Source organism: Amycolatopsis sp. NPDC088138, from assembly GCF_044741685.1.
GTDB lineage: Bacteria > Actinomycetota > Actinomycetes > Mycobacteriales > Pseudonocardiaceae > Amycolatopsis.
In genome coordinates, this window is record NZ_JBIUTB010000001.1 from 1429058 (window position 1) to 1485539 (window position 56482).

At 71.8% G+C, this 56482-nt stretch carries 51 protein-coding genes and 1 riboswitch (1 of these 52 only partly in view); of the genes, 21 read left to right on the forward strand and 30 right to left on the reverse strand.

Annotated features, from left to right (window positions below):
* Window positions 1–156 precede the first annotated feature (156 nt).
* Window positions 157–1056, reverse strand: coding sequence for a LysR family transcriptional regulator (locus tag ACIOD2_RS06445; protein ID WP_400535029.1), 900 nt, complete (start codon window positions 1054–1056; stop codon window positions 157–159).
* Between the two features lie 81 nt (window positions 1057–1137).
* Between ACIOD2_RS06445 and ACIOD2_RS06450 the strand changes: the two genes are divergently transcribed.
* From ACIOD2_RS06450 to ACIOD2_RS06460, 3 genes are read left to right on the forward strand one after another with little or no spacing between them, the layout of a single operon-like run.
* Window positions 1138–2466 (forward strand): diaminopimelate decarboxylase, encoded by a 1329-nt coding sequence (locus ACIOD2_RS06450; protein WP_400535031.1) that lies wholly within the window; start codon window positions 1138–1140, stop codon window positions 2464–2466.
* Between the two features lie 40 nt (window positions 2467–2506).
* Window positions 2507–4003 (forward strand): glycosyltransferase family 39 protein, encoded by a 1497-nt coding sequence (locus ACIOD2_RS06455; protein WP_400535033.1) that lies wholly within the window; start codon window positions 2507–2509, stop codon window positions 4001–4003.
* A gap of 27 nt (window positions 4004–4030) precedes the next feature.
* On the forward strand, window positions 4031–5215 hold the full coding sequence (locus tag ACIOD2_RS06460) for a 4-hydroxybenzoate 3-monooxygenase (RefSeq protein ID WP_400535035.1): 1185 nt from the start codon (window positions 4031–4033) through the stop codon (window positions 5213–5215).
* Here ACIOD2_RS06460 and ACIOD2_RS06465 read toward each other — a convergent pair.
* Window positions 5212–7563, reverse strand: a complete 2352-nt coding sequence (locus tag ACIOD2_RS06465) for an alpha-L-fucosidase (RefSeq protein WP_400535037.1) — start codon at window positions 7561–7563, stop codon at window positions 5212–5214. The two genes, ACIOD2_RS06460 and ACIOD2_RS06465, sit on opposite strands and share 4 nt — an antisense overlap.
* Before the next feature lie 217 nt (window positions 7564–7780).
* Here ACIOD2_RS06465 and ACIOD2_RS06470 point away from each other — a divergent pair, with 217 nt between their 5' ends.
* A complete protein-coding gene (locus ACIOD2_RS06470; RefSeq protein ID WP_400535039.1) occupies window positions 7781–8044 on the forward strand; it encodes a hypothetical protein in 264 nt (87 codons plus the stop codon).
* 385 nt (window positions 8045–8429) lie between these two features.
* On the forward strand, window positions 8430–9650 hold the full coding sequence (locus tag ACIOD2_RS06475; RefSeq protein ID WP_400535041.1) for an SGNH/GDSL hydrolase family protein: 1221 nt from the start codon (window positions 8430–8432) through the stop codon (window positions 9648–9650).
* A 469-nt stretch (window positions 9651–10119) separates the two neighbouring features.
* Here ACIOD2_RS06475 and ACIOD2_RS06480 read toward each other — a convergent pair whose 3' ends face one another.
* The 8 genes from ACIOD2_RS06480 to ACIOD2_RS06515 all read right to left on the reverse strand — a co-directional run bounded on the left by ACIOD2_RS06480 (window position 10120) and on the right by ACIOD2_RS06515 (window position 17478).
* The gene (locus tag ACIOD2_RS06480) at window positions 10120–11394 is read right to left on the reverse strand and encodes an MFS transporter (protein WP_400535043.1); all 1275 of its coding nucleotides are present in this window, start codon (window positions 11392–11394) and stop codon (window positions 10120–10122) included.
* On the reverse strand, window positions 11391–11960 hold the full coding sequence (locus tag ACIOD2_RS06485; RefSeq protein WP_400535045.1) for a GNAT family N-acetyltransferase: 570 nt from the start codon (window positions 11958–11960) through the stop codon (window positions 11391–11393). Before ACIOD2_RS06485 ends, ACIOD2_RS06480 begins: the two co-directional genes overlap by 4 nt.
* A gap of 111 nt (window positions 11961–12071) precedes the next feature.
* The gene (locus ACIOD2_RS06490; protein WP_400535047.1) at window positions 12072–12650 is read right to left on the reverse strand and encodes a YbaB/EbfC family nucleoid-associated protein; all 579 of its coding nucleotides are present in this window, start codon (window positions 12648–12650) and stop codon (window positions 12072–12074) included.
* A complete protein-coding gene (locus ACIOD2_RS06495; protein ID WP_400535049.1) occupies window positions 12647–12991 on the reverse strand; it encodes a type VII secretion target in 345 nt (114 codons plus the stop codon). The genes ACIOD2_RS06490 and ACIOD2_RS06495 overlap by 4 nt, the downstream gene beginning before the upstream one ends.
* 4 nt (window positions 12992–12995) lie before the next feature.
* The gene (locus ACIOD2_RS06500) at window positions 12996–15032 is read right to left on the reverse strand and encodes a hypothetical protein (protein WP_400535051.1); all 2037 of its coding nucleotides are present in this window, start codon (window positions 15030–15032) and stop codon (window positions 12996–12998) included.
* Window positions 15033–15040: 8 nt separating this feature from the next.
* A complete protein-coding gene (locus ACIOD2_RS06505) occupies window positions 15041–15511 on the reverse strand; it encodes a hypothetical protein (RefSeq protein ID WP_400535053.1) in 471 nt (156 codons plus the stop codon).
* 19 nt (window positions 15512–15530) lie between these two features.
* Window positions 15531–16373 carry an ESX secretion-associated protein EspG gene (locus tag ACIOD2_RS06510; RefSeq protein ID WP_400535054.1) on the reverse strand — a complete coding sequence of 281 codons (843 nt, stop codon included), beginning with the start codon at window positions 16371–16373 and terminating at the stop codon, window positions 15531–15533.
* Between the two features lie 181 nt (window positions 16374–16554).
* The gene (locus ACIOD2_RS06515; RefSeq protein WP_400535056.1) at window positions 16555–17478 is read right to left on the reverse strand and encodes a ketopantoate reductase family protein; all 924 of its coding nucleotides are present in this window, start codon (window positions 17476–17478) and stop codon (window positions 16555–16557) included.
* A 142-nt stretch (window positions 17479–17620) separates the two neighbouring features.
* Here ACIOD2_RS06515 and ACIOD2_RS06520 point away from each other — a divergent pair, with 142 nt between their 5' ends.
* A complete protein-coding gene (locus ACIOD2_RS06520) occupies window positions 17621–18532 on the forward strand; it encodes a hypothetical protein (protein WP_400535058.1) in 912 nt (303 codons plus the stop codon).
* On the opposite strand, the gene ACIOD2_RS06525 is transcribed toward ACIOD2_RS06520, so the two are convergent.
* The 5 genes from ACIOD2_RS06525 to ACIOD2_RS06545 form a co-directional block, all read right to left on the reverse strand.
* Window positions 18489–19211, reverse strand: coding sequence for a flavin reductase family protein (locus ACIOD2_RS06525; protein WP_400535060.1), 723 nt, complete (start codon window positions 19209–19211; stop codon window positions 18489–18491). The two genes, ACIOD2_RS06520 and ACIOD2_RS06525, sit on opposite strands and share 44 nt — an antisense overlap.
* Window positions 19212–19328: 117 nt before the next feature.
* Complete coding sequence (locus tag ACIOD2_RS06530) at window positions 19329–20144, reverse strand: FAD binding domain-containing protein (RefSeq protein ID WP_400535062.1); 816 nt, start codon at window positions 20142–20144, stop codon at window positions 19329–19331.
* Window positions 20141–20611 carry a (2Fe-2S)-binding protein gene (locus tag ACIOD2_RS06535; RefSeq protein WP_400535064.1) on the reverse strand — a complete coding sequence of 157 codons (471 nt, stop codon included), beginning with the start codon at window positions 20609–20611 and terminating at the stop codon, window positions 20141–20143. The genes ACIOD2_RS06530 and ACIOD2_RS06535 overlap by 4 nt, the downstream gene beginning before the upstream one ends.
* Window positions 20608–22872, reverse strand: coding sequence for a xanthine dehydrogenase family protein molybdopterin-binding subunit (locus ACIOD2_RS06540; protein ID WP_400535066.1), 2265 nt, complete (start codon window positions 22870–22872; stop codon window positions 20608–20610). The genes ACIOD2_RS06535 and ACIOD2_RS06540 overlap by 4 nt, the downstream gene beginning before the upstream one ends.
* A gap of 55 nt (window positions 22873–22927) precedes the next feature.
* The gene (locus ACIOD2_RS06545; protein WP_400535068.1) at window positions 22928–23692 is read right to left on the reverse strand and encodes a sulfite exporter TauE/SafE family protein; all 765 of its coding nucleotides are present in this window, start codon (window positions 23690–23692) and stop codon (window positions 22928–22930) included.
* A gap of 277 nt (window positions 23693–23969) precedes the next feature.
* Between ACIOD2_RS06545 and ACIOD2_RS06550 the strand changes: the two genes are divergently transcribed.
* Both ACIOD2_RS06550 and ACIOD2_RS06555 read left to right on the forward strand, forming a co-directional pair.
* Window positions 23970–27083 (forward strand): discoidin domain-containing protein, encoded by a 3114-nt coding sequence (locus ACIOD2_RS06550; protein ID WP_400535070.1) that lies wholly within the window; start codon window positions 23970–23972, stop codon window positions 27081–27083.
* Window positions 27084–27157: 74 nt separating this feature from the next.
* Window positions 27158–28156, forward strand: coding sequence for a LacI family DNA-binding transcriptional regulator (locus ACIOD2_RS06555; RefSeq protein ID WP_400535072.1), 999 nt, complete (start codon window positions 27158–27160; stop codon window positions 28154–28156).
* A 3-nt stretch (window positions 28157–28159) separates the two neighbouring features.
* Here the strand turns inward: ACIOD2_RS06555 and ACIOD2_RS06560 are convergent, their stop codons facing one another.
* Complete coding sequence (locus ACIOD2_RS06560) at window positions 28160–31090, reverse strand: glycoside hydrolase family 3 C-terminal domain-containing protein (protein WP_400535074.1); 2931 nt, start codon at window positions 31088–31090, stop codon at window positions 28160–28162.
* On the reverse strand, window positions 31087–32796 hold the full coding sequence (locus ACIOD2_RS06565) for a discoidin domain-containing protein (protein WP_400535076.1): 1710 nt from the start codon (window positions 32794–32796) through the stop codon (window positions 31087–31089). Before ACIOD2_RS06565 ends, ACIOD2_RS06560 begins: the two co-directional genes overlap by 4 nt.
* 495 nt (window positions 32797–33291) lie before the next feature.
* Here ACIOD2_RS06565 and ACIOD2_RS06570 point away from each other — a divergent pair, with 495 nt between their 5' ends.
* Complete coding sequence (locus tag ACIOD2_RS06570; RefSeq protein WP_400535078.1) at window positions 33292–35505, forward strand: discoidin domain-containing protein; 2214 nt, start codon at window positions 33292–33294, stop codon at window positions 35503–35505.
* Window positions 35506–35553: 48 nt separating this feature from the next.
* On the opposite strand, the gene ACIOD2_RS06575 is transcribed toward ACIOD2_RS06570, so the two are convergent.
* Both ACIOD2_RS06575 and ACIOD2_RS06580 read right to left on the reverse strand, forming a co-directional pair.
* Complete coding sequence (locus ACIOD2_RS06575) at window positions 35554–37047, reverse strand: FAD-dependent monooxygenase (protein ID WP_400535080.1); 1494 nt, start codon at window positions 37045–37047, stop codon at window positions 35554–35556.
* A gap of 2 nt (window positions 37048–37049) precedes the next feature.
* Complete coding sequence (locus tag ACIOD2_RS06580) at window positions 37050–38012, reverse strand: MBL fold metallo-hydrolase (RefSeq protein ID WP_400535082.1); 963 nt, start codon at window positions 38010–38012, stop codon at window positions 37050–37052.
* 97 nt (window positions 38013–38109) lie between these two features.
* Here ACIOD2_RS06580 and ACIOD2_RS06585 point away from each other — a divergent pair, with 97 nt between their 5' ends.
* Window positions 38110–38640 (forward strand): MarR family winged helix-turn-helix transcriptional regulator, encoded by a 531-nt coding sequence (locus ACIOD2_RS06585; protein WP_400535084.1) that lies wholly within the window; start codon window positions 38110–38112, stop codon window positions 38638–38640.
* Window positions 38641–38949: 309 nt separating this feature from the next.
* On the opposite strand, the gene ribA is transcribed toward ACIOD2_RS06585, so the two are convergent.
* Window positions 38950–39561: a GTP cyclohydrolase II gene (gene ribA / locus ACIOD2_RS06590; RefSeq protein ID WP_400535086.1), complete on the reverse strand. Its 612-nt coding sequence runs from the start codon at window positions 39559–39561 to the stop codon at window positions 38950–38952.
* 74 nt (window positions 39562–39635) lie between these two features.
* Here ribA and ACIOD2_RS06595 point away from each other — a divergent pair, with 74 nt between their 5' ends.
* From ACIOD2_RS06595 to ACIOD2_RS06605, 3 genes are all read left to right on the forward strand, one after another.
* Window positions 39636–40112, forward strand: coding sequence for a MarR family winged helix-turn-helix transcriptional regulator (locus tag ACIOD2_RS06595; RefSeq protein ID WP_400535088.1), 477 nt, complete (start codon window positions 39636–39638; stop codon window positions 40110–40112).
* Window positions 40113–40248: 136 nt separating this feature from the next.
* The gene (locus tag ACIOD2_RS06600; RefSeq protein ID WP_400535090.1) at window positions 40249–41010 is read left to right on the forward strand and encodes a DUF732 domain-containing protein; all 762 of its coding nucleotides are present in this window, start codon (window positions 40249–40251) and stop codon (window positions 41008–41010) included.
* 48 nt (window positions 41011–41058) lie between these two features.
* Entirely contained in the window at window positions 41059–41691 is a 633-nt protein-coding gene (locus ACIOD2_RS06605; protein WP_400535092.1) for a LysE family translocator, read from the forward strand.
* Between the two features lie 39 nt (window positions 41692–41730).
* Here the strand turns inward: ACIOD2_RS06605 and ACIOD2_RS06610 are convergent, their stop codons facing one another.
* Window positions 41731–42792 carry a cobalamin-independent methionine synthase II family protein gene (locus ACIOD2_RS06610; RefSeq protein ID WP_400535094.1) on the reverse strand — a complete coding sequence of 354 codons (1062 nt, stop codon included), beginning with the start codon at window positions 42790–42792 and terminating at the stop codon, window positions 41731–41733.
* 288 nt (window positions 42793–43080) lie between these two features.
* Between ACIOD2_RS06610 and ACIOD2_RS06615 the strand changes: the two genes are divergently transcribed.
* Both ACIOD2_RS06615 and ACIOD2_RS06620 read left to right on the forward strand, forming a co-directional pair.
* Window positions 43081–43344: a DUF3040 domain-containing protein gene (locus ACIOD2_RS06615; RefSeq protein WP_392777291.1), complete on the forward strand. Its 264-nt coding sequence runs from the start codon at window positions 43081–43083 to the stop codon at window positions 43342–43344.
* Between the two features lie 14 nt (window positions 43345–43358).
* Window positions 43359–44384: a DNA polymerase IV gene (locus ACIOD2_RS06620; RefSeq protein WP_400535096.1), complete on the forward strand. Its 1026-nt coding sequence runs from the start codon at window positions 43359–43361 to the stop codon at window positions 44382–44384.
* On the opposite strand, the gene ACIOD2_RS06625 is transcribed toward ACIOD2_RS06620, so the two are convergent.
* Window positions 44381–45043 (reverse strand): TetR/AcrR family transcriptional regulator, encoded by a 663-nt coding sequence (locus ACIOD2_RS06625; RefSeq protein WP_400535098.1) that lies wholly within the window; start codon window positions 45041–45043, stop codon window positions 44381–44383. The two genes, ACIOD2_RS06620 and ACIOD2_RS06625, sit on opposite strands and share 4 nt — an antisense overlap.
* A gap of 87 nt (window positions 45044–45130) precedes the next feature.
* Between ACIOD2_RS06625 and ACIOD2_RS06630 the strand changes: the two genes are divergently transcribed.
* From ACIOD2_RS06630 to ACIOD2_RS06650, 5 genes are all read left to right on the forward strand, one after another.
* Window positions 45131–46021: a diiron oxygenase gene (locus tag ACIOD2_RS06630; protein ID WP_400535100.1), complete on the forward strand. Its 891-nt coding sequence runs from the start codon at window positions 45131–45133 to the stop codon at window positions 46019–46021.
* A 58-nt stretch (window positions 46022–46079) separates the two neighbouring features.
* A complete protein-coding gene (locus ACIOD2_RS06635) occupies window positions 46080–47150 on the forward strand; it encodes a hypothetical protein (RefSeq protein ID WP_400535102.1) in 1071 nt (356 codons plus the stop codon).
* Window positions 47147–47629 (forward strand): GNAT family N-acetyltransferase, encoded by a 483-nt coding sequence (locus ACIOD2_RS06640; protein WP_400535104.1) that lies wholly within the window; start codon window positions 47147–47149, stop codon window positions 47627–47629. Before ACIOD2_RS06635 ends, ACIOD2_RS06640 begins: the two co-directional genes overlap by 4 nt.
* A gap of 66 nt (window positions 47630–47695) precedes the next feature.
* Window positions 47696–47774, forward strand: a riboswitch (S-adenosyl-L-homocysteine riboswitch).
* Window positions 47775–47927: 153 nt separating this feature from the next.
* Window positions 47928–49388 carry an adenosylhomocysteinase gene (gene ahcY, locus ACIOD2_RS06645; protein WP_400535106.1) on the forward strand — a complete coding sequence of 487 codons (1461 nt, stop codon included), beginning with the start codon at window positions 47928–47930 and terminating at the stop codon, window positions 49386–49388.
* A 126-nt stretch (window positions 49389–49514) separates the two neighbouring features.
* Window positions 49515–49670: a hypothetical protein gene (locus ACIOD2_RS06650; protein ID WP_247052228.1), complete on the forward strand. Its 156-nt coding sequence runs from the start codon at window positions 49515–49517 to the stop codon at window positions 49668–49670.
* Between the two features lie 32 nt (window positions 49671–49702).
* Here the strand turns inward: ACIOD2_RS06650 and ACIOD2_RS06655 are convergent, their stop codons facing one another.
* From ACIOD2_RS06655 to ACIOD2_RS06690, 8 genes are all read right to left on the reverse strand, one after another.
* Window positions 49703–50347, reverse strand: a complete 645-nt coding sequence (locus ACIOD2_RS06655) for a cation transporter (protein ID WP_400535421.1) — start codon at window positions 50345–50347, stop codon at window positions 49703–49705.
* A gap of 20 nt (window positions 50348–50367) precedes the next feature.
* Window positions 50368–50721, reverse strand: coding sequence for an ArsR/SmtB family transcription factor (locus ACIOD2_RS06660; protein WP_400535108.1), 354 nt, complete (start codon window positions 50719–50721; stop codon window positions 50368–50370).
* Between the two features lie 197 nt (window positions 50722–50918).
* Window positions 50919–51827, reverse strand: a complete 909-nt coding sequence (locus ACIOD2_RS06665) for a Ku protein (protein ID WP_400535110.1) — start codon at window positions 51825–51827, stop codon at window positions 50919–50921.
* 83 nt (window positions 51828–51910) lie between these two features.
* Window positions 51911–53137, reverse strand: a complete 1227-nt coding sequence (locus ACIOD2_RS06670) for a styrene monooxygenase/indole monooxygenase family protein (protein WP_400535112.1) — start codon at window positions 53135–53137, stop codon at window positions 51911–51913.
* Between the two features lie 28 nt (window positions 53138–53165).
* Window positions 53166–53792 carry a GTP-binding protein gene (locus tag ACIOD2_RS06675; RefSeq protein WP_400535113.1) on the reverse strand — a complete coding sequence of 209 codons (627 nt, stop codon included), beginning with the start codon at window positions 53790–53792 and terminating at the stop codon, window positions 53166–53168.
* Window positions 53767–54153, reverse strand: a complete 387-nt coding sequence (locus ACIOD2_RS06680) for a DUF742 domain-containing protein (protein ID WP_400535114.1) — start codon at window positions 54151–54153, stop codon at window positions 53767–53769. Before ACIOD2_RS06680 ends, ACIOD2_RS06675 begins: the two co-directional genes overlap by 26 nt.
* 23 nt (window positions 54154–54176) lie before the next feature.
* Complete coding sequence (locus ACIOD2_RS06685) at window positions 54177–54614, reverse strand: roadblock/LC7 domain-containing protein (RefSeq protein ID WP_400535116.1); 438 nt, start codon at window positions 54612–54614, stop codon at window positions 54177–54179.
* Complete coding sequence (locus ACIOD2_RS06690) at window positions 54611–55897, reverse strand: sensor histidine kinase (RefSeq protein WP_400535118.1); 1287 nt, start codon at window positions 55895–55897, stop codon at window positions 54611–54613. Before ACIOD2_RS06690 ends, ACIOD2_RS06685 begins: the two co-directional genes overlap by 4 nt.
* A 317-nt stretch (window positions 55898–56214) precedes the next feature.
* Between ACIOD2_RS06690 and ACIOD2_RS06695 the strand changes: the two genes are divergently transcribed.
* On the forward strand, window positions 56215–56482 hold the start of the coding sequence (locus tag ACIOD2_RS06695) for a TetR/AcrR family transcriptional regulator (RefSeq protein WP_400535120.1). It continues 395 nt past the right edge of the window; 268 of the gene's 663 nt are visible here — the first part of the coding sequence; the start codon lies at window positions 56215–56217; its stop codon lies beyond the right edge, outside the window.

Consider the following 56482-nt stretch of genomic DNA (forward strand, 5'->3'; position numbering starts at 1 on the left):
CGTCCGTCCGGGTACGCGAGTCCGCGGGATGCCAGCACCATTGCACGCACCACCGAGGGCAACGCGCCCGCCCGCCACGCCAGGCCGAAGCGCCCCAGCGGCCCCCTCGTCCGCGTCGAACACTCCGCCCGGTAAGAGTGATCACTCTGATCGGGCTTAGCCGACCACCGCCGCCTGCGCGCCGGCTGCCGCAAGGTCCACAAAGGCCCGTACCACCGACGACACCGCACCCGCCCGCCAAGCCAGACCCAAGTCGATGCGCGGCACCGGTTCCTCCAGCCGCCGCAGCACCACACCACGGCGTCGCAGCGCCCGCGCCCGGTGTTCCGGGACCGCCGCGATGCCCGCGCCTTCCGCCACCGCGCGCATCAGCTGCTCGTCCTCCGGCTCCTCGCGCACGATCGGCGGGACGCCGGCCGGCCAGACCTGGGCGCTTATCGCGTCGTACTGACCCGGGCCGTTCTCGCGTGGCCAGAACACCACCGGCTCACCCGCGATCCAGGCGCGCCGCAGGCGGCCACGGCGGCGGGCCAGGTCGTGGGCGGACGGCAGGACGATCAGGACCTCCTCAGACCCGACCGCGACCACTTCGACACCCGGGTGGGTGACCGGCGGGCGCACGAAACCGAGGTCGATCTCGCCCGCCGCCAGCCGGGTCAGGTTGAGGCTCGTCCAGCCCGTCTCCAGGGCGAGTTCGACGCCCGGGAAGCGTGCGCGGTACGCCGCGACCAGGTCGCCCGCCAGCGGTCCGGGCGCCGAGCGGGTGTAGGCGATCCGGAGCCGTCCCGAGTCACCGCGGCCGGCCGCGGTGATCACGCCCCGCGCGCGCTCCAGCCGGTCCAGCAGCTCCCGGGCCTCCGCCGCCGCGACCCGGCCGGCGTCCGTCAACGCGAACCGCGGTCCCGAGCGGTCCAGCAGCGCGACGCCCAGCTCGGCCTCGAACGCGCGGATCTGCTGGCTCAACGACGGCTGCGACACGAACAGCCGGGCGGCCGCCCGGGTGAAGTGCATCTCTTCGGCGAGCACGGCGAAGTAGTGCCAGCGGCGAAGGTCCACCCCGTCATTATAGGCGCGCCCTATGCAGTCATCGGGTCCACGTCTTGGACCGGCGCGGCCTCTCGCTGCTGTGCTTGAGGCATGACCACGACCAGCGCCTCCCCGGCCCGCACCGACCGCCGGCTGCTCGCCCTCACCGCCGCGGCGGACCGGCGGCTCGTCGACCCGATGGCCGGGTTCGTCGACCTCGCCGGCCTCCGTGCGGCCGCCGAGGAGCTGACCGAGGCCTTCGCCCCGCTCGGGCACGTCCAGCACACCGTCGCCGCCAAGGCGTGCGGGCTCGCCCCGCTCCTGCGGTTCCTCGGCGACCTCGGGATCGACGCCGAGGTCGCCAGCCCGGGTGAGACGGCGGTCGCCGAAGCCGCCGGCCTCCGCGGGCCGCGGCTGGTGCTCGACTCCCCCGCCAAGACCGTGGGCGAGCTCGCGCACGCGCTGGCCGAAGGCACCGCGATCAACGCCGACAACTTCCAGGAGCTGGCCCGGCTCGACCGGCTCGTCGGCTCGGCGCCGCCCCGCTCGGTGCTGGGCCTGCGGATCAACCCGCAGGTCGGGGCCGGGCGGATCGGCGAGACGAGCACCGCGACGGCGTCGTCGAAGTTCGGCATTCCCCTGCGGGACCACGGGTATCGCGCGCTGCTGCTCGAGGCGTTCGCGCACCGGCCGTGGCTGACCCGGCTGCACGTCCACGTCGGCTCGCAGGGCTGCCCGCCCGGGCTGATGGCCGACGGGGTCGCCGCCGTGCACGCCCTCGCCGAGGAGATCAACGCCGAAGCCGGCTACCGGCAGGTCACCAGCATCGACCTCGGCGGCGGGCTGCCGGTGGACTTCACCTCGGACGAGCCGGGGCCCACCTACGCGGACTACGTCGAGACGCTGCTCGCGCGGGTCCCGGCACTCGCCGACGGGCGCTACACCTACGTCACCGAGTTCGGCCGGTCGCTGCTGGCGAAGAACGGCTTCCTGGTCAGCGCCGTCGAATACACGAAGGTCGCGGGCGGGCGGCACATCGCCGTCACGCACGCCGGTGCCCAGGTGGCCGCGCGCACGGTGCTGCAGCCGGAGCTTTGGCCGTTGCGGCTCAGCGCCTACGACGCCGCGGGCACGCCGAAGACCGGGCCCGAGGTGCCGCAGGACGTCGCCGGGCCGCTCTGCTTCGCCGGTGACCTCCTGGCCCGGGAACGGCCGCTGCCGCTGCTGGAGCCCGGTGACCTCGTCGTCGCGCACGACACCGGCGCGTACTACTTCGGCGCGCACTACGCCTACAACACCATGGCGCGCCCGGCCGTCCACGGCTTCGACATCGGCGTGGACGGCGAAGTCCGGTTCACGCCGATCCGGCGCGCGCAGTCCCTCGAAGAGCTGGTCGCCGACGCGGGCGGCGAATACGTCGGAGCGCTCCCGAACGGGTGATCCACGGCGTACGCTCCTCGCACGCCGAGGGGAGACTGCCATGGGGGCCGGTCGCGAATCCGGGTCATTGCCACGTTTTGCCGCGTTACCAGTCGGTGTCGTCGTCGCGCTCCAAGCCGTGGTGCTGACGCTGTTGTCGAGCCGCTACGGCTTCCACCGCGACGAGCTGTACTTCCTCGCCGCCGGGAAACGGCCGGCCTGGGGGTACGTCGACCAGCCGCCGATCACGCCGTGGCTCGCGCGGGCCTCGACGGCGCTGTTCGGCGAGACCCCCATGGGGCTGCGGGTCGTCGCGACCCTGCTGGCGATGGCGACCGTCGTGGTCGTCGTGCTCATCGCCCGCGAGTGCGGCGGCGGCCGCGGCGCGCAGCTGCTCACCGCGGTGGCGACGGCGCTGTCGACGTACGTGCTGGTCGTCGCGCACATGCTCGCGACCAACACCGCGGACATGCTGCTGTGGTCGCTGATCGCCTTCTTCGGCCTGCGGCTGCTGCGCACCGGCGACGGGCGGTGGTGGCTCGCGGTCGGCGCGGCGGCCGGGCTCGGCATGATGAACAAGTGGCTGGTGCTGCTCCTGCTGTCCGGGCTCGGCATCGGCGTGGCGGTCGCCGGGCCGCGCCGCGTGCTCCGGACCTGGTGGCTCGCCGCGGGCATCGGCGTCGCCGCCGTGCTGACCGCGCCGGTGGTGCTCTGGCAGGCGTCGCACGGCTGGCCGATGCTCACCGTCGCGAGCGGGATCAGCGAGGACGACGGCGTGGAGAACCGCGTGCTGTTCGTGCCGATGCAGCTGGTCTACCTGTCGCCGGTGCTGGTGCCGGTGTGGATCGCCGGGCTGCTCCGGCCGTGGCGCGACGCCGGGGTGCGCTGGGCCCGTGCACTGGCCATCGCGTACCCGGTCGTCTGCGTGGAACTGCTGGCGCTGGGCGGGAAGCCGTACTACTCGGTGCCGTTGCTGCTGCCGCTGGTCGCGCTCGGCGCCGAACCCGCGGTGCGGTGGCTCGCCCGGACCGGGACGGTGGCGCGGGCGCTGACCGGCGTGGCGGCCGCGGTGTGCGTGGTGGTGTCCGTCCTCATCGGACTCCCGGTGCTCCCGGCCCCGGCGCTGGGCCCCGTTCTGGCGGTGAACAAGGAATCCGGCGAGCAGGTCGGCTGGCCGGAGTTCGCCGACACGGTCGCGGCGGCGTGGGCGCAGGTCCCGGACAAGGACACCGCGGTCATCCTCGCCGGCAACTACGGTGAGGCCGGCGCGCTCGAGTACTACGGGCCCGAACGCGGGCTGCCCCAGGCGTACTCACCGCACATGTCCTTCGCCGACTGGGGACCGCCGCCGGACCGGCTGGTCGGACCGGTGCTGCTGATCGGCCGGCTCGAACGCGGCTCCCCCGCGTCGCGGCTGATCACCGGCTGCCGGCCGGTGGTGATGCACCACAACGCCGAAGGCATCGACAACGACGAGGACGGCGTCACCGTCTCGGTGTGCGCCACGCTGACCCGGCCGTGGTCGGCCGCATGGCCACAGCTACGGCACTTTTACTGATTTGCCCGGTTCGCTACGCTCGGGCGCATGGTGGCGACGCGCACGGCGGTGGTCGTGGTGGGGGCGGGTCCGGCCGGGTTGACGCTGGCGAACCTCTTGCGGCGCGCGGGGATCGCCTGCGTGCTGCTCGAGGAACAGAGCCGGGCGTTCATCGAGCAGCGGCCGCGGGCCGGGTTCATCGAAGAGTGGGCGGTCCGCGGGCTCGAAGAACGCGGCCTCGGCGAGCAGCTCGTCGCGAAGGCGCCACGGCACGAGAAGTTCGAGTTCCGGTTCGCCGGGCGGCGGCACGCCTTCAACTACGGCGACGTCACCGGGCAGCGGCATTTCGTTTACCCGCAACAACTCCTGGTGACCGACCTCGTCGCGCAGTACACCGACGCCGGCGGCGAAGCGGTCTTCGAAGTCGGCGACGTCCGGCTGCACGACCTGACGTCGGACTCGCCGGCGGTGACATTTCGGACCGCCGGCGGCGAGCACCGGATCGAGTGCGACTTCGTCGCCGGGTGCGACGGCGCCCGCGGCGTCTCGCAGGGCCACCTCCCGGCGGAATCGACGGTGAAAGCGCACCACGACTACGGGATCGGCTGGCTGGCCCTGCTCGCGGAGGCGCCGCCGTCGGCCGACGGCGTGCTCTTCGGCATCCACCCGCGCGGGTTCGGCGCGCACATGGCCCGCACGCCGGACGTCACGCGGTTCTACCTGCAGACGGCGGCGGGCGAGACCGAAGCCGACTGGCCCGACGAGCGCGTCTGGCGGGAGCTGCAGGCCCGGCTGGCGGTACCGGACGGCCCGATCACCGAGGGACGGCTGATCGAGAAGCGGATCCTCGACATGCACAACTACGTCGTGGAGCCGATGTCGCACGGCCGCCTGCACCTGGCGGGCGAGTCGGCGCACCTGGTCGCGCCGATCGCGGCGAAGGGCATGAACCTCGCGCTGCACGACGCGTTCCTGCTCGCCGAGGCGATCCAGGCGCACTACGCCGGGGATCCGTCGCGGCTGGCCGGCTACTCGGCGGCCTGCCTGCCCCTGGTCTGGCAGTACCAGGAGTTCTCGCTGTGGCTGTCCGACATCTTCCACCAGACCGCCGCCACGACGGAGAACCCGTTCCTCGCGCGCATCGCGGAAGCCCGGATGCGCCGGCTGCTGGGTTCCCCCGCCGCGGCGGCGGCGTTCGCGGAGCTGTACATCGGCAGCAACGCCGACTTCTAAGCCCAGGCGATCTTGAACACCCAGGCGAAGCGGCCGGACTGGCGGGCGGCCGCCGGGACGTCGATCACCAGCGAGCCGTTTTCGACGCTCCAGTGCAGGTTCCCGCGGTAGCCGAGCAGCGTGACGCGGTCACCGGTGCGGATCGGGACCGGGGCGTCGACCACCAGCCTGCTGCCCGGGGCGGCGAGCGAGTGCACGTAGAACGCCTCGTTCTGCTTCACCGTGAACCGCAGGTCGCCCAGCTGCGCCATCCGTGACCAGTACGTCGTGCCGTAGATCGCCTCGCCGTTGACCTTCAGCCACGCGCCCGCGTCCCGCAGGTGCTGCTGCATGACGGCCGGGATGGTGCCGTCGAAGTCCGGGCCGATGTCGAGCAGGAAGTTGCCGTTCTTCGACACGATGTCGACGAGCGTGCGGACGACCTCCTCGGCGGTCATGTACTTGTCGTCCGGCGTCGCGCGGTTGTAGCCGTAGGAGAACGGGTCGAGGCCGCGGCTCGACTCCCACTTCGCCACCACCGTGTTCGGGTACGTCGTGTACTCGGGCGTGGTGAAGTCGTGGTCCGGGATGCCGCCGCGGTCGTTGTAGGTGACGTCCTTGGGGTACCTGCGGTTCTTCGCGTGGTTGAAGTACTCCGTCAGCACGTTCCGGCTGTCGTTGTCGCCGCCGATGTCGAACCACAGCACGTCCGGGTCGAACTCCGAGATCAGCTCGAGCACCTGCGGCGCCTGGTAGTCGCGGACGAAGTCCTTGCCCGCCGTGTACCCGGTGTAGGGCAGCGGTGCGCCGCTGTACGGATTCCGCGGCGCGTGGCCCATCCACGGGTTGTCGGGGTTGAACCACTCCGGCAGCGAGAAGTACAGGCCGTTGCGCAGCTGTGGGGTGTACTTGCGCGACGCCGCGAACAACTCGGCGATGACGTTCCTCCGAGGGCCGAGCTTCACGGCGTTGCGGTCACTGACCTTGGTGTCCCACAAGGCGAAACCGTCGTGGTGCTTGGACGTCAGGACGTAGTACTCGGCACCCGCGTCCGCGATCAGCTTCAGCCAGGAACGCGGGTCGAACTTCTTCGCGGTGAACATCGGGATGAAGTCGTCGTAGACGAAGTTCTCGCCGTACTTCTGGGCGTGGTAGGCGTAGGTCGCGCCGTTGGGGTCCTGCTGGTTCTGCCAGTACCACTCGGCGTACTGCTGCCCGACCGGCGCCCACGCGGGCACCGCGTACACGCCCCAGTGGATGAAGATGCCGAACTTGCTGTCGTTGAACCAGTACGGCGCGCGGTGCGTCGACAGCGACGCGTCGGTCGGCCGGAAGTCCGGGATCCCCAGCGTGACCGGCACCTGCTGGGTGGCGAGGGTGCCGCGCCCGGCCGTGACGCGGAGCTGGCCGGTCGTGGTGGTGCCGGGCGGGACGGAGGCGTTCGGCGCGAGGCCGAGCCGGACCGTCGCCTGCTCCCCCGGCGCGAGCGCGCGGATGGTCGCCGGGACCGTCGTCCGGCCGCCGGGGACGTCGAGGGTGACCGAGACGCGGTCGCGGGCACCGAGCCAGACCGTGCCCGCGTTGACCACGGTCGCCTCGGCGGCCTGCGGACCGCCGTCGGTCAGCAGGTTCGCCGTCGACCGGCCGTCCAGCACCAGCGCCGACCGGCCGACCGCGACGGGCTGCAGGGTGAGCGCGAAGACGTGCAGGCTCGAGACGTTGGGCGCGGGCGCCGCGGTGGTCGGCAGCGTCAGCGCGACGGCGTCGCGGGCCGGGTCGACCCAGACCTGGCCGGTGGCCAGGGAAACCGGGTTGGTGTCGACGACCCCGCCGGGCGCGTAGCGGAACGGCGAGACCAGCGCGCCGTTGCCGGTGTACCAGTCCGGGCCGGACAGGGAGCCGGCGCTCGTGCTGCCGTCGGCGTAGTGCACGGTCGCCGTGCCGCCGGTGGTGCCGTAGCTCGCGGCGACCAGGAAGTACGCGACGAAGTAACGCCCCTTCGGCAGGTCGATCTTCTGGCCGGTGGCGACGACGTTGTTCTTCGCCCCGGCGGCCGCGGACCCGAGCCGGAACGGCACGCCGCCGACGGTCGTGGTCTGCCCGGCCGGCAGGCCTTCGGCCGGGAAGGTGTAGCCGGAACCGTCGAAGTCGCCGCCGGTGGCGGACGCGCTGTCGATGCCGTCGTTGGAGAACCAGGTGTCGAGCGGGACCGGGACGGGCGGCGGGGGCGGGACGATCGGGGTGCCGGGCGTGTCACCGGCGGCGTCGACGGGCACGGCGGCGCCCGCGGGCGTCAGGCCGGCCGCACTCAGAGCCACGGCGGCTCCGGCGGCCATGCCGAGGGCTTGACGGCGGGGGAAGGTCGTCACTGAACCTCCAGGGATCGGATGAGTACGGGCAGACTGGCCCCCCAGTGGGCCGATCTGTGGTCAGTGGAGCTGATTCATCCGATGACTGACCCTGCTCGTCCGCCTTCGCCGTGTCAAGAGGCTCGATCAAAGTGAACCGGGCTCGCGTACTGCGCGTATTCCTCAGTGACGAGCTGCAGCACTCGCACCAGAACCAGCCGGACCGAGAGGCCAGACCATGTCCACCCACCCGAGCGCGCTGAGCCGACGCGCGATCGCCATGCTCAAGGCGGTCGGCGACGGCCGCGCGGAGCTCCGCTGCAGCTGCGAACCCGACCTCCGCGTCGACGGACTGTCGTGCTGCGACCAGAACACCGCCCACGACCTCGCCCGCGCCGGACTGGTCCGCGCCGCGACGCCGGTCGCGCCGGGCCAGTGGTCGCCCGCCGTACTCACCGATGCCGGTCACCGCGCGCTGGGCGTGTTCCCCGCCGCCGCCTGACACTCGAAACGCCGTGAAGGCCACCTTGAGGGACTCAGAGTCCCTCAAGGTGGCCTTCACGGCGTTTCGCGGCTGCACCAGGAGAATTCCGGCCAATCCGCGGTTCCCGCTGAACCACCCCGCGGCGGCAGCCGTGCTTCGGGTGAGGGCGTTCTCGCACACGCCCTCCGGGGTCGCCACGATGCAACGATCCGGGGCCAGCCTCCGCCTCGATCGGGACCGGGCACTCCGGCGAGCGGCCGTCGCGGCAACGGCCACCTCGCACGGACCCGCCCGGCATCCCCAGAATCCCGGGCGGGTCCGTCCCCGGCTGTCCGGGATCTTGTCCGGTTTGCTCACCTGATCAGCGGTCCCCCACTCGGCGCAGGCGGGCGACCGTGGGTGCATGCGACGCTTCCTGGCCGTGAGCGCGGCCGTCCTGACGGGATTCGGCCTCCTCACGACGTCCGGCAGCGCGAACCCGGAAAGCGCTGTCCCGGTGCTCGCCGAGCACGCCGTCGGCGGCTGGACCGGCACCTGGGCCGCGGCACCCGCGTCCGGCGTGGCGAACACCCCGGACGGCTACCCCGGTTACTCGATCCGCAACGTCGTGCACACCAGCGTCGGCGGCGGCCGGGCCCGGATCCACCTCTCGAACGCCTTCGGCACCAGTGCCGTGACGTTCGGGCACGTCACCGTCGCGGTCCAGGCGAACGGCCCGGACGCCGTGCCCGGCACCCTGCGGTCGCTGACGTTCGGCGGCGCGGCGAGCGCCGTCGTGCCGAACGGCGCCGAGGTGCTGAGCGACCCGGTGAACCTGCGGGTCCCGGCGGACGCGAATCTGCTCGTGACGACCTACATGCCGACGAAGTCCGGGCCGGTCACCTATCACCCGGCCGCGTCGCAGACGTCGTACTTCACCCGGGCCGGCGACTTCACCGCCAGCGAGTCGGGCGCCCCCTACAACGAGCAGACGTCGGTGTGGCACTACGTGTCCGGAGTGGACGTCCAGGGCAGCGCCGAGGCGACGGTGGTGACGCTCGGCGACTCGATCACCGACGGCGTCGGCTCGACCGCCGGAGCCAACCACCGCTGGCCGGACTACCTCGCCGACCGGCTGCACGGCCGTTTCGGCGTGCAGAACGCGGGCATCAGCGCCAACCGCCTCCTGCTCGACGTCCCCGGCAGCGGCGCGGGCCAGAACGCGCTGTCCCGCTTCGACCGCGACGTGCTCGGCGTCGGCGGCGTGCGGACGCTGATCGTGCTGGAGGGCATCAACGACATCCAGCAGGACCCGCACCAGACCGACCCGAACGCGATCACGTCGGCCTACCGCCAGCTGGTCGCGCAGGCCCACGCCCGCGGCATCCGCGTCCTCGGCGGCACGCTGACCCCGTTCAAGGGCTGGGCCGTCTACGACGAAACGCTGGAGGCCACCCGCACGGCGGTGAACCGGTTCATCCGCACGAGCGGGGTGTTCGACGGAGTGGTCGACTTCGACGCGGCGGTCCGCGACCCGGCCGACCCGCTGCGGATGCTGCCGGCGTACGACTCGGGCGACCACCTCCACCCGGGCGACGCGGGCTACGAGCGGATGGCGGCCGCGGTCCGGCTGGACCGGCTGTGATCACTCACGCGGGGTAGGGACCGCCACCCGGCCGACCCCGATACGCACGCGGGTGATCTGACACTCCGGCGACGGGGCTAAGAACGCATCGCCGCCGCAGTCCGGCCGGATCCACTCACGCGAGGTGGAAACCGCCACCTAGGGCGAACTACGGCAGACGTCTCGGCACCGTACACGACGTCGACGCGGCGGTCCGCCCGGCCGACCCCCTGCGCACGCGGGCGACCACCTCCACCCCGGCGACGCGGGCCAAGAGCGGATGGCCGCGCGGTCCGGCTGTGATCACCCGCGCCGGGTAGAGACCGCCATCCGACACGGGGCACGCCGGCCAGCACCACAAACGACTTCAACGCGATAGTCTCGCGACCCAGCAGACCCGCTCTGGATGCTGCCCGCCTACGACTCCGCCAGGCCACCCCTGCCCTGGCGACGCGGCTAAGAACGCGTCGCCGCGGCGGACCGGCTGTGATCACTCACGCGGGATGAAGATCACCGCCACCAGGCTCAGCACCGCCACTCCCACCAGATAAAGCGAGACCGAGAACGACGTCCCGGTCGAGGTCTGCAACGCCGTCGCGATCAGCGGTGCGAAGCCACCGCCCAACACCGCGCCCACCGCGTACGAGAACGACGCCCCGCTGTAGCGGTAGCGCGGCTCGAACAGCTCCGCGAACAACGCCGACTGCGGCCCGTACGTCGCGCCCAGGCCGATGTTCAGCACCACCACCGCGACGATCAGCCACACCGCCTGGCGGGTGTCGACCAGCAGGAAGAACGGGATCGGCCAGACCACCAGCAGCACCGAACCCCAGAGGTACACCGGTTTCCGCCCGACGCGGTCGGACCACGCCGCCGTCACCAGGATGCTCACCAGCCACGTCACGCTGCCCACGATCACCACCACCAGCAACGTGGTGCGGTCGATCTTCAGCACGGAAGTGCCGTAGGACAACAGGTACGCCAGGAAGATGTAGCCGATCGCGGTGTTCGCGATGAAACTCCCCGACGCGACCAGCAGCGCCCGCGGCCGCTCGCGGAAGACGTCGACGATCGGACGCCGGCTGCGCGCCGCCGACTCCCGCAGGCTCGCGAACACCGGGCTCTCCTCGATCCGCAGCCGGATCACCAGGCCGACGCCGACGAGCACGATGCTCACCAGGAACGGCACCCGCCAGCCCCACGACGCGAACTGGGCGTCGGTCAGCGACTTGCCGAGTACGAAGAACACCAGCTGCGCGAGGATCAGCCCGGCCGGGACGCCGATCTGCGAGAACGCGCCGTAGCGGCCGCGCCGCCCTTCCGGCGCGTGCTCGACGGCCATCAGCGCCGCGCCGCCCCACTCGCCGCCCGCGCTCAGGCCCTGCAGCAGCCGCAGCACCACCAGCAGGATCGGCGCCCACACGCCGATCGCGCTGTAGGTCGGGAGCAGGCCGACACCGACCGTCGCCACGCCCATCACGAGCAGGGACAGCACCAGCATCGCCTTGCGGCCGGCGCGGTCACCGAAGTGCCCCCACAGGATCCCGCCGACCGGGCGGGCCAGGAAGCCGACGCCGAGCGTCGCGAACGAGGCCAGCGTGCCGGACGCGGGTGAGAGCGTCGTGAAGAACAGCTTGCCGAACACCAGCGCGGCCGCGGTGCTGTAGATGAAGTAGTCGTACCACTCGATCGTGGTCCCGATGGCGCTGGCCACGGCGACCCGCCGCAGCTGCCCGGGCGAGGTGGGCACCGCCTGCGTGCTCACGCGCCGGCCAATGCCGCCGCCGGAACCAGGTCCTCGGCCAGCAGGTCCATCAGCAGCCCGTCGTGCCAGCTGCCGTCCGGACCGCGCTCGTAGGAGCGCATCGTGCCGACCGGCCGGAAGCCGAGGGCCTCGTAGAGCTTGATCGCGGCCTTGTTGTCCGCGGCCGGGTCGATCACCAGCCGGTGGTGCCCGCGCACCGTGAACAGGTGCCCGGCCAGCGCCCGGATGGCGTCCGAGCCCAGGCCGTGCCCCTGGAAGTCCGGGTGCACGGCGATGTCGATGCCGGCGTGCCGGTACTGCGGGTCGGCCTCCTCGAACGCCAGTTCGATACCCACGACGACCGTGCCCGTGACGTCAGTGCCCGTGACGTCGTCGTGTTCGATCGCGTAGGTCGTGGTGCCCTCGTCGGGGTCCAGCAGATAGGACACCTGGGCGGCCACCGGCTCCTCGGCGTCGGCCCACCAGCGGGCGACGTCGGGATGCGACAGGATCTCCTCGAACCGGGCGGCGTCCGTGACTGCGGCGGGCCGCAGCCGGACACGGCTTCCGGTGATCAGGCCGGTCATCGGCCCAGTGTCGACCTCGGAAAGGCCGCTGTCGACCGCCGGAAGGACCGGTAAGTCGCGTCCTGGTCCGCTTCGGGGGCCGAGTGGCCCCCGAAGCGTCGGCGAATCAGCTCACCAAGGGTTGTTGTCCTGCTCGTCCGGGTCGCTGCCCGGACGACGGCCCGGCGGCGGCGAAGCCGGCGGGGCTGCCGACGCCGGCGGGACCGCGGCGCCCCCGGCCGGGGCGGGCGGCACGGGCGGCGGGCCCGGAGCCGGCGGCACAGGCGGGTCGTCGGGCTCGTCCGGGTCGGGGAACCGGCCGCGGAGCGAGTCGAGCAGGGCCGTGCGGGTGTCGCGGTCCTCGTCGCCGAGGTTCTCGGCCATCACGCCGGCCACGCGCTCGGCGATGCCGGACTGCGCGCGGCGCATCGTGGTGAGGATCGCCCGCGACAGCTCCTCCAGCGGGAACGACTTGACCTTGTTCGAGAACGTCAGGTCGGTGACGGTGCCGTCCGCGCCGACGGTGACGCTGACCGCGCCGTCGCCGCTCGTGGCGGTCAGCCGCAGCCGTTCGGTCTCCGCCTGGGCCGCCTGGTAGCGCTCGGCCTTCGCTGCGAACCCGGCCGCCCAGTCGTCCATCCGGCGGATCGCCTCGTCGGGGTCCCGCATCAGGTCCCCGAGACCCGCGTTCGAGCCGTTCGGGCTCGTCATGCCTTCACCTTCTCTTCAGCAGATCGCGGTGAGGCCGAGAGCTGGCGCTCGAACGGCTGCGTGTTGTTCTCTTCGCCGTCACGGTAGGACTGCGCGGCCGTCCGGACGTTGTCCGACAGCCCTGTCACACCCTCGATCGACGCCTTGAGCGTGTCCTGCGCCTGCTCACCCGTCGGCCGGATGATCGGCGGCAGGAACGCGCACAACAGCCCGTACGCGTGGTCCGACATCGCCGAATCCGACGCGGAGACCGCCGTGTTCAGCCGGTCCACCAGACCGTCGACGTGACTCGCGTGCGCCACCAGGTCATCCGAGTCGACCTCGAAGCCGCCCGCTGTCATGTGCTCACTTCCAATCCTGGTTCTTCCAGTCACCGATCACCGGCGGCGCCACGACCTGCTCGCCGTCGAAGAAGTTCGGGTCGTCGTTCTCGACGTAGTCGGCCGACTTGTGTTCCTTGTCGTCTTCCTTCTTACCGCCCTTGGCACCGGCGCCCATGCCGCCCATGCCCGGGGAGCCCGGCGCACCGGCCTTGCCCGCGCCGGACGCCGCGTTGCGCGCCGCCAGCGCTTCGGCCTCCGCGGCCGCACCGGACGCGGCACCGCCGCTGAGGTTGCCGGGCGCACCGCCGCGCAGTCCCGCGCCGCCGGCCCCGGCCCCGCCGGTACCGCCGCCGATGCCACCGAGGGACCCGCCCCCGGCGCCGCCGCCACCGAGGCCGCCGAGGCGGCTCGCGATGCTTTCGCCGTTGATGCCGCCGCCGCGGCCGATCGTCGGCATCTTGCCGACGCCACCGCCGCCGATGCCGCCGGAGCCGCCGAGCCCGCCGGTGCCGGTGGGCAGTCCGGTGATCGGGTCGATGCCGGGCGGGGTGAAGCCGCCGCCGATGCCGCCCAGCCCGCCGCCGCGGACGCCGCCGCTGCCGCCCGGGATGTCGGGAACGCTGAACGACGGCGGGGTGTACCCGCTGCCGCCGCCCGTGCCGCCGCCACCGCCGCCGATGCCGGAGGGCGAGAAGCCGGACGACGTCGTCGAGTCGTCGAAGCCCGGCACCGAGGAGCCCGGGATGCCCGCGCCGCTGAAGCTGCCGCCGCCGGGGGTCTCCGGCATGTCGAAGTTGGGCGGGGTGAAGCTCCCGCCACCGCCGCCGCCGGACCCACCCGCGCCGCTGCCACTGCCGCCGCCCGGGATCCCGCTGCCGGAGAAGCCGGAGCCACCGGCACCGGAGCCGCCGCCCGGGATGCCCGCGCCGCCGTACCCGCCGCTGCCGCCGGCGCCGCTGCCGCCGCCGATGGGCTTTCCGGTGGCCGGGTCGATGGGCAGGCCGGTGGCCGGGTCGATCGGGAAGCCGGTGGCCGGGTCGATCGCGGGCGAGCCGTTGGCCGAAGCCGCCGGGAGCCGCGCGAGCGACGGGTCGGTGCTGCCGTTCGGGTCCAGCTGGCCGTTCGGGAGGGTGCGGCCCATCAGGCCCTGCCCGCCGCTGGACGACTGGGGGGTGCCCATCGTGCGGGCGCTCGCCGTCGCGGTCGGCAGCTTCGGCGGGGCCGGGAACTTCGGCGTCGCGACCGCGGCGCCGATGGTCTGGTCGTACTGGGTCATGATCTGCGCGGCGTGCTCCCGCGCGACCTGCTGGGCCCGGTAGGTCTGGATCGCCTCGCCGGCCGCCGACGCGTACTGCACCGGGTCGGTCATCGACTGCAGCTTCTGGTTGGTGGCCTGCAGGTCGAACTGCACCGGCGGGTTCGCGGACATCTGCCGCTGCGTCTCGTTCAGCGCCTGCGAGTGGATCTCCTGCTGGCGGCCGGCGAGCGTCGCGCCCTGCGCGGTCGCGCCCAGCCACTTGCCGACCCCGGCGAGGTGCTCGCGGACGGCGTCACCGGCGTCACCCTGCCAGTTGCTCGTGCTCGCGGTGATCGAGTCCGCCAGGGTCTTCTGGTGCGTGCCGAGGTCGCTGCCGACCGACACCCACTCCTCCGACGTCTCCGCGACGGTCGCCGGGTTGGCGTCCAGCGTGATGGCGTCGACCATCTGCTCGTGGCTGGCGTTGTTCCACAGCATGTGCGGCGGCTCGCCGGTCTCGCGCATGGCCAGGCCCTCGTCGAGCCCGTTCTTCGCGCTGTCCAGGTGCTGCTGGTACAGCTCCTGGATCTTCTTGTCGCGCAGCACCGGGTCGACGGCGGGGCCGAGCCAGCCGGCCCGGATCTCGTCGTCGATCTGCTGGGTGGCCATCTCGCGGATCTCGTCGCCCGAGGGCGTGTCGTCGGTCTTCAGCGGCCCGACGTAGTACTTCGACGACGAGTCCGCCGTCGGGTCGTACAGCGGGCTGCGGCGGTTGTAGTCCGGGGACGACGGGTCCGACACGGACTCGGCGGTGGCTGCCACGGTCTCCCTCAGCTCTGGTCGGCGGACGGGAGCGCGACGATCGTGGCCCGCGTCTCCTCTTCCCGTGACTGGTAGTTCTGCTTGGCCAGCTTGATGGCCTCGATGTAGGTCGGGAACTCCTGCCGCGCGGCCTGGAGCTGGGTGACCAGGCCGTGGTCGTCGGCCGCGGTGTTCACCATGTGGCCCGAGACCCACATGCCGACCGCGGTCCGGCTGAGCGCCGGCTTGTCGTTCAGCCGCTGCAACGCCGACCAGCGCGCCTCCAGCGACTCGAGCACGCCTTCGAGCGACTCGATCAGCCGGTTGCCCGTGGTGTCGTCGACCGCGAAGCTGCCGCTCTGGGCGAGCCGCTTCAGCTGGGCGCCGGCGAGGCCGACGCGCACCGCGGACATCGCCTGCAGTTGCGGGGTGGCGTCCGCGGTCGCGAACTGGGCCGCTTGGAGCGCGTCAGTGGTCGCCGCCGTCGCGTCATCGGTCATCAGAAGGGTTCCTTCCCGGTCAGTAGACCGCAGCGATCGCGTCACGGATGGCGCGCGCCAGCTCGGCGCGGCCCGCGGGCACGTATTCGGCCGCCAGCTCGCCGGCGTCACCGGTCCTGGTGCGCACGAGGTAGCGGCCGTCGGCGGTGTCGAGCCAGCTCAGCGGGTTGCCCGAGAGGCGCTCCCCGCGGCGGCTCTGCGCGGTGACGGCGATGTGGCCGCCGCCGAGGCGCGGCTCGGCGAGCACGCGCTCCAGCACGGCGACGTCGGACGGTGTCGGGGCCGGCGGGCGGCGGCCCGGCCGCACCACCGCCTTCACCTCGATCATGCCGAAGGCGTCGGTCTCTTCTTCTTCGAACTCCGCGTCGGCGCGCCGCTTGGCGGTCATCGCCGAGACCTCGCGGCCGGCGGCGCGGTGCACGACGTGGCGGCCGGTGGTCGCGGCGGGCGCCGGGGGCAGCACGCCGGTGACGACCTCCACCAGGTCCTCGTCCGCGAAGAGCGAGAACAGCAGCTCGTCGTTGTCCGGGGCCTGCGTGATGCCGAGCGCCTGCGCGCCGTCGGTGACCACGAGGACCGCGACGTCGGCGCCGAGGCCGTCGATCCCGGTCACCGCGACCGAGACGCGGGGTTCCGCCAGCAGCTCGAAAGCCGTGCGCACACCCGGGTGCAGCTCTCCCGAGACCGAAAGACGCCGCTCCTCGAGCGCGTCGTAGACCTGCCGGGCGACGTGCACGAACCGCACCGGGTCCGCCGGGAGGTGCCCGGCCCGCAGTGGGTACCGCCGGACGTCGCCACCGGTCGCCTGCCCGACAACCAGGGCTTCGACGACCTCGAGGACGAACTCGAACCTGTCCGCCATTTCCCCTCGCCCGATTCCACTCAGTAAAAGCTCGAACGCCGAACATTCAAGACGTCAAACCTTCAAGCAAGTTCCCTTACGAAGAGTAGCAGTGCGGCTTGAACGGGGTTCGGCGCCGCCACCCGGATGCCCGAAAGACCACGATGCCTGTCCCTGGCGGGCAAAGGCCCGCCGTGGCCACTCACCCGGCCCGGTGGTTGTACACCCGGAGCTGCAGGGTGACGAGGTCCAGCAGGGGCACGGAAACGCCCAGCTCACGGGCACGCGCGGTGAGATCGCCGAAGATCTGGTCCCCCTCGACCGGGTGACCGCCGAGAAGGTCGCGATAGAGCGAAGAACCACCCGTTCCGGGGTCGGTCACCGTTCGGCGTGTCGTCTCGAGGTCCGCGGCGGGCACCGGGTGTCCGGCGGCCTCGGCGACAGCCGCGGCCTCCGCCACGACCGCCTCGGCGAACGCCGCGCCGCCGGGCACCGCGACGACGTCGCCGGTCGTGCCGCGCATCAGCGCGTTCACCCCGCCGATCGACGCGATGAACACCCACTTCGCCCACATGGCACCGGTGATCGCGTCGTCGCGGGCGGCCGGGAACCCGGCGCCGGTCAGCGCCGCGTCCACGTCGGACAGCCGCGGCGGGACGGGTTCGGCACGGGCGCCGTAGGTGAGGTTCTGCAACGGACCGAGACGTCGGATGTCACCGTCGTCGTCCACCGTGGTCACGACCTTGGCGACCCCGCCGAGGACCGCGGCTTCACCGAAGCGCGCGGCGAGGGTGCCGATGTGCGCCAAACCGTTGAGGAACGGCAGGATCAGCGTCTCCGGGCCGACCGCGGGCGCGAAATCGTCGATGGCGCTCCTCAGCGCGGTCGCCTTCACCGCGAGCAGCACGAGGTCGTAGGTTTCGTCCAGGGCCCCGGTTTCGACGATCGGCGGCTCGAGCACGGTCTCCTCGCCGAGCCCGACGATCCGCAGGCCGCGCTCCCGCAGCAGTTTCGCCCGGCCCGGCCGGACCAGGAACGTCACGTCCCGGCCCGCCTGCAGCAGCCGGCCGCCGAAGTACCCGCCGGTCGCACCGGCACCCACCACCAGGATCCGCAAGTCGCTCACGCCCGCGACGGTACGCCCGGCGCCTGACGGTGTCCCAGCCACTGACCGGCGCCCGGTCGGCCACAGCGTCCGCACAGCAAGACACAGCCAACCGACAGGTGAAATCCGCCGTCGAACGGGCACCGCGGGGCGTTGACCAGGCATGGGAAGACCGATCCGGCGCCTGGGCCTCGCCGCCGCGCTCACCGCGACCCTGTTCGTCGCGGCCTGCGGGCAGGCGGTCGCTCCCGCCGCGCAGACCACGACGGCGACGCCGGACCCGCCCCAGGACACCGAGGTCGGCCCGCCCACGCCGACCACGTCCCAGGTCCCCTACCCCGACCTGTCCGGCGTCGCGGGCGGTGTCGCGGACGCCGTGGCGGCCGCTTCGCGCGGTACGGACGTCGGATTCGTCCTGTTCGACCGGGAATCCGGGAAGGAACTGGCCTCGCTCAACCGCGACACGCCGTACTACACCGCTTCGGTCGTCAAGCTGCTGATCGCGATCGACGAGGTGCGCGACGAGAACGGCGGCTGGGCGCTGCCGGACGCCGCCGACGTCGACGACCTCACCGACATGCTCTCGGGCAGCAACGACGCGATCGCCTCGGAGCTCTGGGAACGCAACGGCGGCAACGAGATCGTCACCCGCACCGCGGCGCTGATCGGCCTCACGAACACGACGCCGCCGGCCGACCCGACCCAGTGGGGCATGGCGAAGACGAGCGCCGCCGACGTCGTCGCGACGTATGAGTTCCTCGAGGACACCGTGCCCGACGACGTCGCGCAGCCGCTGCTCACCGCGCTCGGCGACGCCCGCAACCCGGCCGACGACGGCTGGGACCAGTACTTCGGCATCCCGGACGGGCTGCCGGGCACGTCGTGGCAGATCAAGCAGGGCTGGATGATCCTGCGCAACGCGCTGGTCCTGAACACCACGGGTGTGGTCAACAACCGCTACGTCGTCGTGCTGCTCACGCAGCAGCCGCTGATCAGCTCGGCGAAGGGCCGCGCCGCGGTGACGGCGGGGATCACGACACTCGCTCCCCTGCTGAAGCAGCTGAGCGCGACGTGACGCTCCGGGCGCGATCGATGTCGGGGCCGCGGTAAAGCCGTTCCGGGATCCGGGCCAGCGTCGAGGGGTGGACCTGCGGGCCGAGGCCGTACAGCTTCTGGAAGCTCATGATCAGCGGCCGCCAGGCGTCCGGGTCGATCCGGTCGTCGCTGCCGGGCAGCCGGATCTCGTCGTGCACGAAGACCCGCTGCACCCGCACCTCGATCGCGACGATCCCGCCGCGCTGCCGCTCGTCGGCGTCGGCGACCGGGTGCACGGCCTCGACGACCGCCTCCATCGCGACCGGGCACTCGGCGACGCGCGGCGGCGCCACGGTCTCCGACGGCACCGGCGTCAGACCGGCCCGCTCGAACTTCTCCGCGATGTGGAAGTACCCGCGCTTCTGCTTCCCGTCCGGCACGGGGTCCGAGCCGGTGGTCATGGCGAGCCGGTCGACGTGCGCGGCGAGGGCGTCCGAAGGCAGGTTGAGCACGCACTCGCGGGTGCGCAGGAGGTTGTGGGTGGTGTGCGAACGCGCGCTGAGCCCGAGCATCGCGCGCCAGCCGAGCCAGAACGCCGACGACATCGGGGCGAGGTTGGCCGAGCCGTCCTCATTGGAGCTGGAGATCAGCACCACCGGGGTGCCGAAGTAGAGGATTCCGGGCTCGATGGCCGAGTGCGCAAGGGTTTCCGTCTTCACACGGTCCATCGTCGCGCCCCGGCCACCCCCGTCGCTGGCGGGAATCAGCCGTCGCGATCAAAGCCGTGAATGGCCCATTGAGGGACTTAGAGTCCCTCAATGGGCCATTCACGGACTTCAGGAACCGGTGGCCTGGGTGAGGGCGCGGCGGGTCAGGACGCGGGCCAGGTGACGGCGGTACTCCGCGGTCGCGTGCGGTTCGTCCGGCGGGTTGGTGCCTTCGGCCGCCAGGGCCGCCGCGTCCGCGATGGATGCGCCCGAGGCCAGCGCCGCCTCGGTCGCCGACGCGCGCAGCGGGACGCCGGCCATGTTGACCAGGCCCACCTTGCCGCCGACCACGGCCACGCCGACCATCGCCCAGTCGAGCGCGCGGCGGGTGAACTTCTCGAAACCCCAGCCGAGGCCGGCTTGGCTGGGCAGCCGGATCTCCGTCAGCAGCTCGTCCGGCTCCAGCGGTGTCGTGAACGGGCCGAGGAAGAACTCCGCCGCCGGGATGCGGCGCTCGCCGGACGGGCCGCGCGCGACCAGCAGGGCGTCCGACGCCAGGATCGCCGCCGGGAGGTCGGCCGCGGAGTCGGCGTGCACCAGGGAACCGCCGAGGGTGCCGCGGTGGCGGACCTGGCGGTCGCCCACCTCCCCCGACGCGTGCGCCAGCAGCGGTGCGTGCTCCCGCAGCACGGGATCCTGCTCCAGGTCGCTGTAGCGGGTGAGGGCGCCGATGACGACCTCGTCGCCGTCCAGCCGGACGTAGCGCAGCTCGTCGACCGGGCCGATGTCCACCAGGTACTCCGGCGCGGCCAGCCGCAGCTTCATCAGCGGCAGCAGGGAATGCCCGCCGGCCAGCACCTTCGCGTCGTCGCCGTGCTCGGCCAGCCGCGCCAGCGCTTCGTCCACTGTGGACACCCGCTCGTAGCGGAACTCGGCGGGGATCACCGGTCCACCTCCTGCCCCGACGCGTCCATCACGGAACTGACGATGTTGTGGTAACCCGTGCAGCGGCACAGGTTCCCTTCGAGCCCCACGCGCACTTCCTCGCGCGTCGGCTTCGGGTTGTCCGTGAGCAGCGAGACCGACGCCATGATCATGCCCGGGGTGCAGAACCCGCACTGCAGGCCGTGCTGTTCCCGGAACGCCCGCTGCACCGGGTGCAGCTCACCGTCCGGGCCGGACAGTCCTTCGACGGTCGTGACGGCGTGGCCGTCGGCCTGCGCGGCCAGCACCGTGCACGACTTGACCGACTCGCCGTCCAGCAGCACCGTGCAGGCGCCGCACGACGTGGTGTCGCAGCCGACGTTCGTGCCGGTGAACCCGGCCGTGTCACGCAGGAAGTGCACCAGCAGGGTCCGGTCGGGCACCTCCTCGGCCACCGGCCGCCCGTTGACCTCGATCGAGACCTTCACCGTTCGTTCTCCTTGCGCGCATCTTCCAGTGCGGCCCAGACCCGGATCGGGGTGGTGGGCATGTCCAGGTGCCGGACGCCGCGGGCGGCCAGCGCGTCGACCACGGCGTTGTGCACCGCCGGGGTCGAGCCGATGGTCGCCGCCTCGCCGATCCCCTTGACCCCCAGCAGGTTCCGGTCGGTCGGGGTGGCCATGTCGACCAGCTCGAAGTCCGGCAGCTCGACGGCCGTGATGAACGAGTAGTCCGCCAGCGTCGCGGTGGTCGGGTTGGCGTCCTCGTCGTAGGTGACGACCTCCATCAGCGCCTGCGCGGCGCCCTGGCCCAGCCCGCCGTGCCGCTGCCCGCGGAAGGTCAGCGGGTTGACGATCGGGCCGGCGTCGTCGACGGCGATGATCCGCCGCAGCACGACCTTGCCGGTCTCGGTGTCGACCTCGACGACCGCCAGGTGCGCGCCGAACGGGAACGTCGGCTTGCCACCACCGAACCAGACGTCCGCGGTGAGCTTGCCGTCGCCGGCCGTTTCCGCGACCTGGGCCCAGCTGAGCGTGGTGCTCGACGGCGCGCCGCGCACCTGCCAGACGCCGGTGCCGACGTCCAGCTCGAGGTCGTCCGGCGAGGCCTCCAGCAGCTCGGCCGCCAGCTCCCGCGCCTGCGCGATCACCTCCTCGGCCGCCTGGCGGATCGCCGAGCCGCCCAGCTGCAGCGACCGCGAGCCGAACGTGCCGATCGCCTTGGGCACCTCGTCGGTGTCGCCGTGGCGGACGGTGATCTTCTCCAGCGGCACGCCGAGCTGGTCCGCGAGCAGCATCGCCAGTGACGTCCCGAGGCCCTGCCCGTGGGGTGAGCTGCCGGTCCAGGCGACGACCGAGCCGTCCGGGTGGATGTCGACGCGGCCGCTCTCGCCGCCCGCGTCACCGCCGGTGATCTCGACGTACGCGGCGAGGCCGAGGCCCAGCTCGATCGGGTCGCCGGCCTCGCGCCGCCGCTCCTGCTCGGCGCGCAGGTCCTCGTAACCGCCGGTTTCGAGGACCTTGTCCAGCGCCGCGGCGTACTCCCCCGTGTCGTAGGACGCGCCGGTCGGCGTCTGGTACGGGAACTCCTCGGGCCGGATGAAGTTGACCCGGCGGACCTCGGCCGGGTCGGCCTCGATCGCCGTGGCGAAGACGTCCATGGCCCGCTCGAGCGCGGCCGTCGCCTCCGGGCGGCCCGCGCCGCGGTAGGCCGCGATCGGCGTGGTGTTGGTGACGACGGCGCGGCTGCGCGTCTCGACCACCGGGAACCGGTAGACGCCGACGGCCATCAGCTCGGTGAGCGTCGGCAGGAACAGCGTCCGCGGGTAGGCCCCGGCGTCCTGGACGACGTCGAGGCGGTACGCGAGGACTGTGCCGTCCCGCTTCCCACCGATGGTCACGGTGTTCTGCTGCGCGCGCCCGTGCGTCATCGACGTCAGGTTCTCGCTGCGCGTCTCGATCCAGCGCACGGCCCGCCCCAGCCGCTTGGCGGCCCAGCCGAGCACGGTCGCCTCCGGGTCCGCGCCGATCTTCGCGCCGAAGCCGCCGCCGACGTCCGGGGCGATGACGCGCACCGACTCTTCGCCGACGCCGAGGGTGCCGGCCAGCTGCGACCGGGCGATCTGCGCGTTCTGCGTGGACAGCCACGCCGTGAGCCTGCCGTCGTCGCCCCACACGCACGACGCGCCGCGGACCTCCAGCGGCGCGGGCGCGACCCGCTGGTTGACGATCGTCTGCGAGACGACCACGTCGCAGCCTTCGAAGATCGAGTCGTCGAACTCCTCGGCGCCGTGGACCTGCATCACGTTGCTGCCCGTTTCCGGGTACAGCAGCGTTTCGCCGGCCAGCGCGGTGTCGATGCTCGCGACCGCGTCCAGCGGGTCGTAGTCGATGTCGACGAGCTCGGCGGCGTCGGCCAGCTGGTAACGCTCCTCGGTGAGGACGAGCGCGACGGGTTCGCCGACATACCGGACGATTCCGTCGGCCAGCCACGGTTCCTTCACCGGCCCGGCGTCGCGCGCGTCGAGCCCGAGGTCCGCGGCGGTGTACACGCCGAGCACCCCCGGGGCTTCGAGCGCGGCGCTGACGTCGATGCCCTCGATCCGCGCGTGCGCGATGGGACTGCGCACGAACACCGCGTGTGCGGCTCCGGAAAGCGCTTCCTCCCGCAGATCGTCGACGTAGGTCCCGCCCGCGGTGATCAGGTTCTGATCCTCCTGGCGGACCACCCTGGTCCCGACAATGCTCATCTGGTCTCCTGCTCGCCGATACCCGCCCGATCATGCCCTCTCCGGCGGTCCGGCGTCACGCCGTGAAGGCCTGCCAACCCAAGACGGCCGCCAGCGCGAGCCCGGCGACGCCGATGCCGATCCGCAACGGCGTCGCGGGCAGGTGCCGGACGAGGGTCGCGCCGAGCCACGCCCCGGCGAGGGAGCCGACGCAGACGGCCAGCGCCGCCGTCCAGACGACCTTGCCGGTCACCGCGAAGACGATCGCCGCCAGGAGGTTCGACGAGCCGGTGACCAGGTTCTTCGCCGCGTTCGTCCGGGCGAGGGACTGGCTCCACACCGACACCAGCAGCGCGAGCATGAGCACGCCCGCCGCGGCCCCGAAGTAACCGCCGTAGACGCCGATCAGGAAGGCGAGCACGCCGGTGACCGGGCTCAGGCCGTGGCGCTCGGCGCCTTCGGCCAGCCGGCGCAGCCGCGGGCCCGCCATCAGCGCCACCGACGCCCCGCCGATCAGCCACGGCACGATGACGGTGAACGCACCCGCCGGCGTCACCAGCAGCACCACCCCGCCGACCGCACCACCGGCGGTGCTGATGACGCAGAGCGGGACGATCCGGGCGCGCTGCCCGGCGAGCTCCGGCCGGGCCCCGGCGGCGCCGCCGACGGTGGTGCCGAGCATGGCGACGGTGTTGGTCACGTTCGCGACCACGGGAGGCAGCCCGGCGGCGAGCAGCGCGGGGTAGGACACGAGCGACGCGAGCCCGGCGGTCGCCCCGGTCAGCCCGGCACCGACCCCGGCGAGCACGAGCAGGAGCAGCACACCGGGGTCCGTGATCACGTTGTCATCCCAGCACGCCCGGCCCAGCCCCCGGCGGTGAGCTTGCTCCCACCGTTCAAGTCCGTGAATGGCCCATTCACGGACCTGAAGTCCCTCGATGGGCCATTCACGGACTTGCCTGGTCGGCGGCGGGCGGAGGTCGCGGGTATAGGTCGTTATACGAATTAGCCGGGTGTTGTCCGAAACCGGACGAGATCGGCCGCCGGGGTTGCCGACGCCGCCGTGGCCGTCCCAGAATCGCCGCGATGACAAGGTTGTCAGCGAGTGGAGGCCGGACATGGGCGAACTGAACCGGCGGCGGGCCCTGGGCCTGCTGGGTGCGAGCGGCGCGGCGGCGATGCTGGCCTCCGGGCTGCTGCCGGGGGTCGCCGAAGCGGCGGCGGCCGGGGCGCCGGAGAGCGGGCCGCCGGACGCCGTCGCCGCGACCTACCTGCGGGTCCTGCTCCGGCACACCCGCTGGGCCGAGTCGCAGTTCGACGCCGCGGCCGGGATCTACCCGGCCAGGGACTTCACCTTCGCCGTCGTCCTCGGCAACGCCCTGCTGCTGACCCGCGACGGTTACGACGCCACCGTCGCCGGGGTCGACCAGGCCACGCTCAAGACCCACACGCTCGACACGATCAAGCACTTCGCGGCGTCGAACCTGCTCACCGGCGGCACCGAGTGGGGCCGGAAGCTGTTCTTCGACACCACCTTCCAGTCGTACTTCCTGCTCGCCGCCCGTCTGCTGTGGACGGACCTCGACGCGGCCACGCAGGCGAACGTCGAGCGCATTGCCACCGAACAGGCCGCCTACACGACGGCGCTGGGCACCAAGGACGACCCGACGTCCGCCGGCTGGACCCCCAACGGCCTGCTCGGCGGGCACGTCGGCGACACGAAACTGGAAGAGATGGGCGTCTACGCCCAGTCGCTCGCCCCCGCCCTCGCCTGGGCGCCCGGCGATCCCCGGGCCACGGCGTGGCGCGACGCGTTCGGGACGTGGAGCCGCAACGAGGGCGGGCTGCCCGCCGCCGACCTCGCCAACCCGCGGCTCGTCGACGGCCGGCCGATCAGCGCCAACACCGCGACCAACCTCTACGACACGTTCCTCGTCGAGAACCACGGCTCGTTCGGCCCGCACTACCAGGAGGAGCTGTGGCGCACGTCCGGCCGCAACTCGATGCACTTCCTGCTCGCCGGCAAACCGCTGCCCGAGGTGCTCACCGCACAGCCGAACGGCGAACTGCTCTGGCGCACCATGCTGCTGATGACCAGTGACGCCGGCGAGCCGCTGATGCCGATGGTCGCCGACCGCGAGCACCTCTACGGCCGCGACGTCATCCCGCTGGCCTTCCGCGCGCAGGTCCTCGGCGACCGCTACGCCGCCCGCGCCGAAGCCGATCTGGCCGCCCGCCTCGAGCCATACCAGGCGTACGCGCCCGCCGACCGGATCACGAAGTTCTCCGGCGAGCCCAAGTACGAGCCGGAGGCGCGCGCCGAGGTCGCCATCAGCTACCTGCTGCACGAGTGGCGCGCCGCGCACGGCGGCGCGGTCGTCCCGGTGAGCGAGAAGGAGTTCGACGCGCACGCCGCCGGGGTCGCCGACTTCGGCGCCGGGCCGGGGCTGCTCGCCCACCGCTCCCCCGCCGCTTGGGCCGCGACGGTCAGCAAGGCTGGCTTCGTGAAGTTCGCCTGGCAGCCCCACCACGACGACTGGCTGTTCGCGCTGGGCGCCGCGACGCCGATGCTGCTGCCCGCCACGAACCTCGCCGTCCGCGAACGCCACGCCCAGACCTACACCCGGGTCCGCGACGGCTTCGACGGCACGTTCGGCGTGCTGCGCTTCGACACCGGGTACGCCGCGCTCGCCACCCTGCCCACCGGTACCGCGGTGTACGCGAGCACCGGCGTCGCCGCCGGCGAAGGCGCGCTCACCGTCTACAACCTCGTCATGCCGGGCGTTCCCGGTCTCGACGGCGACCGCACCTACACGGCCGCCGAGGGCAAGGTGACGGTCTCCGCGCAGGACGCGCCGACCGGCGCCCGCACCGACGACCTGACCTTCACCCCGGTCACCGCCCGCTTCGTCCGCATGCTCGGCGTCCGCCCGGATCCCACGTACGGCTATTCGCTGTTCGCCTTCGAGGTCCACGACGGCACTGGTCCGGACCTCGCCCTCACCGGGACGGCGTCGGCCTCGTCGGTCACCGCGGGCAAGGAGGCGAAGTACGCCACCGACGGCAACCCGACCACCCGCTGGGCGGTGTCCACATCGGACCGCCCCCGCGTGGACAGCTGGCTCGCGGTCGACCTCGGCGCGGCGAAGACGTTCGACCGCGTCCACCTGAGCTGGGAAGCGGCCGCCGGGCGCGCGTACCGGATCGAGACGTCCCCCGACGGCTCGGCCTGGACGCCGGTGGCGAGCTACCCGGCACCCGCGCTGAGCAGCACCCACGGCTGGCTCGACGTCGACGGCCGCGCCGGGCTGGTGGTCTCCGGGCCGAACCCGCTCACCGTCGTCGGCAACAGCGTCACGCTCTCCGACGGCCCGGCCGCGCCCCTGCTGGCCGAGCTGTACGCCGACACCGCGGGCCTGGCGAAGCTGGCCGGACGCGCCCGCGCGAGCACCACGGCGGCCGCGGTCCGCGCGAGCGTCACCGACGGATTCCTGGTGCTGGCTAACCTTTCCGCGGCCGCGGCGACCGGGACGGCGGCCCTCCCGCAGGACCGTTCCGCACTCAAGCTGTACCGCGGCGAGCAGGCCGTCACCGCGGCCGGCAGCGCCTACAAGTTCACGCTCGCCGCGGGCGAGGGCCGGATCGAACCGCCGCGGTTCACCCTGCGCGGTACGTTCGGCCGGGCGGTCCCGACCGGCCTGAAGGCGGTGGTGCGCGACGCCGGCCGCGTCGACCTCACCGCGGCACCCGGCCTCCCGGTCATGATCACGGTCGAGCCGGACGGCGGTCACGCCCGGCCGGTGCTGCTGATCCCGGGCCTGACCGTGCCCGTCCTCGTCCCGGAGGTCCGGCCCTATCCCCTGGCGGACCTCGCGCTCGGCGCCGTCACGTTCCCCGCGGAACCCCTGCCGCCGGGCATGTCGAGCCCCGCCGCCGCGGTCGACGACGACCCGGCGACGGCGTGGCGGCCGGGGCCGGGCGGCCGCCTGGTCGTCGATCTCGGTGCGGTACGGCCGGTTTCCGCGGCCGAACTCGGCTGGACGTCCGGCCGGGTCCCGGCCTGCGCCGTCGAAACCAGCGCCGACGGTGTCACCTACACGACCGCCGCCAAGCCGGCTCGAAACCGCACGACGAGCGTCGCCGTCACCGGTCAGGTTCGGTACCTCGCGGTACGGACTCTCGACTGGCGAACCGGCGACGCGAGCCTCACCCGGTTGTCCGTCCGGACTTGATCGATTTCGGGTGGCCCACGGGGTCGCCGGGGCGAGTACCTTGGCACCACACGAGGCACCCGCCGGGAGGTCGCATGCGCGTCACGATCGCCGAGGTCGCCCGCCGCGCGCGGGTGAGCAAGACGACCGTGTCGAGGGTGCTCAACAACAAGGCCGATGTGGACGCCGCGACCGCGATCCGGGTGCGCGAGGTGATCGCGGCGACCGGGTACATCCCCAGCGCCGGCGCGGTCGGGCTGGCGCGCGGGGTGACCCGCACGGTCGGCATGCTGGTGCCGGGGCTGACCTGGCCGTGGATGGGCGAGGTGCTGCAGGGCGTCGCCGACGTCGTGGAGTCGAAGGGCTACGGCCTGCTGCTGTCCACCGCCAACCGCGGCGCCGACTCGCTCGAGGAGTTCTCGCGGCAGGTGTCGGCGAAGGCGTTCGACGGGCTGCTGCTCGTCGAACCGCCGGACGCGGTGCGGCACCTGCGGGTGCTGCACGACTCCGGGCTGCCGGTCGTGGTGATCGACGACCGCGGCCGCCGTCCCTCGTTCCCGTCGGTGGGCACCAGCAACCGCAAGGGCGGCGCGGACGCGGCCCGCCACCTCCTCGAAACCGGCCGCACCCGGTTCGCCACGGTGACCGGGCCCCGCGACTTCGGCTGCACGAGCGACCGGCTCAACGGCTTCCGCGACGCGATCCTCGAAGCCGGTTCCACCCTCGACCCGCAGCTGATCATCGAGGGCGACTTCACGAGCGAAAGCGGCGAGGCCGCGATCCTGCAGCTGCTCGAGACCGGGCCGGGGTTCGACGCGGTCTTCGCGCACAACGACCTCACGGCCGCCGGTGTGCTGTCCGGGCTGCGCAAGGCCGGGAAAACGGTACCGGCCGACGTCGCGGTGATCGGCTTCGACGACATCCCCCTCGCGGCGCACACCCAGCCTCCGCTGACGACGGTCCGCCAGCCGTTGCGGCAGATGGGCGAGACGGCGGCCCGGCAGCTGCTCGCGCAGCTCGCCGGGGCGCCGTCTCCGAGTGCCCCGCTGGTGGTGCCGACGACCCTGGTGATCCGGGAGTCGACGGCCCGGTAGTCCCTACGACACGGTGACCACGCCGGACAGCGGGACGTTGCGCGAGGAATCCCCGACGGACACGCGGTACTGGCCCGCGTTGGTCGTCCACGAGCCGGTCCAGTGCGCGAGGTCCCGCGGGGTGAGCGGGAACGACACGGTCTGGCTCTGCCCGGGGTTGAGCTGCACCTTCTTGAATCCCTTCAGTTGTTTCGGCGGCTCACCGTTGGCGGCGGGCTGCCCGACGTAGAGCTGGACGACGTCGGCGCCCGCGCGGGTGCCGGTGTTGGTGACCGTCGCCGTCACGGTCGCCGTCCCGTTCGTGCCCTGCGGGGTGACGACGAGGTTCGAGAACCCGAACGTCGTGTACGACAGCCCGAAGCCGAACGGGAACAGCGGCTCGATGTTCCGGCTGTCGTACCAGCGGTACCCGACGTTGAGGCCTTCCGAGTACTCGATCCGGTCGTTGGCTCCCGGGAACTGCTGGACGTTCGCCGTCGGCAGGTCGGCGATCTGCTTCGGGAAGCTGACCGGCAGCTTGCCCGACGGGTTGACGTCGCCGTAGAGCAGCGACGCGATCGCGTTGCCGTTCTCCTGCCCCGGGTACCAGCCCTCGATGACCGCCGCGGCCTTGGACAGCCACGGCATCGTCACGGCCGACCCCGTGTTGAGGACGACGATCGTGCGCGGGTTCGCCGTGGCGACCGCGTCGATCAGGTCGTTCTGCTGGTTCTGCAGGTCGATCGTGTCGAGGTCCTGGGTCTCGGATTCGCCGTAGCTGGCGAACACGACCGCGACGTCGGACGCCTTCGCCTGGGCCACCGCACCCGGGATGTTCGGCGTCTGCACGTGCTCACCCGCGCCATCCACATAGGACACCGTGACACCGGAACCGGCCCGCGCCTTGATCCCGTTGATCGGGTTCACCGACGCCGGGGACGGGTTGACCTTGGCGCTGCCGCCGCCGATGTTCTGCGGGTCGATCCCGTCGCCGCCGGACAGCGCGATCGACTTCGTCGAAGCGGTCAACGGCAGGACGCCGTTGTTCTTCAGCAGCACCGACCCGGCCGCCGCGACGTCCCGGGCGGTCGTCACGTTCGCCGCGTTGGTCACGACCGACTGCGGGGTGCCGCGCCGGGCCCGGTCGAACACGCCGAACTTGAACATCTGCGTCAGCACCCGCCGGACCATGTCGTCGACCCGCGCCTGCGTGACCTCACCGCGCGAGACGGCGTCGAGCAGGCCCTGGCCGAAGAACGCGCCGCCGGGCATCTCCATGTCCATGCCGCCGTTGGCCAGCTGCCGCGCGCCGCCGGTCGCCGAACCCCAGTCGGAGCCGACGAACCCGCCCCAGTTCGCGTCCTGCTTGAACGCGGTCGTGAGCACACCGCTGCTCTGGCAGGCCGGGACGCCGTTGATCTGGTTGTAGGCGCACATCATGGACGCGACCTGGCCCTGGCTCGCGACCTGCTGGAAAGCCGGCAGGTACAGCTCGTGCAGGGTCCGGTCGTCGATGATGACGTTGTCCGACGGCGTCCCGCGCGACGCCCCGGCCTCGACGTTGTAGGCCGCCGCGTGCTTGGCCTGCGCCATCACGCCCTGGCTCTGGATGCCCTGGATCGTCGCGGTCCCGGCCGCCCCGGCGAGGTACGGGTCCTCGGCGTAGGTCTCGAAGTTGCGGCCCCAGCGGGGGTCGCGGACCAGGTTGATCGTCGGGCCGAGGGCGATGTCGACGCCCTTGCCGGCGAACTCGGCACCCATCGCGGAGCCGTACCGGTTCATCAGGCCGGTGTCCCAGGTCGCGGCCGCCGTCACCGGCGCCGGGAACTGGGTGACGCCGTCGAGGCCGTCACCGACCCCGGCCGGGCCGTCCTGCAGCCCGAGCGCCGGGATGCACAGCTCGGGCACGGCGTCGGTGTCGCCGATGTACGGCCCGGTCGCGCCGTTGCCGTGCAGCACCTTGACCTTCTGCTGCGCCGTCATGGCCGCCATCAGCTGGTTGACGCGGTCGGCGACCGGTGCCGTGGACCCCACCCACGGGCAGCCACCGGGGTTCGTTGGCGTGGTCGTCGGCGGTGCGCTGTCGCTGGTGTGCACCGCGAACTCCCACAGCGAGATCCCCCACTGGGTGGCCCGCGCGGTGGCGTTGAGCCGGACGTACCTCGCGGTGCCGCTCACCGCGGGGTGCTCGGTGCCACCCGCGCCGGTCACGGTCGCCGCCGTCGTCCACGACGTCCCGTTGGTCGACAGCTGGATCGTGTACGCGCTCGCGTACGCGGCCTCCCAGGTCAGATCGACGCCGCAGACCGGGCGCGAGCTGCCGAGGTCGACCTGGATCCACTGCGGATCCGCGGCCAGGCTCGACCAGCGCGTGCCGGTGTCCCCGTCGAAGGCCGCGCTGACCGGGAAGGCGTCGGACTGGACGCTGGAGGCCGACGACGGCTGCCGCAGGCCTGCGTTCGCACTGCCGCACGCCTGGGCCGAGCCGTCGCCGAACACCTGGAACTCCCACAGCGACACGCCCCACTGGGTCGCGCGCTGCGTGGTGGTCAGGCGGACGTACCGGCCGCTGCCCGACACCGGCAGCGTCTGGGTGCCGCCGGTGCCCGTCGTCGTCGAATAGAGCGTGGACCACTGGTTCCCGTCGGCGGACGCCTGGAGGGTGAACGCCTTGGCGTAGGCCGCCTCCCACTGGACGACGACCTGGTTGAGCGGGTGCGAGCCGCCGAGGTCGACCTGCAGCGTCTGCGGGTCGGCGGCCAGGCTCGACCAGCGGGTGCCGGGGTCGCCGTCCACCGCGGCACTGGCGGGGAAGGCGGCGTTCTCGGTGGAGGACGCGGTCACCGCATGCCCCTGCGAGAGCAGGGTGGGTGCCGCCTGAGCGGTGAACAGGGGCGCGGTCAGCAGGCCCGCCGCGACCACCGCGCCCGTGACGAGCGCGAGCCGTCGCCTCACTGGTAGACCCGCACGTAGTCGATGACCATGTCCTGCGGGAGCACGGTCCCGGCTCCCGGCGGGCCGGGGAAGTCCCCGCCGATCGCGTTGTTGAGGATCAGGAAGAACGGGTGGTCGTACACCCACGGCCCGCGCGTGGTCTCCACGGTGTCGCGGTTGATCGTCTCGAACGCGTTGCCGTCGACGTAGAAGGTCATGTGCGAGGCGTCCCAGTCGAGGCCGAACTTGTGGAACCCGGCGGAGACGTCCTGGCCCACGTCGAAGGGTGCGCCGATGCCGCCACCGCCGTTGTAGGCCGGGGCGTGGATGGTCGAGTAGGCCAGGTTCGGCGACTTCCCGACGTGCTCCATGATGTCGATCTCACCGCAGTTGGGCCACGGCGTGCCGCCGAAGAAGTTGGCGCCCAGCAACCAGAACGCGGGCCAGAGCCCCTGGGTGCCGGAGACCTTGATGTTGGCCTCGACGTGGCCGTAGGTGAAGCTGAACTTGCCGGCGGTGTTGATCCGGCCCGAGGTGTACTGGCAGGTGCCGCTGCCGCTGATCGGGTCGACCGGGCAGGCCGAGCCCGGCGTCGCCTCGCGGCGGAGCTGGATGACGAGGTCGCCGCGGCCGTCCTGCTTGGCGTTGTTGTTGTTCGTGTAGTACTCGAGCTCGTTGTTGACACCCGGGCCGGTCTCGGCGGTCCACTTGCTCGCGTCCGGGCCGGCGCCCGCCGCGCCGTTGAACTCGTCGCTCCAGACCAGCGTGCCCGGGAAGTGCGGGGCCGGCGGCGCGGGCGGCGGGGTGGTCGGGTTGCCGCCGGTGCCGAAGACGTCGAAGCCCCACAGCGAGTAGCCGTAGCCGTTGGACCGCGCGGTGCCGTACATCCGGACGTAGCGGCCGCTGCCGTTCACGGTCAGGGTCTCCTTGAAGCCCTTGCCGGTGGTCGTCGAGTAGAGCGACGTCCAGTTCGCGTTGTCGTTCGACACCTGGATCTGGTACGCGACGGCGTAGGCCGGGTCCCACTGCAGGACCACCTGGTGCACGTTCGCGGTCGCGCCGAGGTCGACGGTGATCCAGCCCGGGTCGACCCAGCCGGTGGTCGCGCTGGTCGCCCAGCGGGTGGCCGGGTCGTGGTCGAACGCCTTCGCCGGGAGGCAGCCGGGGCAGGCGCCGTCGTCCTGGTAGGAGGAGGCCGAGCCGGACTTCCCGTACGACAGCAGGACGTCGCCGTTCGGCGGGGTGGTGCCGCCCCCGCCGAAGACCTGGAACTCCCACAGCGAGTAGCCGTACTGCGTGGCGCGCTGGGTGCCGGTGAGCCGGACGTACCGGCCGCTGCCGGTGACGTTCAGCGTCTGGTTCCCGCCGGTGGCCGTGGTCGTCGAATACAGCGAAGTCCAGGTGGCGCCGTCGGTGGACGCCTGGATCGTGAACGCCTTGGCGTAGGCGGTTTCCCAGTTCAGCACGACCTGGTTCAGCTGCTGGGTTGACCCGAGGTCGACCTGCAGCCACTGCGGGTCGCTGAACGCGCTCGACCAGCGGGTGCCGCCGTCGCCGTCGACCGCGTTCGACGCCGGGGTGCCGACGTTTTCGGTGGACGACGCCGTCACGGGACGGCCTTGGGAGAGCAGGACGGGCGCGGCCTGGGCGGCGGGCGCGGTGAGCAGCGCGGCCAGGGCCAGGGTGAGAACGGTGAGCACGCCCAGGCGGGCTCGGGGTCGCTTCATGCGGCGGTGCATGGGAACCTCCACGGGGACCGGCGCCGGGACGTCCTTGCCCCGGCGCGGATCGGCTCACGTGGCCTCGGCTCGGGTGTGGGGCCCGCGCTTCGGAACGCTCTTAGTTCAAGATATAAATAAAGAGCGTGAAAATGTCAACGGCGCTGCGCCGGGCGGTCCTGGAACGGCCCGGAGACTGGGCCGGGAGAAGGAATCCCACCCGGGACCTTGACGCTCGCCGGGCGCGCGATGTTAACTGCTCCTCGCTTCGACGGAACCGGTTCCGTGGCCGCCACCTGGATCGATTCCACCCCTTCGGGCTGACTGGTTCGCCGTCGCGCCGCCCGCTTCGCCCCGCTCCCCGGCTCACGGGGCCCGGCGGACGCCCCGGCCGCGAACCCGCCGCACCACCCGGACGCCGGCGCGAGCAGTGGGGCTCGCCCGGCACGCCGCCGCGCCCCGAGCGCGGCCAGCCGGAGTTTCTCCGACCGATCAGGCAGGCAGATGAGATCAACGACGTTCTCCCGGGGACGGCGGTTCCTCGCCGTCTCCACCACCCTCCTCACCGCGTTCGCCACGGCCACGGTCCTCGGCTCCGCACCGGCGCAAGCTGCCGCGTGCGGGACCGCGAACCTCGCACAGGGCCGCACCGCGACCGCGTCGTCCACCGAAAACGGCGGCACCCCGGCGTCGAACGCCGTCGACGGGAACGCGGGCACCCGCTGGTCCAGCGCGTTCAGCGACCCGCAGTGGCTCCAGGTCGACCTGGGCTCGTCGCAGCAGCTCTGTGACGTGGTGCTGACGTGGGAAGCCGCGTACGCCAAGGCGTTCACCGTGCAGCTCTCGAGCAACGGGACGAGCTGGACCGACGCCTACTCGACCACCACCAGCACCGGCGGAACGCAGACGGTGCCCGTCACCGGCACCGCCCGCTACTTGCGGATCAACGGCACTCAGCGGGCCACCGGGTACGGCTACTCCCTGTGGGAGGTCGCGGCGCACGGCACCGGCGGCGGGACGACGATCCCGCCGACCGACCCGCGCAACCCGGACCTCGGGCCGAACGTGTCGGTGTTCGACCCGTCGACCCCGGCGTCGACGATCCAGGACCGGCTGACGCAGATCGCGAACCAGCAGCACACCAACCAGTTCGGCGACCAGCGCTACGCCGTGCTGTTCAAGCCGGGCACCTACAACGCCGACGTCAACCTCGGGTTCTACGAGCAGGTCGCGGGCCTGGGCCTGTCCCCCGACGACGTCAACCTCAACGGGCACGTCCGCGTCGAGGCGGACTGGCTGCAGCAGGGTGACAACCCGGCCAACAAGGGCAACGCGACGCAGAACTTCTGGCGCTCCGCGGAGAACCTGTCGGTGACGCTGCCGGCCGGGCAGGTCGAACGGTGGGCGGTCGCGCAGGCCGCGCCGTACCGCCGGATGCACCTGAAGGGCAGCCAGATCCAGCTGTGGAACGGCGGTGACGGCTGGGCCAGTGGCGGCCTGATCGCCGACAGCAAGATCGACGGGCAGGCCGTTTCCGGTTCGCAGCAGCAGTTCCTGACCCGCAACAGCGAGCTCGGCAGCTGGGCGGGCGGCGTGTGGAACATGGTGTTCGTGGGCTCGACCGGCACGCCGGCGGCGTCGTTCCCGAACCCGCCGGAGACCGTCGTCAACCAGACGCCGGTCAGCCGCGAGAAGCCGTTCCTCTACGTCGACGGCTCGGGCAGCTACAACGTGTTCGTGCCCGCGCTGCGGCAGAACTCCGTCGGCACCAGCTGGGGCCACGGCGCTCCGGCCGGGTCGTCGATCTCGCTCAGCGAGTTCTTCGTCGCCAAGCCGTCCGACTCGGCCGCGACGATCAACGCGGCGCTGGCGGCGGGCAAGAACCTGCTGGTCACCCCGGGTGTGTACCACCTCGACCAGGCGCTGAACGTCACGCGTCCGGACACCGTGGTGCTCGGCCTCGGCCTGGCGACGCTGCAGCCGACCAACGGCACCGCGGCGATCACCGTGTCCGATGTGGACGGCGTGAAGATCGGCGGCCTGCTGATCGACGCCGGTGCCGTCAACTCGCCGGTGCTGATGCAGATCGGGCAGCCGGGCTCGGCCGCGAACCACGCGGCCGACCCGACGTCGCTGCACGACGTGTTCTTCCGGATCGGCGGCGCCGCCGTCGGCCGGGCGACGCAGACGCTGGTGATCAACTCGAACAACGTGATCGGCGACCACATGTGGCTGTGGCGCGGCGACCACTCGAACGGCGTCGGCTGGAACGTCAACACCGCGGCGAACGGCCTGGTGGTCAACGGCGCGAACGTGACGATGTACGGCCTGTTCGTCGAGCACTACCAGCAGTACGAGGTGCTCTGGAACGGCAACGGCGGGCGCACGTACTTCTTCCAGAACGAGATGCCGTACGACCCGCCGGACCAGGCGTCCTGGTCCAGCGGCGGCGGACGGCAGGGCTGGGCGGCCTACAAGGTGGCCGACTCGGTGACCAGCCACGAGGCGTGGGGGCTGGGCAGCTACTGCTTCTTCCAGACCAACCCGTCCATCGTGGCCAGTCATTCGTTCGAGGTGCCGAACAACAGCGGGGTCCGGTTCCACAACCTGGTCTCGGTGTCGCTGGGCGGCGTGGGCACGATCGCGCACGTCATCAACGACACGGGTGACCCGGCGAACACGGCCCACCAGGTGAGCCCGCTGAACAACTACCCGTGACCCGGTCCGGCACTTTCACGTGAAAGTGCCGCCCCCAGGTGGTCACTTTCACGTGAAAGTGACGCCTGAGCCGCGCCGGAGGGCAATGGCGACCTCCGGCGCGGTCGGGTCGGGCAGTACAGCGGCGACGTACGCGTCCGGGCGGACCAGCCAGGCCTCGCCCGGGCGCGCACCCAGCGCGCAGCCCACCGGGATCTCCGCCGACCGCATTCCCGCGGGGGCGTCGGCACCCGGCGTTGTCAGCAGCAGGAAGCCCTGCCGGGCCAGGTCTCGCAACCGTCCACTCGCGACGGTGACGTCCGGCAGCAGCACTCCCGGCCCCGGCGGTGGCAGCGTGCCGCGCGGCGGGCGTCCGGCGAACGGGCGTCGCGGATCCGGCGTGGTCAACGGCGAGTCCGCGTACCAGAACGGCTCGGCGAGCCGTCCCGAATCGACATCGGCGTGGACACCCCCGGCCAGCACCCTGGCGCGGTGTTCGCGCCGCGCTTCGTCCTGGGGCACCAGGAAGTCCATGGTCGCCGTCGTCACCTCGGCGTTCTCCACCGCCGCCGCGTGCCGCTCGGTGTGGTAGCTCTCCAGCAGCTCCTCCCCCGCGTGCCCGCGCAGGACCCAGGCCAGCTTCCACGCGGCGTTCTCGGCGTCGGCGACACCCGAGTTGAGCCCGCGGGCGCCGAACGGCGCGACCAGGTGCGCGCAGTCCCCGGCCAGCAGGACGCGCCCGACGCGCATCCGCTCGACCAGGCGCGTGTGGAACCGGTACACCGAGCGCCAGACGACCTCGTACGGCCGGTCGCCGAGGATCGCCCGGATCCGCTTGTCCAGGGCGCCACCGGTTTCCTCGGCGGCGAGGTCGTAGTCGGCGGGGACCTGCCAGTCGATGCGGAACTGCGAGCCGGGGCACGGGTGGATCAGCACCTGGCGGCCCGGGTTCCACGGCGGGTCGAAGTAGAACCGCCGTTCGGCCGCCCAGCCGTCGAGTTCGGCGCGGATGTCGCAGATCAGGAACAGGTCCTGGAAGGACACCCCGGCCAGGTGCTGGCCGAGGGCCCGCCGCACCGCGTCGCCGCGCGCACCCGCGCAGGCGATCGCGTAGTCGGCCTCGATCCGGCGTGGCCCGTCCGCCGTCTCACAGTGGACTTCGACGCCGGTCCCCTGGGTCAGGCCGGTGACGCGGTGGCCGCGGCGGACGTCGATCAGCGGCTGCTGCGCGATCAGCCCGTCCAGGACCTCCTCGACGCGGGCCTGCGACAGATTGACGAACGGCGGCAGCGCGGACCCCGCGTCCGGCAGCCGGTAGGAGAACAGCTCCCGGTCACGGTGGAACGTCCGCGCGGTCGTCCAGGTCAGGCCCTCGTCCACCAGGCAGCCCGCGCCGAGGGACGCCCAGACGTCCAAAGTGTCCCGTTGCTGGCAGATCGCCTTGGAACCGGCGGGATCGCGCACCGGGTGCTCGTCGACGAGCACCACCGGCACACCCCAGCGCGCGAGCAGCAGCGCGGCCGTCTGCCCGACCGGGCCGCTGCCGAGGACGGCGACGGTCATCGTCAGTCCTGCAGCTGGTCCCAGACTTCGCGGTCGCGTTCGGCGGTCCACACCACCGGCCGCTCGATCCCGCCCAGCTCGTCCCACAGCCGGGAGACGTCGAAGGGCAGGCAGTGCTCGAAGATCGGCCACTGGCCGTACTGGTCCACCAAAGCCGCATGAGTGCGTTCGAAGGCCTGCTTGAGCGTGCCGCCGGCGTCACGGACCGCGCCGACCTCGCGCAGCATCGTCGTCAGGAAGTGCCGGGTCTGCGCGATCGCGGCGTCGACGGCTTCAGCGCCGCGGCTCACCCCGCCGCGCCCGCCGATCAGCGTCTCGGCCCCGAAAGCGGCGACACGGTCCAAAGTGGACGACGACCACTCGAGGTGGAAGGCGTCACCGGTGTACAGCGCGGCCTCGGCCTCGACCAGGTCACCGGCGTAGAGGATCTTCTGCCGCGGCAACCAGGCCACGAGGTCGCCTTCGGTGTGCCCGCGTCCGCAGTACTGCAGCACGAGGTCACCGCGGTCGCCGCCGAGGTCGATGGTCAGGTGGTCGGAGAAGGTGAGCGTCGGCCAGGTCAGGCCGGGCACGGATTCCGCGCTCTTCGCCAGCCGCGGCATCCGGCCGAACTCGCTCTCCCAGTCCTCCTTGCCGCGTTCGGCGACCAGCGCGCGGGTGTTCTCGTGCGCGACGATCACCTCGGCGTCGAACGCCGACGCGCCCAGCACGCGCACCGCGTGGTAGTGGCTCAAGACCAGGTACCGCACGGGTTTGTCGGTGTGCTCGCGCAGTTTCGCGAGCCATTCCCGGGCCGCGACGGGCGTCGCCAGCGCCTCGAAGCAGACGAGGAAGTCCTCACCTTCGACGGCGCCGATGTTCGGGTCGCCCTCGGCGGTCAGCGCGTAGACGCCGTCCGCGAGGACCTCCAGGGTCTGCGCTTTCTCCGTCAGGTCCGCCGAGGAGGCGAAGGCCTTCTTCGTCACGACGACCGCTCCTTTGATCAAAGGTTTGACTATCGTTCCGGTCAGGCTAGCCCGGCGGGGCGCCCGAGGGAACCCCTCGTCGCCTAACCTGGGCCGCATGAGCGACCAGCCGGCCGACCTCGACTACCTCTCGTTCGTCGACTACGCGATCGGGAAGACGCAGGCCGAGCTGCCCTCGACCGACCCGGTCGCGATGCGCCTCGGGCTGACCCTGCACCGCCTCACCGGCGCGCTGGTCTACGACTGGGAGTCGACGGTCCACCGCCCGCGCGGGCTGAGCTGGGCCGGGTTCCGGGTGCTGTTCGTGCTGTGGCTGGCGGGCCCGCTCGAGTCACGCCACGTCGCCCGCCTCGCCGGGATGAGCCGCGCGGCGGTGTCGGCGCTGGTCAAGACCCTGGAGGGCAACGGCCTGGTGACGCGCACCCAGGTCCCCCGCGACCGCCGCGCGGTCAGCCTGGCCATCACCTCGACGGGGCACGCCGCCGTCACCGACGCCTATGAAGCCCACAACAAACGCGAACAGGCCTGGGCCGCCTCGCTGACCCCCGAAGAACGCACCGTCCTCATCGGACTGCTGGAGAAGCTGACGACCGGCCCGGCCGCGGCCGCCGCCCAGCGCCTGACCTGACCAGAGCTAGTGCCGCGCGTCGCAAGTTGGTTGACGCTGAAACGGGCGCCTCGGGGGCGGGTCACCGCAGGGCCTCAGTTTTCGTCAGCAGGCGATGCGTCCGAGGTTCAACAACAGTGGCTTGGCAGTGCGGGCTGAAGACGGCGAGCCGGTTCCGCGCGGAGTCTCCGGCTGCAGCCGTGGCGGGGCTACGACGATGGAGGATTCGGGACGCTGGGTGGCCCGAATCCTCCATCGTCGAACGCTGAGGGGCCCTGCCGTGCCGCGACCCTGAAGGCGCCGCCTCGAGCGGGCGAACCCGTTCCCACGTCAGCTGGCGATGCCGGGCAGGCTGAGCGTGTGCCCGGTCTGCTCGGCCTTGGCGCGCAGGTACCGGACGTTGTTCTCCGTCGCGTACACGCCGGTCGCGACCTGGTCGCGGACCGCGATCCCGGCGGCGCGCAGCTGGGCCGCCTTGTCCGGGTTGTTCGACAGCAGGTCCACCCGGTCCACGCCCAGCGCGCCCAGCATCTGGGCGGCGACGGTGTAGTCGCGGGCGTCCTCGGGCAGGCCCAGCGCGGCGTTCGCGGCGTAGGTGTCGAGGCCGTCGTCCTGCAGGGCGTACGCGTCGAGCTTGTTGTACAGGCCGATCCCCCGGCCCTCCTGGCGCAGGTACAGCAGGTACCCGCCGGCCTCGGAGATGCGCGCGACGGCCTCGGCCAGTTGCGGCCCGCAGTCGCAGCGCGCCGAGCCGAAGACGTCGCCGGTCAGGCACTCCGAATGCGGCCGCACCAGCGGGACCTCGCCCGGCGTGCCCAGGACGAACGCGAGGTGCTCGCCGTCGTCGGCCAGGCCGCGGAAGGTGACGGCCTCGGCGTCGACCGCGAGCCCGCCGTCGAGCCGCAGCGGGATCCGCACCCGCGTCCGCACCTCAGCCGTCATGCTGTCTCCCCTGTCGCTCACAAGATCGACCCTACACGAAGTTCAAATTCGAACAATCTTGCTACCATGGACCCATGGGCGATCCCCGGTGGCTGACCGAGCGCGAGCTGAAGACGTGGCAGGGGTTCCTGATGGCGGGCACGCTGCTCACCCGCAAGGTCGAGCAGCAGCTGCGCGACGACGCCGGCCTGTCCCACCCCCAGTACGAGGTCCTCGCCCGACTGTCGGCCGCGGACGGCGAGCTGCGGATGACCGAGCTGGCCGGCGCCGCGCTGACGTCGAAGAGCGGGCTGAGCTACCAGGTGGCCCAACTGGAGAAGGCGGGCCTGGTCGGCCGCCGCTCGTGCCCCTCGGACGACCGGGGCGTCATCGCCTACCTGACCGAACAGGGCCAGGCCCGCCTGCGCGCGGCCGCGGCCGGCCACGCGGAACTGGTCCGGACCTTGTTCGTCGACGGCCTGAACCCGGAGCAGTTCACCGCACTGGCCGACGGCGTCGACGCCTTGTGCGGCCACCTCTGCACCGGCGAACCCTGCGTCGAAGCGAGCTGATCGGGGTCGCACATCGGGCGCCCTGCTTTCTCTCATGTTTCGAATAAGAATCGAAGAAGCCACTGGCATCTGGGGCCGTAACGCCATTCACATCTCGGGCGTCTCATCGCTCAGACAGTGAACAGGAGAGCGAGCCATGACCGCAGACGCCACGCCACCTCAACCACCACCGGCAGCCCGACGGAAACGCGCGATCTGGCCGTGGTTTCTGGTTGGCGGACTGCTCTTCACCGGCGTGATCGTGGCTACCACCTACTTCGTCGTGACCAGCACAACCGCAAGCCCGTACAAAGCGGGAAGCACCACAACGACATCCACTCCTGTCTCCACACCGGCGTCGCCTTCCAGCGGGTGGAGCAGCTCCGAAGGCTTACCCCGGGAATCCCTGCCTTCGATTCTGCGGTCCCAGGTCCCGGCGGTCGCCACCGTATCGGACAACGACTTGCTCGGCCTCGCCGATTCCTATTGCTCCGCTTGGAATCGTGGTGCCGACGCGAAAACGATCTTCCAGAAAGGCGTCGAGTCCGGCTTCAGCCAGGAAAACACGCAGCTGCTGATGTCGATGGCGACCAGTGCGCTTTGTCCCCAATACAACGACCACGTCACCTACGACGCTGTCGGCTGGCACCCCGCGGCCGCAACGACCGCGCCATCCGTCCCGGCCGGGCCCGCCACCAGCGTCGGCGAAGGCACCTACAAGGTCGGGGAGGACATGGAACCCGGAAGCTACAAGGCCACCTGCACCGGCCACGGCTACTGGGCGCGCCTGCGCGACGATTCGGGCAACAACATCATCGCGAACGATCTCAAGGTCAACGGCGGCCCGATGCGGTTCACCACGAAGAAGGGCGAGTACGTGGAGATCTCCGGAGACTGCACCTTCACCAAGGTGAAGTAGCCCCCGACCGGCTGAAAACCGCTGGCGCGCGGCTTTATCCTCGGATCCATGATCCCCGGTGCCACCGCCGCTTCGTTCCTGCTCGTCGTGATCCTCGGCGCGATGTCGCCCGGGCCCGACTTCGTCGTCGTGACGCGGTCGGCGCTCACCGGCGGACGGCGGGCCGGGATCGCCGCCGGGGCCGGGATCGCGCTCGGTGTTTTTGCCTGGGTCGTGGCGATCGCGCTCGGGGTGGCGGCCGTGCTGACCGCCTCCGCCGTGGCCTTCACGGTCGTCAAGCTCGTCGGCGCGGGTTACCTGGTGGTGCTCGGCGTCCGGGCGTGGCTGGCCGTGCGGCGCGGGGAGTACCGGGACCTCGAGGAGACGCGCACCGTGAAGCCGAAGGGCGCCTGGGCCGCGTTCCGGCAGGGGCTGCTCACCAACCTGCTCAACCCGAAGGTCGCGGTGTACTTCCTGGCGCTGCTCCCCCAGTTCCTGCCGGCCGACGGCTCCACCTCGCAGACCCTCGAGCTGGCCGCCATCGCCACCGCCGGCACCGTGCTGTGGTTCGTCACCCTGGCCGTCGTGGTCGGCGCGCTGCGGCGGTTCTTCGCCTCCGGGCGGGTCCGCCGCGGGCTGGACGCCGTGATGGGCACCCTGCTCGTCACCCTCGGGGTCCGGGTGGCCGTCGAAGCCGCGTGAGGCCGGGGGCCGCCGCGAAGGCAGCCCCCGGCACCACGGTCAGCCCAGCTTCTCGGCGGCCAGCTTCGTGCCTTCGACGCGCGCGGTGATCTTCGCGAACGCGATGTCGCGCGAGGTCGACGTGTCGTCGGCGAACGGCGAGAACCCGCAGTCGTCGCACGTGCCGAGCCGGTCCGCCGGGATGTACTTCGCGGCGGCGAGCACCCGGTCGCGGACCTCCTCCGGCGTCTCGACGCGCGGGTCGATCGGGTCGATGACGCCGACGAAGACCCGCTGGTCCCCCTTGAGGTTCGCCTTGATGACCTCGAGCGCGCGCTCCGGTTCGGCCTCGCTGGCGAGCTGGACGAAGAAGCGCCCCGCCTTGAGGTCGAACAGCGCCGGCAGCAGGCCCGCGTAGTCGACGTCGAGGCTGTGCACCGAGTCCTGGTCACCACCCGGGCAGGTGTGGACGCCGATCTTCGCGCGCTCCTCGGCGGTGAACCGGTCGAGCACGGCGTTGTTCAGGTCGATGAACTGCCGCAGCAGCCCACCGGACGGGTCGAGCTTCAGCGACAGCCGCCCCTCGGTGAAGTCGATCTGCACGCTGTCGGCGCCCGCGTCCAGGCTGCGGCGGATGTCCGCCTCGGCCTCGTTCACGAGGTCCGCGATGAACTGCTCCTGCGAGTAGCCCTCGATGCCGTCGCCCGGGTAGACGAGCGAGACCGCGGACGCGGCGATCACGGCCTGCTTGACCGGCTTGTCCGTCAGCGCCTTGGCGCGCGTCAGGTACTCGTCCGCGTGGGTGGCGTAGCGGAACGGGCCCGCGGTCAGCCGCGGCAGCTGGCGGGTGTGCCCGTCGGCGAAGGGGATGACGACGCCGTCCGGCGCCAGGTCGGTGAGCCCGGCCAGCGGGTAGGTCGCGAAGCTCGGCTTGCCCTGCTCGCCGTCGGTCAGCACGGGCGAGCCGGTCTCCTCGAACCGGCTGATCGTGTCGGCCAGCGCGCGGCTCTCCAGCTCGCCGAGCGCGGCGGCGTCGATACGGCCGGCGGCGAGGTCGCCGAGTCCCGCGATGAGGTAGTCCGGGCGCGGGATGCTGCCGATCGGTTCGGTGGGCAGGGTCATCAAGGTCCTCCGGCTGGTTGACGGCCAGACCGGCGAAACCCGGCACGAAGCGGCACCGGCCGGACCGGGCCCCCACGGCCACCCGCGAACGGGTGTCCCCTCCGTGATCGGGCCTCGACCGGCCACGTTCGAAGCGAACCTAACGTGATCAGCGGCCGTCACGGATCAGCAATCACCCGGTCGGCGCAACGAAAAGCACAAAACAAGACGGCGTTCGGCGGTTCGCCGGGAGGACGATTGGGTATCTGCTCTGCGGAACGGCGGGTTCGGCGCCGAAGGAGTACCCCGATGCTCAGTCACCACGATCGAACCGAGCTCGAGAAGATCGAGCGCAGTCTCGAACTCAGCGACCCCGACCTGGCCACCGCCCTGCGGGAAGGCCGGCGCCGGAAACCGCGCGCGCTCAAGACCGCGCTGCTCATCGCGATGGACGTCGCCGCCGTGACCCTGCTGGTCGTCGGGCTGGTCCTGCCCGACCCCGGCGTCACCCTCTGCGGGATCCTCGCCCTGACCGGCACGGTCTGGACCCACGTGGCGCGGCACCGCATCTGAGGCAGACTGGGCCCGTGAAGTGGGTCCTGCACGTCGATCTCGACCAGTTCATCGCCGCGGTCGAGATCGCCCGCCGCCCGGAGCTGCGCGGGAAGCCGGTGGTCGTCGGCGGCAACGGCGACCCGGCCGAACGCGCCGTCGTGGCGACCGCGTCCTACGAGGCCCGCGCGTTCGGGATCCGGTCCGGGATGCCGCTGCGGATCGCCGCGAAACGCTGTCCCGAGGCGGTGTTCCTGCCGTCGGATCCGCCGGTCTACCTCGAGGTGTCCGAGCGTGTGATGGCCACGCTGCGGGAGTTCCCGGTGGCCGTGGAGGTGCAGGGCTGGGACGAGGCGTTCGTCGGCGCGACGGCCGACGACCCGGAGGCGCTGGCCGCGGACCTGCGCGCGGCCGTCGCCCGTGAGACGGGCCTGTCGTGCGCGGTCGGGATCGGCGACAACAAGCTGCGCGCGAAGCTCGCCACCGGCTTCGGCAAGCCGGGCGGGATCTTCCGGCTGACGCAGGAGAACTGGTGGGAGGTCATGGCTTCCCGGCCGACCGACGCGCTGTGGGGCATCGGCGGCAAGACCACCAAGAAGCTCGCCGAGCTGGGCATCACCACGGTCCTGGACCTGGCCGGCGCGGACGTCGAGACCCTGGCCGCGCGGTTCGGCCCCAAGGCCGGCCCGTGGCTGCGCCTGCTCGGCGGCGGCATCAGCGACGCGGAGGTGAGCGCGACGCCGTACGTGGCCCGCTCCCGCAGCCGCGAGACGACGTTCCAGCAGGACCTCACGGACCCGGCGGCGATGGCGGCGGAGGTCTCGACGCTGGCGAAGCGCGTCGCCCAGGACGTCCTGGAGGAGGGCCGCCCGGCGGCGCGGGTGGCGGTGAAGGTCCGGTTCGTGCCGTTCATGACCCACACGCACAGCGTGACGCTGCCGTCGCCGACGTCCGACGCGGCGGAGCTGGACCGGGCGGCGCAGGAGGTGCTGGGGATGTTCGAGCTGACCCGGGCGGTGCGGCTGCTGGGAGTCCGCGCGGAGTTCCCGCGGGAGGACTAGATCCCGTCCGGCAGGGGCAGTGGGCGGTCCGGGTCCAGTTCCACCCCGCCTGCCCGGAGGGTGTGGTCCAGCATCGCCCAGATCGTGCCCGTCAGCTGGGCCGTCAGCTGCTCCAGGCTCAGCGAACCCGGGTGGTCGAGCCAGCGGGTGGTCGCCGACTCGACGTAGCCGACCAGGCCGAACGCGATCGTGTCCGCCGGGGCCGGGTCCAGGCCGAACGCGCTCAGGTAGCCGGTGAACAGCCGGCTGAGGTGGCGGGCGATCGCGCCGCGGACGTCGGTGCGGCCCGCCTCCGGCAGGCTCGGCAGCGTGCGGACCAGGTAGCGGTGCAGCTGGGCGTGCTCGGTCAGCCAGCGCAGGTGGGTCGAGATCGCCGCGGCGATCATCTCGCGCGGGGAACCCGACGGGTGCCACAGCGGCTGCAGGTCCGCCGTCACCAGCTCGGCCGCGCGGGAGGCGATCGCGCGCTGGAGGTCGGGGGCACCGTCGAAGTGGCGGTACAGCCGGGTGCGCGCGACGCCGGCGCGTTCGGCGATCTGCTCGGTCGAGACGTCCGGGCCGTGCTCGGCGATGGCCTCCAGGGCGGCATCGACGAATTCCGCGCGCCGCCGTTCCTGCTGGCCCGCCCAGCGTGCCGCCCGCCCGTCGACCTTGGTCACGGCGAAAGCCTACTCACCACCCGCCCGCCGGTGTACGCTGCCGAAGTACCTAGTACATCGCGTACCCCCTACTTTCCGGAGGCCGCCATGGGCGTCGAGGCCCAGAACCGGGACGTCACCGCGGCTCGCCTGCTCAAGAGCTCCGCGAAGAACTCCTACGACCCGTACGTGGACATCGACTGGGCCGCGCCGCTCGCCGAGGGCAAGGCGTTCATGCCGCTCGAGCGCCTCTCCCTCTACGGCACCGAGCTGTGGGCGAAGCTGACGCCGGAGCAGCGGATCGAGCTGTCCAAGCACGAGATGGCCAGCATCATGAGCGTCGGCCTGTGGTTCGAGATCGTGCTGATGCAGCTGCTCGCCCGGTACGTCTTCGACCTGGACGCGCGCACCGAGCACGCCCAGTACGCGATGACCGAGATCGGCGACGAGACCCGGCACTCGGTGATGTTCGCCCGCACCGCCGAGCGGCTCGGCGTGCCGCGCTACGGCGTCCCGAAGGTGGTGCACCGGGCGGCGAAGATCTTCGGCGCGACCGCGGCCGGGCCGTCGATGTTCGCCAGCGTGCTCGTCGCCGAGGAGACCACCGACCGGCTGCAGCGCTCCATGATGGACGACGACGGCATCCAGCCGCTGATCCGCTCGGTCAACCGGATCCACGTCGTCGAGGAGGCCCGGCACGTCCGGTTCGCGAAGGAGGAAGTCCTGCGGGAGACGCCGAAACTGTCGAAGGCGAGCCTGCAGCGGCACCGGATGCGGACGGCGCTGGTGGCCTTCGGCGTCATCGACAGCATGGTCGACCCGCGGATCTACCGGAGCGTCGGGATCGACCCGCGCGAAGGCCGGGCCGCGGCCCTGGCGAACCCGCACTTCCACGAGACACGGCGGTGGATGGCCGAGAAGATCGTGCCGTTCCTGCGCGACGCGGGGCTGATCGGCGGCCGGTCCGAGGGCATTTGGCGGCGCGCACATCTCATCTGAGGTTCTGTCCGCGAAATGCCCTTCACGCCGGATGCCCGGCTCCGCCAGGATTCCCCGGGTGACCACAGAGTTCCCGCCCGGACCCGAGCCGGAGCCGCACCAGCAGCCGACGCCGCCCGCGCAGCAGGAGCCGCCGCCCGCGCAGCAGCAGCAACCGCCGCCGTCACAACCGGCCGCCCAGCAACGGTCGGAGCCGCCCGCTCCGCAACAGCAGCCGCACCACCAGTCACAGCAGCCGCTGCCGGCCGCGCAGTCGCCGCAACAACAGCCGCAGCAGCCGCCGCCCGCCCCGCAATCACCGCAACAACAGCCGCAGCAGTCGCCGCCCGCCCCGCAATCACCGCAACAACAGCCGCAGCAGCCGCCGCCCGCCCCGCAATCACCGCAACAACAGCCGCTGGAACTGCCGCCCGCCCAGCAGCAGCCGCAGTCGCCGCAGCAACAACTGCAGCAGCCGCAGTCACAGCCGATGCAGCCGCCGCCCGCCCGGCAGCGGGCTCCACGCCGTCCGCTGTCCGCGCGCCCGGTCGCCGTCGGCCTGATCGGCGTTCTGGCGGGCGCGTTCCTGGTCGGCGTGCCGTGGCTGGTGATCGGCCTGCTCGGCGGCCCGAGCCCCGAGCCCCTGAAGCTGCCGGACACCCTCGGCGGCTTCGAAACCACGCAGGCCGCGGTCACGAAGATCGCCAAGGGCGGGTCCGTCGGGAAGTCGCAGATCGAGCGCGCCGACAAGGCCGAGACCGAGAACGCGTCGCGGATCTCGGCGGCCTACGGCGGCGCGGCCGCCGTGTTCCGGTCCTACAGTGACGCGGGCCTCGAAAGCGGGTTCCAGGTGGCCGCGGTCCGCGCGGACTCGCCCGAGCTGCTCGCGCAGTACGAGGACACGGCCGCCCTCGGCCAGGCGCTGCCCTCGACCGAGCTGAAGCGGGTCGGCCCCGTCCAGTGCCTGATCCACAACGAAATCACCTCGCTGGGACAGCCGGCCGACCCCGAGAACTCCTTCGTCATGAACTGCCAGCGCACCGGCGGCGGGCTGACCGTCCAGCTGCGCAACAACACCACCGAGGACGCGCACGACCCGGCGCGGTTCGCCGCCGTCGTCGAAGAGGCGTGGGCGGCGCTGGGCCGGTGATCGAGACCCGCACCGCCACCACCGCCGACGACGGCGCGCTGGCGCGGCTCGACGAGCGCACCTGGGGCCCGGACACCTCCCCGGCACCCGCTCCGGCGCCCGGCACGCCGTTCTTCGGCGAGGGCACCGAGCCCGACGACGTCCTCGTCGCCGAGCACGACGGCGTGGTGGCCGGCTACGTCCGGCTGGACGAGGGGTTCGGCATCCCCGCCCACCGGCACGTGCTGGTCGTCGGCGGGCTCGCGGTCGACCCGGACCGGCGCCGGCTCGGCATCGGACGGCAGCTGGTCGACGCGGCCATCGCCGAGGCCCGCCGCCGCGGGGCGCGCAAGCTGACCCTGCGCGTGCTCGGTCACAACACCGGCGCCCGACGGCTCTACGCGAGCTGCGGCTTCGCCGTGGAAGGCGTGCTCCAGGACGAATTCCTGCTCGGCGGCGAGTACGTCGACGACCTTCTCCTGGCCTGCGTCCTCGCTTGACAGGTTCCCGGCCGCTTTGCCATCCTGGACGACGGAAACCGCGTGCGCCGGCTTACGGCGCGTTTCCGGTCCGAGAGGCGCTGCGACGGAATTCCTTCCGCCACGCTCGGACCGGGGATCACGGACCCAAGGGCGCCTCCCACCACGGGAGGTGCTCTTTTTTGTATACCTGGCAGGCAAACCCGGTCCCACGCGGCCGCACCTAGCCTGACGCCACCCGTCCTTCCCGGCACTCGCCGTGCCGTGTTTCGTGCTGCCCTTTTCCGATCGAACAACGAATTCCGGAGTGAACGAAAGAATGAGCGAGAAACTGCAGAGCCGCAACGGACTCGACTTCGCCGTCGCCGACCTCACCCTCGCCGAGGCCGGCCGGACCCAGCTGCGGCTGGCCGAGCACGAGATGCCCGGCCTGATGGCGATCCGCCGCGAGTACGCCGCCGCGCAGCCGCTGAAGGGCGCCCGTGTCGCCGGGTCCCTGCACATGACCGTGCAGACCGCCGTGCTGATCGAGACCCTGGTCGCGCTCGGCGCCGAGGTGCGCTGGGTGTCCTGCAACATCTTCTCCACGCAGGACGAGGCCGCCGCGGCCGTCGTCGTCGGCCCGGAGGGCACGGTCGAGGCGCCGTCCGGCACGCCGGTGTTCGCGTGGAAGGGCGAGACGCTCGAGGAGTACTGGTGGTGCACCGACCAGCTCTTCGCCTTCGCCGGCGGCCAGGCGCCGAACATGATCCTCGACGACGGCGGTGACGCCACCCTGCTCGTCCACAAGGGAGTCGAGTTCGAGGCGGCCGGCGCCGTCCCGCAACCGTCCGAAGAGGACGCCGACGAGTACCGCATCGTCCTGGAGACGCTGCGCGCCAGCGTCGCCAGGGACGGCGACCGGTTCACCCGGATGGCCAAGGAGATCCGCGGCGTCACCGAGGAGACCACCAACGGCGTCAAGCGGCTCTACAAGCTCGCCAAGGACGGCGAGCTGCTCTTCCCCGCGATGAACGTCAACGACTCGGTGACGAAGTCCAAGTTCGACAACAAGTACGGCATCCGGCACTCCCTGGTCGACGGGATCAACCGGGCCACCGACGTGATGATCGGCGGCAAGCGCGTCCTCGTCTGCGGCTACGGCGACGTCGGCAAGGGCGCGGTCGAGGCGCTGCGCGGCCAGGGCGCCCGCGTCTCGGTCACCGAGATCGACCCGATCTGCGCGCTGCAGGCCGCGATGGACGGGCTCGACGTGGTCGAGCTGGACGACGTCATCGAGACCGCCGACATCTTCATCACGACCACCGGCAACTTCGGCATCATCTCCGCCGCCCAGATGTCCCGGATGAAGCACAACGCGATCGTCGCCAACGTCGGGCACTTCGACAACGAGATCGACATGGCGGGCCTGGCGAAGCTGCCCGGCGTCGTCAAGCACGAGATCAAGCCGCAGGTGCACGAGTGGACGTTCGCCGACGGCCACGCGGTCATCGTGCTCTCCGAGGGCCGCCTGATGAACCTCGGCAACGCGACCGGGCACCCGTCGTTCGTGATGTCGAACTCCTTCACCAACCAGGCGATCGCCCAGATCGAGCTGTTCACCAAGCCCGGCGAGTACCCCACCGACGTCCACCGGCTGCCCAAGCACCTGGACGAAAAGGTCGCCCGCCTGCACCTCGACGCCCTCGGGGTGCGGCTGACGAAGCTGACCAAGGCGCAGGCCGAGTACATCGGCGTGGACGTCGAGGGACCGTACAAGCTCGACCACTACCGGTACTGATCGAGAAGTTGCTCCATTTGCCGCAGTTTGGGGCACCGCGAAAGTGGCCATCCTCCCCTCGAGAAGAAACGCATCCGCCCGGACGGCACGGAGCCGGGCCGGGTCTCGTGCGAAGGAGTGTGTCAAGTGATCGTTCTCGGTGTCATTCTGCTGGTCATCGGCTTCATTGTCGGTATTCCGGTGCTGTACACCATCGGCATCGTGCTGGCCGTGGCCGGCGTGGCGCTGGCCATCCTCGGCGGCACCGGCCGCAAGATCGGTGGCCGCGCGCACTGGTACTGATCCCATGACCCCCGCCGGCGGCCTGGCGCGCTTCAGCAGCAATGCTGACCGCGCCAGGCCGTTCGGCCTTCTTTCGTTGCGACGAAAGCGATCGCGAGCGCGACGGCCGGATCGGCCCACCACCAGCCGAACAGCGTGTTGAGCAGCAAGCCGGCCAGCAGCACGGCCGAAAGGTACGTGCAGAGCAACGTCTGCCGGGAGTCGGCGACCGCACTGGCCGAGCCCAGTTCCCGCCCCGCGCGGCGCTGAGCCGCCGAAAGCGCGGGCATCACGGCGAGCGCGACCGCCGCGAGCACGGCCCCGGTGACCGAACTTTCCGGCGCCGCCGCCGCGAAAAACGTCCGCACGGCTTCAAACGTGACGTAGCTCGCCAATGCGAAAAACGACAGCGCGATCATTTTCAGCGCCCGCCGTTCGCGCGCCTGGTGATCTTTTCCCGAAAACTGCCAGGCGAGGGCGACGGCCGAGGCCACTTCGATCACCGAATCCAGCCCGAAGCCGATCAGCGCACCCGACGAGGCCGCGGCCCCGGCGGTGAGGGCGATCACGGCTTCGACGACGTTGTAGGTGATCGTCGCCGCCACCAGCAGCCGGACGCGGCGCACCAGCACCACACGCCGATCCGCGGCCGGGACTTCCCCCACTTCCGCCGCGCAGCAGCCGTCGGCACACGTCATGGGCTCCCCCGCCGCGGCGGTCACCGCGCCACCACCGGCCGGGCCTCAGCGGCCCGGTCCTCGTCGGCACAGTCGTCCCCCGGTTCGACCGCCAGCACGACCTGGACCAGTTCGCGCAGCGCGCGGGCCAGGTGGGCGTCGGCGAGGTCGTAGCGCACCTGACGGCCTTCGTAGCTCGCCACCACCAGCCCGCAGCCCCGCAGGCACGACAGGTGGTTCGACACGTTGGACCGGCTCAGGCCGAGTTCCCCCGCCAGCCGCCCGGGGTAACAGGAACCGTCCAGCAGGGCGGTCAGGATCCGGCAGCGGGTCGGGTCGGCGAGCGCCCGCCCGATCCGGGAAAGCGCCGACTCCCGCGTTTCACACGTCACCATGCGCTGAACTGTACAGCCGAGGCTGACGTATCCACAACGGACCGGCCCCGGACATGAAAGGGTCCTCCGGCTCCGAGGGGGAGGGAGAGCCGAAGGACCCCGTTAGTGTTAGCACATCGCCAAGCCGGTGTACACAGATGCATACACGATCGGGTTACAGCCGGGCGTGGCGAAGGGACGACCACCCGTCCGTGCGGTCAGGCGGTCTTCTTCGGAGCGCGTTTGCGCGCGGCCGGTTTCTTCGCGGGCTTCGCGTCCTCGGTGTCCGAATCGGACCCTTCCGATGTGGACGCTTCCGATGTGGACGCAGCCGCCTTGGCCGGTTCACGCGACTTCTTCGCCGCGTCCACACTGGCCTGCAGCGCCGCCATCAGGTCGACGACGTCGGCCTTGGCGGTGACCGCCGCGGGCTTGGTCGTCTCCTCCCCCGCGACCTTCGCCTCGATCATCTCCTCGAGGGCCTCGCGGTAGTGGTCCCGGTACTTTTCGGACTCGTACACCGGCTCGGCCAGCGAGTCGATCAGGGAGCCGGCCATGGACAGCTCCTGCGGCCGGATCTGCGGCGGGTCGTCGCGCAGGAACGGGAAGTCCGGCTCGCGGACCTCGTCGGGCCACAGCATGGTCGTCATCACCAGGACGTCGGCGTGCACGCGCAGCACCGCCATGCTCTCGCGCTGCCGCACGGCGACCTTCGCGACGGCGACCTGGCCGGCCTTGTGCAGCGCGTCGCGCAGCACGACGTAGGGCTTCACCGCGTTCTTCTGCGGCTCCAGGTAGTACGTCCGGTCGTACTGGATCGGGTCGATCGACTCCAGCGGCACGAACTCCAGCACGTCGATCGTGCGCTGCGAGGACAGCGGCAGCTCGGCCATCTCGGCGTCGGTGATCACGACCATCTCGCCGTCGGGCAGCTCGTAGCCCTTGGCGATCTCGGCGTAGGGCACCTCCGCGCCGTCGATCGTGCAGAACCGCTTGTACTGGATGCGGCCGCCGTCGGCCTCGTGCACCTGCCGGAGGGAGACGTTCTTGTTCTCCGTGGCCGCGTACATCTGGATCGGGATGGACACCAGCCCGAACGAGACCGAGCCCTTCCACATCGCCCGCATGCCACGCACCTCCGGATCGCACTCACGCTACGTAACAACCGTAGCCCGAAAAACCCGGCGGCGACAGCCCGGCGCGACGCGATCTAGACCTCTGCCAGGTACTTCTCCCAGAGTGCGGGGTTCATGAACCAGTGCTGGAAGTCCGTCGGATCGGTGAACCCGTTGGCGAACCGCCTCGCCACGGCCGGGTTCTGGCCCGCGACGCCGAGGATCTGGAGCACGTGCGGGGGCGGCGGCTGGAGCAGTGCGTTGGTCCATTCGGTGACGTGGCGGGCGTACTCCCAGTAGCGCTCGAACGTGGCGTCCATCCACGCCGCGTCGAACGGCCGGTCGCCGTGCTCGACGATCGCGTCCAGGTAGGTCGCGGCGCAGTGGCTGGCGTTGTTCGAGCCCTGGCCGGTGATCGGGTCGTTCGCCACGACGACGTCGGCCATGCCCAGCACGGTCGCGCCGCCCGGCAGGGTGCCGACCGGGTTGCGCACGACCGGCGTGTAGCCGCCGGCCAGCGTCGCCTTCGCGTCGGTCAGCTCGGCGTCCTGGCAGCGCTCGAACTCCCAGGGCACGAACCGCTTCATCAGGTCGAGGATGCGCGAGAAGTGGTCGGCCGCGTCCGGGCGGTCGCCGAAGCAGTCCAGCGGGCCGCCGGGGACACCCTCGAAGAAGAGGATGTCGCAGTTCCCGCTGAGCGTGTACGCCGGGATCATGAACAGCTCGCCGACGCCGGGGACGATGTTGAACCGCACCGCCGCCTTCTCCGGGTGCTCCGGGCGCCGGTGCACGCCGTGGGCGTAGGCCAGCGAGAGCGCGCGCTGCGGCTGCGTGTACGGCGAGCGCTCGGGCACCCGGTCGAACAGCTGCACCAGCTCGCCCTTGCCGGCCGAGACGATCACCAGGTCGTAGAGCCGCGAGAGCGCGTCCAGTTCGGACGTCATCACGCCGTGGATCACGAGCTTGCCGCCGCGCTCCTCGAACAGCTCGAGCCAGCCGGCCATCTTCACCCGCTGGTCGACCGACTGGGCGACGTCGTCCAGCTCGGCGAACCAGTCCAGCGCGCGGTCGCCGTCCGGCGTGGCCACCGAGACGCCGAGGCCCTCGACGTTCACCGCCTCGGCTTCCCAGAGGTTCACGCCAAGCTCGCGCTCGTGCTGCAGCGCGTCGTGGAACATGCACTGGGTCGACATCACGCGCCCGGACCGGATCTCGTCCGGGGTCCGCGCGGACATCACCGTGACGTCGTAGTCCTTCCCCAGCAGGCCCAGCGCCAGCTGCAGCCCGGACTGCCCCGCGCCCACGATCAGGACCTTGCGCATGCGGCTCTTCTCCTCCGGTTCGTGACGATCAGGCGTGCGGGGCGCTGCCGGCGAGCTCGCGGCCCGGCGGACCGGACAGCACGGCCAGCGAAAGGGTGTGGCCGACCAGTTCGGTCAGCGCGGCGATCGTCGAGGCGCGGTCGCGGGCGTCGCAGGTGATCAGCGGGACGGCCGGGTCGAGGGCCAGCGCGTCGCGCACCTCGTCGAGGTCGTGCACCGGCATGCCCTCGAACTGGTTGACCGCGACGACGAACGGCAGCTCCGAGTCGTTCTCGAAGTAGTCGATCGCCGCGAACGACTCGTCGATCCGGCTGGTGTCGACCAGCACGACCGCACCGAGCGCCCCGCGGCTGAGGTCGTCCCAGAGGAACCAGAACCGCGCCTGCCCCGGCGTGCCGAACAGGTACAGCAGCAGGTCCGGGCGCAGCGTGATGCGGCCGAAGTCCATCGCGACGGTGGTGGTCGACTTGCCGGCGGGCGGGATGTCGTCGATGCCCTCGCCGGCCTCGGTCATCCACGCCTCGTTGCTCATCGGCGGGGTTTCCGAGACCGCGCCCACGAAGGTGGTCTTGCCGACACCGAAGCCCCCGGCGACGACGATCTTCGCGGAGATCGCCAGCAGATCGCCCTCAGGCGGGGAGCCGCTTGAGCCCATCAAGGATCCTCTCGAGCACGTTCGTGTCGTGGTGGTAGGCGTGCGCCGTGGGGTGGACGAAGACCGCGCCCTGGGACGCGAGGTCGCCGATCAGCACGCGCACCACGCCCAGCGGCAGGCCCAGCCCGACCGACAGCTCGGCGATGGAGCACCGCACCCGGGCGCGTTCGTAGAGCGCGCGCGACTCCGGCATGAGCGTGTCGCTGAGCGACGGGTCGTACTGCGGCACCGAGACCAGCGTCTCCACCAGCAGCTGGTGGCGGGTGCTGGTGCGGCCGCCGGTGAGCGCGTACGCGCGGATCCGGCGGCTGCGGCGTGGTAGCGGTGAGCTGGCTGGAGTGTCCACTGGGGACACGGGCATCACATCCTCGTGGGGCACGACCGTCACACCCGAGGCCGGCGCGCGGTCAGTACCTGACGCAGCTCCGCGCGCACCTCGGGGGTGAGCGCGTGGCCGGCGTTGGTGATGAACTGGGTCATCTCGTAGGCGACGACCTTCATGTCCGCCTCGGCCGCGGTCAGCACGGCCAGCCCGGCACCGGAACCGATGCCCATGAACAGGAAGTAGCCGTGGGTGAGCCGGATGATGATCTGCTCGCAGGCGCCCTTGCCGAACAGCGCCGCGCTGTTGCCGGCCAGCGAGAGCAGGCCGCTGGAGATGGCCGCCAGCTGCTCGGCCTCGGCTTCGCCGACCGAGTCGGACGCGGTGAGGGGGAAGCCGTCCACGCTCATGATCAGCGCGTGGCTGACGCCGTGGACCTTGCGCACGAAGTCGTCGAGCAGCCAGGCGAAGTCCGCCGGGGCCGGGTGCGGTGCGCTCACGAGGCGGATCCTCCGGGCGTCTCGTCGTGCGGGGTGCGGTCGCGTTCGCTCAGCGCGGCCCGCTCCCCGTCGGCGAAGGCGCCGAGGTCCGCGAGCAGCTTGTCGTGGCCGGACGCGGTGTCCGTGCCGGTGGCCGGCGGGGGCGGCGGCGGTTCCGGGGCGGCGCCGCGGATGCTGCCGGGCACGCGGCGCGGCAGGCCGTTCGCCGTGGTGCCGCCGGACTGCGGCTCGACCGGCCGGGGCCGGGGTGCGGGTTTGCGCGGCGCCGGCGCGGCGGGCTCCTCCCGCGGGAAGGCGCCCGGGCGGCGGCGCGGCAGCCCGCCCGCGGTCACGGGTTCGCCGTTGGCCTCGGCGACCGCCGCCGGTTCCGCGGTCACGGTGCGGGTGCCCGACCACGCGCGCTCGGCCAGCTCGGTGACGATGCCGGTCGGCAGCAGCACGGTGGCGACCGTGCCGTGCGGGCTGCGCCGGTCGAGCCGGACGGTGACGTCGTGGCGGGCCGCGAGCCGGGCGACCACGGCGAGGCCCATGTGCCGCGCGGCGCCGTCGTCGAGGTCGCCGCCGGCGGCCAGGCGCGTGTTGAGGCCGGAGATGCGCTCGGCCGGGATGCCGATGCCCTCGTCCTCGACCCGGACGAGCACGCTGCCCTGCTCGGTGAGGTGGGCGCTGACGTGCACCGGCGAGCTCGGGGACGACTGGTTGGCGGCGTTGTCGAACAGCTCGGCCAGCACCCGGCCGAGGTCTTCGGCGGCGAAGCCGACAACACCGAGGTTGACGACCCGGCCGATGGTGATCCGGGCGTAGTGGTCGATCGAGGACATCGCCTCGCGCATGAGGTCGAGCATCGACGTGGCGCGCGCGGCGTCGTCGGCGGACTCCTGCCCGGACAGCACACGCAGGTTCTCGGCGTTGCGGCGCAGCCGGGTGGCGAGGTGGTCGAGCTGGTAGAGCTCGGCGAGGCGGTGGTGGTCCTCCTCCCCCGCCTCCAGCTCCTCCAGGCGGGCCAGCAGCTGGTCGAGCAGGTTGAGGTCGCGCAGCGCGACGCTGGCGCAGATCTCGGCCAGCACCGGCTGCCCGGCCGGGGACTCGGTGCGCGACAGCTCCGCGATCGCCGGGCCGGCCGCGGGCGTGTACTCGGCGGGGGCGTATTCGGCCGGTGCGTATCCGGGCGCGCCGTGCTGCGGGTGCTTCGGCGGCGCCGTGAGGTACTGCGCGGCGGCGACCCGCGAGCGGTCCAGCAGCACGCGTGATCGATCCAGGAGTTCCCGGGCCCGGCTCGCCATGTGTGGTCCCAACTCTTCCTTGCTCGGGTTCTGTGATGCCAGTTCGCAATGCCGACCCCCGGCGGCGGTGACGGACATGCAAGCAGACCGCCTTGTTATGTGTCCACAGCCGGTTTCCGCGCGTGCGCGCCCAGTGAGCGGGAATCCGCCGCGTCGCTCCTGGTGAGAGCAGCGGACTAGGCCATTCGGCTCTATTTTGCAATTTGCGTCACGCAACAGAGCGCACATGGCAGGCCCGGCGGGTGTCCGGTTCGTCCCAATCTTGCGTGGCCCGCACTTTTTTGCGTGCCCCGCAAGTTTTTCGCTACACTCCGCCCATGACGTCGCTCGACCAACCGAACCTGAGCCTGCGGGAGCGCAAGAAGCGCGAAGCCCGCCGGGCGCTGGCGCAGGCCGCCCTGCGGCTCGCGCTCGACCGCGGGCTGGAGAACGTCCGGGTGGAGGACATCGCGACCGAGGTCGGGGTCTCCCCGCGGACATTCAACAACTACTTCTCGAGCAAGGAGCAAGCGGTCTGCTCGATGGTCGTCGACCGCCACGAAGGGATGCGCGAGGCACTGCTCGCCCGCCCCGAGGGCGAGCCGC

What these genes read in the sequence shown, in the direction of transcription:
- ACIOD2_RS06475 (WP_400535041.1), top strand. Translation starts at nt 8,430, where the DNA reads ATGCGACGCTTCCTGGCCGTGAGCGCGGCCGTCCTGACGGGATTCGGC.
- ACIOD2_RS06575 (WP_400535080.1), bottom strand. Translation starts at nt 37,047, where the DNA reads ATGACCGTCGCCGTCCTCGGCAGCGGCCCGGTCGGGCAGACGGCCGCG.
- ACIOD2_RS06690 (WP_400535118.1), bottom strand. Translation starts at nt 55,897, where the DNA reads ATGGCGAGCCGGGCCCGGGAACTCCTGGATCGATCACGCGTGCTGCTG.
- ACIOD2_RS06680 (WP_400535114.1), bottom strand. Translation starts at nt 54,153, where the DNA reads ATGCCCGTGTCCCCAGTGGACACTCCAGCCAGCTCACCGCTACCACGC.
- ACIOD2_RS06460 (WP_400535035.1), top strand. Translation starts at nt 4,031, where the DNA reads ATGGTGGCGACGCGCACGGCGGTGGTCGTGGTGGGGGCGGGTCCGGCC.
- ACIOD2_RS06470 (WP_400535039.1), top strand. Translation starts at nt 7,781, where the DNA reads ATGTCCACCCACCCGAGCGCGCTGAGCCGACGCGCGATCGCCATGCTC.
- ACIOD2_RS06520 (WP_400535058.1), top strand. Translation starts at nt 17,621, where the DNA reads ATGGGAAGACCGATCCGGCGCCTGGGCCTCGCCGCCGCGCTCACCGCG.
- ACIOD2_RS06455 (WP_400535033.1), top strand. Translation starts at nt 2,507, where the DNA reads ATGGGGGCCGGTCGCGAATCCGGGTCATTGCCACGTTTTGCCGCGTTA.
- ACIOD2_RS06510 (WP_400535054.1), bottom strand. Translation starts at nt 16,373, where the DNA reads ATGGCGGACAGGTTCGAGTTCGTCCTCGAGGTCGTCGAAGCCCTGGTT.
- ACIOD2_RS06570 (WP_400535078.1), top strand. Translation starts at nt 33,292, where the DNA reads ATGAGATCAACGACGTTCTCCCGGGGACGGCGGTTCCTCGCCGTCTCC.
- ACIOD2_RS06555 (WP_400535072.1), top strand. Translation starts at nt 27,158, where the DNA reads ATGCGCGTCACGATCGCCGAGGTCGCCCGCCGCGCGCGGGTGAGCAAG.
- ACIOD2_RS06615 (WP_392777291.1), top strand. Translation starts at nt 43,081, where the DNA reads ATGCTCAGTCACCACGATCGAACCGAGCTCGAGAAGATCGAGCGCAGT.
- ACIOD2_RS06670 (WP_400535112.1), bottom strand. Translation starts at nt 53,137, where the DNA reads ATGCGCAAGGTCCTGATCGTGGGCGCGGGGCAGTCCGGGCTGCAGCTG.
- ACIOD2_RS06450 (WP_400535031.1), top strand. Translation starts at nt 1,138, where the DNA reads ATGACCACGACCAGCGCCTCCCCGGCCCGCACCGACCGCCGGCTGCTC.
- ACIOD2_RS06490 (WP_400535047.1), bottom strand. Translation starts at nt 12,650, where the DNA reads ATGACGAGCCCGAACGGCTCGAACGCGGGTCTCGGGGACCTGATGCGG.
- ACIOD2_RS06675 (WP_400535113.1), bottom strand. Translation starts at nt 53,792, where the DNA reads ATGGGCTCAAGCGGCTCCCCGCCTGAGGGCGATCTGCTGGCGATCTCC.
- ahcY (WP_400535106.1), top strand. Translation starts at nt 47,928, where the DNA reads ATGAGCGAGAAACTGCAGAGCCGCAACGGACTCGACTTCGCCGTCGCC.
- ACIOD2_RS06585 (WP_400535084.1), top strand. Translation starts at nt 38,110, where the DNA reads ATGAGCGACCAGCCGGCCGACCTCGACTACCTCTCGTTCGTCGACTAC.
- ACIOD2_RS06660 (WP_400535108.1), bottom strand. Translation starts at nt 50,721, where the DNA reads ATGGTGACGTGTGAAACGCGGGAGTCGGCGCTTTCCCGGATCGGGCGG.
- ACIOD2_RS06630 (WP_400535100.1), top strand. Translation starts at nt 45,131, where the DNA reads ATGGGCGTCGAGGCCCAGAACCGGGACGTCACCGCGGCTCGCCTGCTC.
- ACIOD2_RS06485 (WP_400535045.1), bottom strand. Translation starts at nt 11,960, where the DNA reads ATGACCGGCCTGATCACCGGAAGCCGTGTCCGGCTGCGGCCCGCCGCA.
- ACIOD2_RS06610 (WP_400535094.1), bottom strand. Translation starts at nt 42,792, where the DNA reads ATGACCCTGCCCACCGAACCGATCGGCAGCATCCCGCGCCCGGACTAC.
- ACIOD2_RS06540 (WP_400535066.1), bottom strand. Translation starts at nt 22,872, where the DNA reads ATGAGCATTGTCGGGACCAGGGTGGTCCGCCAGGAGGATCAGAACCTG.
- ACIOD2_RS06655 (WP_400535421.1), bottom strand. Translation starts at nt 50,347, where the DNA reads ATGACGTGTGCCGACGGCTGCTGCGCGGCGGAAGTGGGGGAAGTCCCG.
- ACIOD2_RS06600 (WP_400535090.1), top strand. Translation starts at nt 40,249, where the DNA reads ATGACCGCAGACGCCACGCCACCTCAACCACCACCGGCAGCCCGACGG.
- ribA (WP_400535086.1), bottom strand. Translation starts at nt 39,561, where the DNA reads ATGACGGCTGAGGTGCGGACGCGGGTGCGGATCCCGCTGCGGCTCGAC.
- ACIOD2_RS06505 (WP_400535053.1), bottom strand. Translation starts at nt 15,511, where the DNA reads ATGACCGATGACGCGACGGCGGCGACCACTGACGCGCTCCAAGCGGCC.
- ACIOD2_RS06595 (WP_400535088.1), top strand. Translation starts at nt 39,636, where the DNA reads ATGGGCGATCCCCGGTGGCTGACCGAGCGCGAGCTGAAGACGTGGCAG.
- ACIOD2_RS06565 (WP_400535076.1), bottom strand. Translation starts at nt 32,796, where the DNA reads ATGAAGCGACCCCGAGCCCGCCTGGGCGTGCTCACCGTTCTCACCCTG.
- ACIOD2_RS06495 (WP_400535049.1), bottom strand. Translation starts at nt 12,991, where the DNA reads ATGACAGCGGGCGGCTTCGAGGTCGACTCGGATGACCTGGTGGCGCAC.
- ACIOD2_RS06550 (WP_400535070.1), top strand. Translation starts at nt 23,970, where the DNA reads ATGGGCGAACTGAACCGGCGGCGGGCCCTGGGCCTGCTGGGTGCGAGC.
- ACIOD2_RS06605 (WP_400535092.1), top strand. Translation starts at nt 41,059, where the DNA reads ATGATCCCCGGTGCCACCGCCGCTTCGTTCCTGCTCGTCGTGATCCTC.
- ACIOD2_RS06665 (WP_400535110.1), bottom strand. Translation starts at nt 51,827, where the DNA reads ATGCGGGCGATGTGGAAGGGCTCGGTCTCGTTCGGGCTGGTGTCCATC.